Origin of the sequence: Streptomyces sp. IBSNAI002 (genome assembly GCF_052244475.1) — a bacterium.
Classification (GTDB): domain Bacteria; phylum Actinomycetota; class Actinomycetes; order Streptomycetales; family Streptomycetaceae; genus Streptomyces.
The window spans coordinates 2813421-2869622 of record NZ_JBQPXG010000002.1 but is presented as its reverse complement, the minus strand read 5'-3'; the positions used below and the strand labels follow the sequence as shown (position 1 = coordinate 2869622).

The 56202-nt window shown below is 68.4% G+C and carries 54 protein-coding genes and 3 pseudogenes (1 of these 57 cut by a window edge); 18 read left to right on the top strand and 39 right to left on the bottom strand.

Going from position 1 to position 56202, the window contains the following annotated elements; all coding sequences use genetic code 11:
• The 3 genes in view from fadE16 to ACTVZO_RS13890 are tightly spaced (at most 18 nt apart) and all read right to left on the bottom strand, a layout consistent with a single transcriptional unit that may run on beyond the window.
• Nucleotides 1-635, bottom strand: the 5' portion of a protein-coding gene (gene fadE16 / locus ACTVZO_RS13900) for an Rv1679 family acyl-CoA dehydrogenase (RefSeq protein ID WP_443298682.1). 490 nt of this gene lie to the left of the window's left edge; only the first 635 of its 1125 coding nucleotides appear in the window; the start codon lies at nucleotides 633-635; the stop codon falls past the left edge of the window.
• Entirely contained in the window at nucleotides 632-1033 is a 402-nt protein-coding gene (locus ACTVZO_RS13895) for an Rv1678 family membrane protein (RefSeq protein ID WP_443298681.1), read from the bottom strand. Before ACTVZO_RS13895 ends, fadE16 begins: the two co-directional genes overlap by 4 nt.
• A gap of 18 nt (nucleotides 1034-1051) precedes the next feature.
• The gene (locus ACTVZO_RS13890) at nucleotides 1052-1603 is read right to left on the bottom strand and encodes a DoxX family protein (protein WP_443298680.1); all 552 of its coding nucleotides are present in this window, start codon (nucleotides 1601-1603) and stop codon (nucleotides 1052-1054) included.
• A gap of 126 nt (nucleotides 1604-1729) precedes the next feature.
• On the opposite strand from ACTVZO_RS13890, the pseudogene ACTVZO_RS13885 reads away from it, so the two are divergent.
• From ACTVZO_RS13885 to ACTVZO_RS13870, 4 genes and pseudogenes are all read left to right on the top strand, one after another.
• Nucleotides 1730-2785, top strand: a pseudogene (locus tag ACTVZO_RS13885) (NAD-dependent epimerase/dehydratase family protein).
• A gap of 397 nt (nucleotides 2786-3182) precedes the next feature.
• Nucleotides 3183-3893 (top strand): glycosyltransferase family 2 protein, encoded by a 711-nt coding sequence (locus ACTVZO_RS13880; RefSeq protein WP_443298679.1) that lies wholly within the window; start codon nucleotides 3183-3185, stop codon nucleotides 3891-3893.
• A 5-nt stretch (nucleotides 3894-3898) separates the two neighbouring features.
• Nucleotides 3899-4522: a TIGR04282 family arsenosugar biosynthesis glycosyltransferase gene (locus ACTVZO_RS13875; RefSeq protein ID WP_443303165.1), complete on the top strand. Its 624-nt coding sequence runs from the start codon at nucleotides 3899-3901 to the stop codon at nucleotides 4520-4522.
• Nucleotides 4523-5343: 821 nt separating this feature from the next.
• Nucleotides 5344-5676: pseudogene (locus ACTVZO_RS13870) on the top strand (ISAzo13 family transposase); the annotation flags it as partial.
• Nucleotides 5677-6520: 844 nt separating this feature from the next.
• Here the strand turns inward: ACTVZO_RS13870 and ACTVZO_RS13865 are convergent.
• From ACTVZO_RS13865 to ACTVZO_RS13785, 17 genes are all read right to left on the bottom strand, one after another.
• On the bottom strand, nucleotides 6521-7738 hold the full coding sequence (locus ACTVZO_RS13865; RefSeq protein WP_443298678.1) for an ABC transporter permease: 1218 nt from the start codon (nucleotides 7736-7738) through the stop codon (nucleotides 6521-6523).
• On the bottom strand, nucleotides 7735-8439 hold the full coding sequence (locus ACTVZO_RS13860) for an ABC transporter ATP-binding protein (protein ID WP_443303163.1): 705 nt from the start codon (nucleotides 8437-8439) through the stop codon (nucleotides 7735-7737). Before ACTVZO_RS13860 ends, ACTVZO_RS13865 begins: the two co-directional genes overlap by 4 nt.
• A gap of 5 nt (nucleotides 8440-8444) precedes the next feature.
• Entirely contained in the window at nucleotides 8445-9713 is a 1269-nt protein-coding gene (locus tag ACTVZO_RS13855; RefSeq protein WP_443298677.1) for a peptidoglycan-binding protein, read from the bottom strand.
• The gene (locus ACTVZO_RS13850) at nucleotides 9710-10261 is read right to left on the bottom strand and encodes a hypothetical protein (protein ID WP_443298676.1); all 552 of its coding nucleotides are present in this window, start codon (nucleotides 10259-10261) and stop codon (nucleotides 9710-9712) included. Before ACTVZO_RS13850 ends, ACTVZO_RS13855 begins: the two co-directional genes overlap by 4 nt.
• Nucleotides 10262-10530: 269 nt before the next feature.
• The gene (locus tag ACTVZO_RS13845; protein WP_443298675.1) at nucleotides 10531-12045 is read right to left on the bottom strand and encodes a sensor histidine kinase; all 1515 of its coding nucleotides are present in this window, start codon (nucleotides 12043-12045) and stop codon (nucleotides 10531-10533) included.
• A complete protein-coding gene (locus ACTVZO_RS13840) occupies nucleotides 12045-12773 on the bottom strand; it encodes a response regulator transcription factor (protein WP_443298674.1) in 729 nt (242 codons plus the stop codon). Before ACTVZO_RS13840 ends, ACTVZO_RS13845 begins: the two co-directional genes overlap by 1 nt.
• Nucleotides 12774-12899: 126 nt before the next feature.
• Nucleotides 12900-13787, bottom strand: coding sequence for a serine hydrolase (locus ACTVZO_RS13835; protein WP_443298673.1), 888 nt, complete (start codon nucleotides 13785-13787; stop codon nucleotides 12900-12902).
• 208 nt (nucleotides 13788-13995) lie between these two features.
• On the bottom strand, nucleotides 13996-14664 hold the full coding sequence (locus ACTVZO_RS13830; protein WP_443298672.1) for a response regulator: 669 nt from the start codon (nucleotides 14662-14664) through the stop codon (nucleotides 13996-13998).
• On the bottom strand, nucleotides 14661-16034 hold the full coding sequence (locus ACTVZO_RS13825; RefSeq protein ID WP_443298671.1) for a sensor histidine kinase: 1374 nt from the start codon (nucleotides 16032-16034) through the stop codon (nucleotides 14661-14663). The genes ACTVZO_RS13830 and ACTVZO_RS13825 overlap by 4 nt, the downstream gene beginning before the upstream one ends.
• Before the next feature lie 80 nt (nucleotides 16035-16114).
• Nucleotides 16115-16957, bottom strand: coding sequence for an ABC transporter permease (locus ACTVZO_RS13820; protein WP_443298670.1), 843 nt, complete (start codon nucleotides 16955-16957; stop codon nucleotides 16115-16117).
• Nucleotides 16954-17886 (bottom strand): ATP-binding cassette domain-containing protein, encoded by a 933-nt coding sequence (locus ACTVZO_RS13815; protein WP_443298669.1) that lies wholly within the window; start codon nucleotides 17884-17886, stop codon nucleotides 16954-16956. Before ACTVZO_RS13815 ends, ACTVZO_RS13820 begins: the two co-directional genes overlap by 4 nt.
• Nucleotides 17887-18082: 196 nt before the next feature.
• Entirely contained in the window at nucleotides 18083-19114 is a 1032-nt protein-coding gene (locus tag ACTVZO_RS13810) for a hypothetical protein (RefSeq protein WP_443298668.1), read from the bottom strand.
• A complete protein-coding gene (locus ACTVZO_RS13805) occupies nucleotides 19111-20049 on the bottom strand; it encodes an N-acetylneuraminate synthase family protein (protein ID WP_443298667.1) in 939 nt (312 codons plus the stop codon). Before ACTVZO_RS13805 ends, ACTVZO_RS13810 begins: the two co-directional genes overlap by 4 nt.
• A complete protein-coding gene (locus tag ACTVZO_RS13800; protein WP_443298666.1) occupies nucleotides 20046-21284 on the bottom strand; it encodes a cytidylyltransferase domain-containing protein in 1239 nt (412 codons plus the stop codon). The genes ACTVZO_RS13805 and ACTVZO_RS13800 overlap by 4 nt, the downstream gene beginning before the upstream one ends.
• Complete coding sequence (locus tag ACTVZO_RS13795) at nucleotides 21281-22600, bottom strand: DUF6716 putative glycosyltransferase (RefSeq protein ID WP_443298665.1); 1320 nt, start codon at nucleotides 22598-22600, stop codon at nucleotides 21281-21283. The genes ACTVZO_RS13800 and ACTVZO_RS13795 overlap by 4 nt, the downstream gene beginning before the upstream one ends.
• 546 nt (nucleotides 22601-23146) lie before the next feature.
• A complete protein-coding gene (locus tag ACTVZO_RS13790) occupies nucleotides 23147-23485 on the bottom strand; it encodes an antibiotic biosynthesis monooxygenase family protein (RefSeq protein ID WP_443298664.1) in 339 nt (112 codons plus the stop codon).
• Entirely contained in the window at nucleotides 23482-25134 is a 1653-nt protein-coding gene (locus ACTVZO_RS13785) for an FAD-dependent oxidoreductase (protein ID WP_443298663.1), read from the bottom strand. The genes ACTVZO_RS13790 and ACTVZO_RS13785 overlap by 4 nt, the downstream gene beginning before the upstream one ends.
• 435 nt (nucleotides 25135-25569) lie before the next feature.
• On the opposite strand from ACTVZO_RS13785, the gene ACTVZO_RS13780 reads away from it, so the two are divergent.
• From ACTVZO_RS13780 to ACTVZO_RS13770, 3 genes are all read left to right on the top strand, one after another.
• Nucleotides 25570-27786, top strand: a complete 2217-nt coding sequence (locus ACTVZO_RS13780) for an MMPL family transporter (RefSeq protein WP_443298662.1) — start codon at nucleotides 25570-25572, stop codon at nucleotides 27784-27786.
• Nucleotides 27787-27862: 76 nt separating this feature from the next.
• Complete coding sequence (locus ACTVZO_RS13775) at nucleotides 27863-29077, top strand: sensor histidine kinase (RefSeq protein ID WP_443298661.1); 1215 nt, start codon at nucleotides 27863-27865, stop codon at nucleotides 29075-29077.
• A complete protein-coding gene (locus ACTVZO_RS13770; RefSeq protein WP_443298660.1) occupies nucleotides 29074-29745 on the top strand; it encodes a response regulator in 672 nt (223 codons plus the stop codon). The genes ACTVZO_RS13775 and ACTVZO_RS13770 overlap by 4 nt, the downstream gene beginning before the upstream one ends.
• 124 nt (nucleotides 29746-29869) lie before the next feature.
• Here ACTVZO_RS13770 and ACTVZO_RS13765 read toward each other — a convergent pair whose 3' ends face one another.
• Nucleotides 29870-30421 carry a TetR/AcrR family transcriptional regulator C-terminal ligand-binding domain-containing protein gene (locus tag ACTVZO_RS13765; RefSeq protein ID WP_443298659.1) on the bottom strand — a complete coding sequence of 184 codons (552 nt, stop codon included), beginning with the start codon at nucleotides 30419-30421 and terminating at the stop codon, nucleotides 29870-29872.
• A gap of 266 nt (nucleotides 30422-30687) precedes the next feature.
• On the opposite strand from ACTVZO_RS13765, the gene ACTVZO_RS13760 reads away from it, so the two are divergent.
• Nucleotides 30688-32208, top strand: a complete 1521-nt coding sequence (locus tag ACTVZO_RS13760) for an MFS transporter (protein ID WP_443298658.1) — start codon at nucleotides 30688-30690, stop codon at nucleotides 32206-32208.
• A gap of 147 nt (nucleotides 32209-32355) precedes the next feature.
• Here the strand turns inward: ACTVZO_RS13760 and ACTVZO_RS13755 are convergent, their stop codons facing one another.
• The 4 genes from ACTVZO_RS13755 to ACTVZO_RS13740 all read right to left on the bottom strand — a co-directional run bounded on the left by ACTVZO_RS13755 (nucleotide 32356) and on the right by ACTVZO_RS13740 (nucleotide 35066).
• Nucleotides 32356-32553, bottom strand: a complete 198-nt coding sequence (locus ACTVZO_RS13755) for a phage tail tube protein (RefSeq protein WP_443298657.1) — start codon at nucleotides 32551-32553, stop codon at nucleotides 32356-32358.
• Nucleotides 32522-32761: a phage tail tube protein gene (locus ACTVZO_RS13750; protein ID WP_443303162.1), complete on the bottom strand. Its 240-nt coding sequence runs from the start codon at nucleotides 32759-32761 to the stop codon at nucleotides 32522-32524. The genes ACTVZO_RS13755 and ACTVZO_RS13750 overlap by 32 nt, the downstream gene beginning before the upstream one ends.
• Nucleotides 32762-33348: 587 nt before the next feature.
• On the bottom strand, nucleotides 33349-33675 hold the full coding sequence (locus ACTVZO_RS13745) for an STAS domain-containing protein (protein WP_443298656.1): 327 nt from the start codon (nucleotides 33673-33675) through the stop codon (nucleotides 33349-33351).
• 647 nt (nucleotides 33676-34322) lie between these two features.
• The gene (locus ACTVZO_RS13740; RefSeq protein WP_443298655.1) at nucleotides 34323-35066 is read right to left on the bottom strand and encodes a GntR family transcriptional regulator; all 744 of its coding nucleotides are present in this window, start codon (nucleotides 35064-35066) and stop codon (nucleotides 34323-34325) included.
• 210 nt (nucleotides 35067-35276) lie between these two features.
• Between ACTVZO_RS13740 and ACTVZO_RS13735 the strand changes: the two genes are divergently transcribed.
• The 3 genes from ACTVZO_RS13735 to ACTVZO_RS13725 all read left to right on the top strand — a co-directional run bounded on the left by ACTVZO_RS13735 (nucleotide 35277) and on the right by ACTVZO_RS13725 (nucleotide 37794).
• Complete coding sequence (locus ACTVZO_RS13735; protein WP_443298654.1) at nucleotides 35277-35573, top strand: transposase family protein; 297 nt, start codon at nucleotides 35277-35279, stop codon at nucleotides 35571-35573.
• Nucleotides 35574-35596: 23 nt separating this feature from the next.
• Nucleotides 35597-35770 carry a hypothetical protein gene (locus ACTVZO_RS13730; protein WP_443298653.1) on the top strand — a complete coding sequence of 58 codons (174 nt, stop codon included), beginning with the start codon at nucleotides 35597-35599 and terminating at the stop codon, nucleotides 35768-35770.
• Between the two features lie 251 nt (nucleotides 35771-36021).
• Nucleotides 36022-37794, top strand: a complete 1773-nt coding sequence (locus ACTVZO_RS13725; protein WP_443298652.1) for an oleate hydratase — start codon at nucleotides 36022-36024, stop codon at nucleotides 37792-37794.
• Between the two features lie 310 nt (nucleotides 37795-38104).
• Here the strand turns inward: ACTVZO_RS13725 and ACTVZO_RS13720 are convergent.
• The 4 genes and pseudogenes from ACTVZO_RS13720 to ACTVZO_RS13705 all read right to left on the bottom strand — a co-directional run bounded on the left by ACTVZO_RS13720 (nucleotide 38105) and on the right by ACTVZO_RS13705 (nucleotide 41142).
• Nucleotides 38105-39256 (bottom strand): annotated as a pseudogene (locus ACTVZO_RS13720) (dihydrofolate reductase family protein).
• An 11-nt stretch (nucleotides 39257-39267) separates the two neighbouring features.
• Nucleotides 39268-39552 (bottom strand): DUF2218 domain-containing protein, encoded by a 285-nt coding sequence (locus tag ACTVZO_RS13715; RefSeq protein ID WP_443298651.1) that lies wholly within the window; start codon nucleotides 39550-39552, stop codon nucleotides 39268-39270.
• A gap of 73 nt (nucleotides 39553-39625) precedes the next feature.
• Nucleotides 39626-40408, bottom strand: a complete 783-nt coding sequence (locus ACTVZO_RS13710; protein WP_443298650.1) for a DODA-type extradiol aromatic ring-opening family dioxygenase — start codon at nucleotides 40406-40408, stop codon at nucleotides 39626-39628.
• A gap of 62 nt (nucleotides 40409-40470) precedes the next feature.
• Nucleotides 40471-41142: a GTP cyclohydrolase II gene (locus tag ACTVZO_RS13705; RefSeq protein WP_443298649.1), complete on the bottom strand. Its 672-nt coding sequence runs from the start codon at nucleotides 41140-41142 to the stop codon at nucleotides 40471-40473.
• Nucleotides 41143-41249: 107 nt separating this feature from the next.
• Between ACTVZO_RS13705 and ACTVZO_RS13700 the strand changes: the two genes are divergently transcribed.
• The gene (locus tag ACTVZO_RS13700; protein ID WP_443298648.1) at nucleotides 41250-41711 is read left to right on the top strand and encodes a MarR family winged helix-turn-helix transcriptional regulator; all 462 of its coding nucleotides are present in this window, start codon (nucleotides 41250-41252) and stop codon (nucleotides 41709-41711) included.
• A 191-nt stretch (nucleotides 41712-41902) separates the two neighbouring features.
• Here the strand turns inward: ACTVZO_RS13700 and ACTVZO_RS13695 are convergent, their stop codons facing one another.
• Both ACTVZO_RS13695 and wrbA read right to left on the bottom strand, forming a co-directional pair.
• The gene (locus ACTVZO_RS13695; RefSeq protein WP_443298647.1) at nucleotides 41903-42754 is read right to left on the bottom strand and encodes an MBL fold metallo-hydrolase; all 852 of its coding nucleotides are present in this window, start codon (nucleotides 42752-42754) and stop codon (nucleotides 41903-41905) included.
• Nucleotides 42755-42890: 136 nt separating this feature from the next.
• The gene (gene wrbA / locus ACTVZO_RS13690; RefSeq protein ID WP_443303161.1) at nucleotides 42891-43508 is read right to left on the bottom strand and encodes an NAD(P)H:quinone oxidoreductase; all 618 of its coding nucleotides are present in this window, start codon (nucleotides 43506-43508) and stop codon (nucleotides 42891-42893) included.
• A gap of 690 nt (nucleotides 43509-44198) precedes the next feature.
• Between wrbA and ACTVZO_RS13685 the strand changes: the two genes are divergently transcribed.
• The 5 genes from ACTVZO_RS13685 (at nucleotide 44199) to ACTVZO_RS13665 (ending at nucleotide 47915) form a co-directional block, all read left to right on the top strand.
• A complete protein-coding gene (locus tag ACTVZO_RS13685) occupies nucleotides 44199-44807 on the top strand; it encodes an AraC family ligand binding domain-containing protein (RefSeq protein ID WP_443298646.1) in 609 nt (202 codons plus the stop codon).
• Between the two features lie 48 nt (nucleotides 44808-44855).
• Nucleotides 44856-45710 (top strand): IS5 family transposase, encoded by an 855-nt coding sequence (locus tag ACTVZO_RS13680; protein WP_443298645.1) that lies wholly within the window; start codon nucleotides 44856-44858, stop codon nucleotides 45708-45710.
• Nucleotides 45707-46105, top strand: a complete 399-nt coding sequence (locus ACTVZO_RS13675; RefSeq protein ID WP_443298644.1) for a hypothetical protein — start codon at nucleotides 45707-45709, stop codon at nucleotides 46103-46105. Before ACTVZO_RS13680 ends, ACTVZO_RS13675 begins: the two co-directional genes overlap by 4 nt.
• A 109-nt stretch (nucleotides 46106-46214) precedes the next feature.
• Nucleotides 46215-46460 (top strand): helix-turn-helix domain-containing protein, encoded by a 246-nt coding sequence (locus ACTVZO_RS13670; RefSeq protein ID WP_443298643.1) that lies wholly within the window; start codon nucleotides 46215-46217, stop codon nucleotides 46458-46460.
• Between the two features lie 825 nt (nucleotides 46461-47285).
• Complete coding sequence (locus ACTVZO_RS13665) at nucleotides 47286-47915, top strand: VOC family protein (RefSeq protein WP_443298642.1); 630 nt, start codon at nucleotides 47286-47288, stop codon at nucleotides 47913-47915.
• 299 nt (nucleotides 47916-48214) lie between these two features.
• On the opposite strand, the gene ACTVZO_RS13660 is transcribed toward ACTVZO_RS13665, so the two are convergent.
• From ACTVZO_RS13660 to ACTVZO_RS13640, 5 genes are all read right to left on the bottom strand, one after another.
• Complete coding sequence (locus ACTVZO_RS13660; protein WP_443298641.1) at nucleotides 48215-48646, bottom strand: Tn3 family transposase; 432 nt, start codon at nucleotides 48644-48646, stop codon at nucleotides 48215-48217.
• Nucleotides 48643-48963, bottom strand: coding sequence for a hypothetical protein (locus tag ACTVZO_RS13655; RefSeq protein WP_443298640.1), 321 nt, complete (start codon nucleotides 48961-48963; stop codon nucleotides 48643-48645). Before ACTVZO_RS13655 ends, ACTVZO_RS13660 begins: the two co-directional genes overlap by 4 nt.
• 244 nt (nucleotides 48964-49207) lie before the next feature.
• Complete coding sequence (locus tag ACTVZO_RS13650; RefSeq protein ID WP_443298639.1) at nucleotides 49208-50257, bottom strand: major capsid protein; 1050 nt, start codon at nucleotides 50255-50257, stop codon at nucleotides 49208-49210.
• On the bottom strand, nucleotides 50257-50679 hold the full coding sequence (locus ACTVZO_RS13645) for a head decoration protein (protein WP_443298638.1): 423 nt from the start codon (nucleotides 50677-50679) through the stop codon (nucleotides 50257-50259). Before ACTVZO_RS13645 ends, ACTVZO_RS13650 begins: the two co-directional genes overlap by 1 nt.
• A gap of 109 nt (nucleotides 50680-50788) precedes the next feature.
• Nucleotides 50789-51463 (bottom strand): hypothetical protein, encoded by a 675-nt coding sequence (locus tag ACTVZO_RS13640; RefSeq protein ID WP_443298637.1) that lies wholly within the window; start codon nucleotides 51461-51463, stop codon nucleotides 50789-50791.
• Between the two features lie 125 nt (nucleotides 51464-51588).
• Between ACTVZO_RS13640 and ACTVZO_RS13635 the strand changes: the two genes are divergently transcribed.
• Entirely contained in the window at nucleotides 51589-52101 is a 513-nt protein-coding gene (locus ACTVZO_RS13635; RefSeq protein ID WP_443298636.1) for a hypothetical protein, read from the top strand.
• On the opposite strand, the gene ACTVZO_RS13630 is transcribed toward ACTVZO_RS13635, so the two are convergent.
• From ACTVZO_RS13630 to ACTVZO_RS13620, 3 genes are all read right to left on the bottom strand, one after another.
• Nucleotides 52058-53809: a hypothetical protein gene (locus ACTVZO_RS13630; RefSeq protein WP_443298635.1), complete on the bottom strand. Its 1752-nt coding sequence runs from the start codon at nucleotides 53807-53809 to the stop codon at nucleotides 52058-52060. The two genes, ACTVZO_RS13635 and ACTVZO_RS13630, sit on opposite strands and share 44 nt — an antisense overlap.
• 133 nt (nucleotides 53810-53942) lie before the next feature.
• Complete coding sequence (locus ACTVZO_RS13625) at nucleotides 53943-55349, bottom strand: terminase large subunit domain-containing protein (RefSeq protein WP_443298634.1); 1407 nt, start codon at nucleotides 55347-55349, stop codon at nucleotides 53943-53945.
• Between the two features lie 118 nt (nucleotides 55350-55467).
• Nucleotides 55468-56019, bottom strand: a complete 552-nt coding sequence (locus ACTVZO_RS13620) for a hypothetical protein (RefSeq protein WP_443298633.1) — start codon at nucleotides 56017-56019, stop codon at nucleotides 55468-55470.
• Nucleotides 56020-56202 lie beyond the last annotated feature (183 nt).

Sequence of the window (56202 nt, the reverse complement as noted above, 5' to 3'; positions counted from 1 at the left end):
CCGAGGCGGGTGGGGTCGGGGGCGGTCACGTCGAAGCGCATCGGCGCGGAAGCGTTGCCGCGCAGACCCAGTCCGCGGAACGTCCCGGTGACGGACACACCTGGGTCGCCTGCTTCGATGGCGTACAGGTCGACGGTGCCGGCCTCGTCGGCGGAGAGCACGGATGTGATGTACATCTGTGCGTGTCCGGCGGAGGTCACCCAGCTCTTGTCCGCGGTGAACCGCGCATCCGGGCCGCCGTTGCGCTCGGCTTGGGAGACCGGCGCCCAGAAGTGCGAGCGGGACCCGGGTTCGCTGAACGCCAGCGTGGCCAGCGTCTCGCCTCCCGCGAGAGCCGATACCAGTGACGGCATCCCCTTCGGCGGCGCGGCCGCTACGGTCATGGTGCCACTCATGTGCATCAGGTAGACCATCGCCGTCGACCCGCACACGCCAGCCAGCTCGGCCGTAACGTGGGCGAACTCTCGCGCTCCGGCGCCCAGCCCGCCTTCCCCGTCGGGCACGGTCAAACCCAGCAGGCCCGCGGCGCCCAGAGCCGCTACCGCCTCGGTGGGAAATCGGCCCTCGGCATCAACGGCCGACGCGTGTTCGGCGGCGATGGCCAGGACGGGCTTCAACAGACTGTCGACATTCATGCAGGATCATGCCTTCCCGTGGCGGACGTGGCAGTATCACGGTCGTCGGGCGCCGGGGTGAGGCCGAGGGCGAGCAGTCCCACGGCGAAGCCGAGCAGCAGGGCCACCGTCGATCCGTCGCCCCCGAGCAGGTTCGCACCGGTCCAGGCGATCTGCACCAGCTGCACCACGGCCGCGGCCAGGAAACCCGCCCCGGCCAGGACGGTCAACGCCCGCGACTCCACGAGCCCCGCCGTCACGGCCACTGCGGCCAGGACCAGCATCACCAGCGTCCCCGTCCCGCCCAGCGTGACCAGCCGCCACGGCGGGCCGTCGGTGATAGCCAGGACACAGCTGGCCGCAGCGCCGACGCCCAGACCGGCGGCCGTGCGCCCGATGGCGGAGCGCGCAGTACGCATGGGAGCCCCTTCCTGGGTTCACGACGCCGCGATCAGCACCCGCGACAGTCGGCCGCCCCGCTGCCGCCACAGCGGGCGCAGAGCGCCGTCGACGCCGTAGGCGCGTCCCGCAGCGGTGGCCAGCAGCGCCAGATGGACGGCATACATGAGGAAATAGGACCAGAACCACTCGTGCGGGGTGTTCAGCACGGAGAAGGTGATGGCGGTCGTTTGGACCAGACCGACCAGCGCCCAGAACCGGGCGGCAAGACCCACCAGGAGAAACGCTCCCAGGCATGCCTCGATCGCGAACGCGCCCCAGGCGAACACCGCGAAGTGGGGGATGATCACGTGCTCGACCAGCCACGCCCACGGGGCGAAGACCTCGTTGTCCACCCCTTTGAGGGTCCAGGCGTACAGGTCCTCCGGGGGAGCACTGTTGTGCCCGAAGCTCGGCGGATGCTTCCAGGAGAGGTTCTGGATCCACAGCAGGGCGACCGTGACCCGGCACACGGCCAGAAGCACGCGGGAAACACGGGACGAGGCCAGCGGCTCCGGCCCGGGGCGCTCGGTCTGCTCGTTGACGGCCATACTGCACGACCTCTGATCATGCTCCAGGAACGTGAGACGTTCTTGCCGCACCTCCATCGACTCACGCAGCCCCGGGCACGGCAAGCCGGAGCGCCCTGCGCAGCGCGTACGCCTAGCGTTGGTGTCATGCGTGTACTGGTCACCGGCGGAGCGGGCTTCATCGGCTCGCAGATCGTCACCGCGCTCGCCAGCCGCGGGCACTGTCCCGTCGTACTCGATACCCGGCTGCCAGCGGTCCACCGGACCGCCGCACACCCATCCGTCTCAGCCGCGGAATGGGTCCACGCGGATGTAAGGGACCAGGGCGCGCTGATTCGGGCGCTACGCGAGGTGGACGCGGTATGCCATCAGGCGGCCATGGTGGGGCTGGGCAAAGACTTCACCGAGGCGCCCGCCTATGTGAGCTGCAACGATGTGGGCACCGCCGTGCTGCTGGCGTCCATGGCGCAGACCGGCGTCAAGCGGTTGGTCCTCGCGGGATCGATGATCGTCTACGGGGAAGGCCGCTACGACTGCCCTCGACACGGACAGCTACACCCCGGGCCGCGGACGACCGAGGATCTCGATGCCGGGCGCTTCGAGCCTTCCTGCCCCGACTGCGGCGCCGAGCTGGTGCCCGCACTGGTTGACGAGGACGCGCCGCTCGATCCGCGCAACGTGTACGCCGCGACCAAAGTCGCCCAGGAGCATTCGGCCGCCGCATGGGCGCGGGCGACCGGCGGCCGGGCCGTGTCCCTGCGCCACCACAACGTCTAAGGGCCGGGGATGCCGCGAGACACCCCGTACGCGGGCGTCGCCTCCTTCTTCCGCTCCGCGCTCGCCCGCGGGGAGGCTCCCCGGGTATTCGAGGACGGCGGACAGCGCAGGGACTTCGTGCACGTGCGGGACATGGCCTCGGCCAACGTGCTGTCGCTGGAGGCCCTCGCCGGCCGGGAGCCCGGCGGGCTGAGCGCGTTCAACACCGGCAGCGGGCACGTCCACACGGTCGGGGAGATGGCTCAGGCGCTCGTCCGGGCCAACGGCGGCCCGGAACCCGTGGTCACAGGCGAGTACCGGCTCGGCGACGTACGGCACATCACCGCCTCCTCGCAGCGGCTGACCGACGAACTGGGCTGGCGGGCGCAGACCGGCTTCACCGAAGGAATGGCGGAGTTCGCGCACAGCCTGCAGCGTGGAACCTGACCCGGATTACCCCTGCGGCGGTCACTCCCCGCCGTCGCATGGCCTCACCGGAAACGCCGTGTGTCGTCGACCGCGGAACATCGGCGATGGCTATGCTCCCGAACGTGACTGAACTCACCCTGGAGGAAGGTGAACTGCCAACCTCCCGGAACGTGGCCCATGTGGCCATTTCATGGGTATCCGCCGGCGAGTGGTCGAACGGTTGGCGGACGACGAGGCCACCATGATCAAGGAACGGATGTTCCGGAGGCGTCGACGGCGGCGACCTCCCGCTGTGCACTGAGATCGTGTGCCTCTTCGAGCTCGAGCACGTTCTCTTTCAGGACCTTCCCTTCGAGCGTCCGTCAGGGTGCTTGAAGGGCACCCTTGAAGACTTGATGTCACGTGGAGCGAGACCATGGCCCGCCAGAACGCCGTGACGGTGGACGTCGTACTGGCGTGCCTGAACGAAGCTCGCGCCCTGTCCTGGGTGCTGAAACGCATCCCGCCCACCTGGCGGGCGATCGTCGTGGACAACGGATCAAGCGACGGTTCCAGCGCCATCGCCGCCGCTCTCGGCGCGACCGTCGTCTACCAGCCGCAGCGCGGGTTCGGCGCCGCCTGCCATACGGGGCTGCTGGCGGCGGAGGCGGAGTTCGTCTGCTTCTGCGACTGCGACGCCTCCCTGGACCCCGGGCTGCTGCCCGCCTTCGTGCAGCAAGTGGCGAACGGCACGAGGAACCTGGTGCTGGGACGACGTCGCCCGCAGGGACATGCGGCCTGGCCCCTTCACACGCGGGCCGCGAATCTTGCCCTGGCCCAGATGGTGCGCCGGCGCACCGGGCTGCGCCTGCACGATCTGGGGCCCATGCGCGCCGCCCGGCGGAAGCCGTTGATCGGCCTGCGGCTGACCGACCGGCACAGCGGCTACCCGCTTCAGATGGTCCTGCGCGCGGCCGACGCGGGCTGGCGGGTCAGTGAGGTCGATGTCCCCTATGTGCCGCGGGCCGGGAAGTCGAAGGTCACCGGCACGTTGCGGGGTACCTGGCACGCGGTACACGACATGCGCGCGGTGCTGACGGAGCCGCCCAGGCATGCTCCGGCGTCCGGTGGGGCGGGGGCGCGGTGACCACGATGCTCATCCTCGCCAAGGAACCGCTGCCCGGCCGGGTGAAAACCCGCCTCACCCCGCCGTACACGCCCCGACAGGCGGCCTGGCTGGCTGAAGCGATGCTCACCGACTCCCTCCACGCCATGCTCGCGGCCCCCGTCGAACGACGTCTGCTCGTCCTCGAGGGCACGGCCGGCGCCTGGCTTCCGCCCGGCATCGAGGTCGCCCCACAGGCGCAAGGCAGCCTGGACGAACGCCTCGCCGCAGCCTTCGAACTCTGCACCGGACCGGCCGTACTGATCGGCATGGACACCCCACAGGTCACCCCCGCCGTCCTCGCGCCCGCATTCGCCCTGGACGCCTGGCAGGGCTGCGACGCATGGTTCGGCCCGGCAGCCGACGGCGGATTCTGGGCCCTGGGACTGGCCCACCCCGATCCCGCGCTGCTGCGCGGAGTACCGATGGACGCCCCCGACACCGGCGACCAGCAACGCCGAAGGCTGACCGAGGCCGGGCTGAGGGTGCGGGACCTGCCCGTGCTGCGGGACGTCGACACCGCAGCCGACGCACGCGCGGTGGCCGCCGACGCCCCACGGACCCGTTTCGCCGCCGCTCTGGCCCTGCTCGCGCAGTCCGGGCAGCAGTGACCACCGCCCCCCCACGGCACAGTCGCCCGGTCCGCGGATGCGCCCCTGTGGGTTTACGATCGCCTGGCGCGGCTGTCGGCAGGTCGATGAACCGGCCGGATCCAGCAGAAACTACGTCTCCGAACCCGTGAACCGTGCACTAGAGGCGGTCGAGCGCCTAGTCACCGTGCGCGAAGTTCTCGTGACATGCTCGCTCCTCGATCAGGCGGCGAAAGCCCGCCAGCGCGTAGCGTTCACCGGTGGACGAGCCGGGCCCCGGCATCCCGGCGACCCGCGCCATTTAGCTGGCTCTGGTGACACTCCGGGGAGAACTGAGGTTCTTCGACACTTTCCGTGAAGCGAGCTGTCAGTGGGCCAGGAGGATGTGTCTGCGGAGGAGATCGAACCCGGCCCGGCCGTGCTGGCGGGTGAGGAGTTTGATTCTTGTGACGCTGCCTTCGACGGCGCCGGAGCTCAGCGGGAGTGTGAGTCCGTCGGTGAAAGGAAAGGTCCTTGCGGAGCCCTTTGGTGAAGGTGCGGATCTCCTTGACCTGGGACTCGAGCCAGTCTCTCAGCCGGTGTCCTTCATGGCGGCGCAAGATCGCGGTGAAGCCACGGGCCAGACGGCAGGCCTCGGCGATCTCCGGGCAACGTCCGCAGACATCTTGAGGTCCTGGCGGGCCTGGCCGCTCCGGTGGCTTTGTTGGTGAGTTTCAGGTTCTGGCACAAGATCTGTGCCAGAACCGAGTCTTGGTTGCATCCGGTCGCACGCCTGGCCCTCGGCTGAGGGTGATGCAGATCCTTAAGTCGTGGCTTTCCGTTCGGTGGTTCGTTGGTTTGGCATGAGCGGGTTGGATGGGCAACGGGCCGTGATGGCAGCCAAGTTCGAGACGATTCCGCGCCTCGACGAGCGGCAGCATCGCCTGCTGATAGGGGCGGAGGCCCATTCCCTCGGCCACGGCGGGATCAGAGCAGTTGCCCGTGCCGCCAGTGTCCGTGAGGCCACAGTGTCTATCGGAGCGGGGGAACTCAACTCCGGAAAGGCGCCGTTGGGACGCATCCGCCGGCCCGGCGCTGGCTGCGAACGCATCGTCGACCGAAACCCAGCTGTTAGGGAGGCACTCCTCACGCTGGGTGAACCCGATGCCCGCTCGTTCGATGCCGTAGCGTGGACGATGTCCATTAATCAAAGCTGGCTGCTGTGCTTATCGGACCCGAGTGCCCCGCCCTCTTTGGAGGAGCGGGGCATTGCCCTTCCCGAGACCGGGTGGCTCGATACCCATCGCATCCTGGCCGTCAGAACCGTAGGCGTTCGGCGTGCGGTAGGGCTCCCGCAAACTGCTCGCTATGGGAGAGCATACGTACCCATCGCGCTCCGCGAACTCGTTAGGCGCGGAGAAGGCGTTCAGGACCCGACTCGCCGATCGCACCCATCTCCTGAGAGTCGCCTGGCCATGGAAATTGGTACCGCACGTCGTGCGTTGCGCCGCAGCATCTCGTAACCCGGGGCCAACCTCCAACGGGAGCGAGGGATCTGCCGGGTCGGTGCACGACGATCCGCCGAGGCCGCAGCGGCGGCCTTCCGGGCGAGGCCCACTGCACCACTATCCTGGACTCGAGTGACGCTGATGGCGAATCCGTTGCGCGGCAGGCCCTGAATTCTTCTGTCGACCAAGTGCGGTGCGCCGCCCGGGCTGGTTTGCCGATCCTGTCCACGCGGGGCACGCGCTGACCGCTTTCTCTTCTGCCCGTTAGGGACTCAGTTCGAGCATCGGTTATCCCGGCCCTGGGTGGACCACGGCATCCCCGCGCACACGTGAACGTGAAGCAAGCAATGTGTCAACATGCTTGACCTTGTCGTTCGAGTTACCTCCAGCCGGAACGGCGTACGGGTCCGGGTCGCTCGGTTCTGCCCACTCGTCGGCGAGGACGTCTCGGGGGCGCGCCGCGTTGTTCCAGGCCTGTTATGAAGGTGGTGCCCTCTGCCTCGGGGGCTGTGGGTAGAGGGCACCGCTGCTTTCAGGAGGCGGCGAGTGCTTCGGTCGGGGGTAGGCGGGCGGCTCGTACTGCGGGGTAGAAGCCGGCGAGTCCGCCGATGATGAGGGTGGCGCCTACTCCTCCGGCCATGGCCCAGGCGGGTACGACGGTGGGCCAGCCCTGGTAGGTGGCGTAGCCGGCGGTGACGCCGATGCCTAGAAGCACGCCGCCGGCGCCGCCGAGGGCGGACAGCAACAGGGATTCGCACAGGAACTGGGTGCGGATCTGGCCTCGTGTGGCACCCAGGGAGCGGCGCAGGCCGATTTCGGCGCGGCGTTCCAGAACGGAGATGACCATGGTGTTGGCCACACCGACGCCTCCGACGAGCAGTGCGACGGCTCCGAGTCCGAGGAGCAGTCCGCTGAGGGTGTCGTCGGTGGCTTCCTTGGCGGCGAGTGCGTCGGAGGGTCGGGAGACTTCTACTGAGCTGGGGTCTTCGGGGTTGGCGGTGGCTCCGAGTACGGCTTGTACGTCGGTTACGGCGGTGCTTTCCGTGCGGGTGTAGATGTTGGTGGGGTAGCCGTCGAAGTCGAGTTCGTGTTCGGCTGCTTCCCAGCCGACGAAGGCGCCGGCGTCGAGTTCGGGTGCGAGTTCGTTGGGTTCGAGGATTCCGATGACGGTGAACCACTGTCCGCCCAGCCATACCTGGGTGTCGGGGTCTGCCTTGGAGATCGCGAGTTGTTCGGCGGCCTTGGGGCCCAGGACGACGGCCGGGTATTTGCCGTTGGCGTCGTTGAGCCACTGTCCGGTGGCCACTTGGCCGCCGACGGTGGCGGGGAGGTCGGTGCGTGCCGCGTACACGCCGATGCCTCCGGTCTCCTGCTTGGGTATGCGGTCGTTGCGGTAGACCTTGGCGTCGGTTTTACCGGTGGCCGATACGGATTCGACGGAACCGATCCTGGCGACCATGTCGACGGCTTCGGCGGGCAGGTGTGCGTCGCCGCCGCCGAAGGACTGGCCTGGGGAGATTGTGAGGAGGTTGGTGCCCAGCGCGTCCAGTTTGCGGTTGAGTTCTTCGCTGGAGGAGGTGGAGATGCCGACGACGCCGATCATGGCGGCGATGCCGATGGCGATGCCGAGTGCGGAGAGGAATACCCGCATGGGGCGGGAGCGCAGGCCGGAGCCGCCGACGCGCAGTACGTCGGAGGGGCTGAGGCGGGCCGCCTTCGGGCGTGGCCTGGTGGGTGCTGACGTGGTCATGTCCCGGCCCTCTCGTAGGCGTGGTCGGGATGGGCGGAGTCGTGTTCTATGTGGCCGTCCTTGATGCGGACCTCGCGGGGCATGGATGCGGCGATGTCTCGGTCGTGGGTGATGATCACGACGGTGGTTCCGGAGTCGTGCAGTTCGTGCAGCAGCTCCATCACGACCGCTCCGGAGCGGGAGTCGAGTGCGCCGGTCGGCTCGTCGGCGAGCAGCAGGGGCGGGTCGCCGAGGACGGCGCGGGCGATGGCGACGCGTTGTTTCTCGCCGCCGGAGAGCTGGTGGGGTTCGTTGTAGAGGCGGTGGCCCAGACCCACACGGCGCAGGGTCTGTTCGGCGAGCCTGCGGCGTTCGCCGCGGGGTTTGCCGCTGTAGAGCAGTCCGTCGGCGACACTGTCCAGTGCGGGGACGCCGGGGGCGAGGTGGAACTGCTGGAAGACGAAGCCGATGGTGCCGGCGCGCAGTGCGGACAGTTCGCGGTCGCTGAGGTCGGAGATGTCGTGGCCGTCGATGGCCACGGTTCCGGTGGTTGGCCGGCTGAGTGTTCCGATGATGTTGAGCATCGTGGATTTACCTGAGCCGGAGGGGCCGACGACGGCCAGGAGTTCTCCGCGCTGTACGACCAGATCGGCGCCTGCCAGGGCGTCGACCTCCCCGTACGTCTTGGTGACGCCCGTCAGCTCGATGACCGGCGGGGAGATGGGGCTCACTTGGGGACCCCTACGACCAGGCCCGCGGTGATTCCCTGGCCGGAGACCTCGACCAGTCCGCCGGCGAACATGCCGAGCTCGACCGGCAGGTATTCGAGGCCCTTGGTGCCTACGGTCTCCAGTGCGTAGCCTCCCTCGCGCAGTGCGACCAGGGCGTTGATGGGGACGGCGAGGACGTCCTTGCGGGTCTCGGCCTCGAAGGTGACGTCGACCGGCGCGGCCTGGTAGCGGCCGAGCTTCGTCTGGTCCTTGACCTCCAGCTTCACGGGGAGAGTGGCGTCGGCGGAACTGGCGCTGGAGGTGCCGCTGCCGCCGGTGCTGCCGGTGGCCGGAGCTGCGGTGGCCGCCGTGCCGATGTCCTTGACCGTGGCATCGAGTTTGGTGCCGTCGGGGAGTTTGATCGTGGTCTTGGTGCCGTCGTCGACCAGGTCTTCGAACTTCACCTCGAGGTCGACGGTGACGATGCGGTCCGTGCCGGTCCAGGTCAGGATGTCCCCGGTGGGTGAGCCTCCGCTGGTGGCCTTGACGTCGGCCACGCGCCGCTCCCCAGTGGCCACGACCGCGTCGCCGGGTGCGAGGGTGCCGCTCTCTTCACGTCCGAGGTCTTCCTGCCACGCCTTCACGGCGGTGGCGGTGGCGTCGGTGTACTCGTCATCCACGGTGAAGCCCGTGTAGCCGAGGGCTGAGAGGTTTTCCTCCAGCAGCTTCACGTCCTTGCCTTCGCTGCCCGGCTGGATCGTTCGGTAGAGAGGCGTCGAACCGTACAGCAGCGGCACCTTGCGGTCATCGATGCTGTAGACAGTGGCGCCGCGCTTGATCGTGTCGCCCTCCCCCGGCAGCCAGGTGATCACGCCCGAGCCGCTACTGGTTGTGCTCTGTCCGCCCTGCGCTGCACTGGAGGACGAGGAACCAGCGGACGAGGAGTTGCCGGAAGGTGGTGCCTGCACCGCGGTGGCGTCGCCGTATCCGAGGTTTCCGTTCACGGTCTCGGTACGCGTCAGCGAGGTGGTCTCGACCTTCGCGGTCTTGGGCGGGCCCGCCGGTGCCGCGGAGGCTGTCGTGTCGCCGTCTCCGCCCAGGGCTCCGGTCGCGGCGGCCACGCCGGTGGCGGCGACGACGGCTACCGCGACGGCGATCAGGGAGGTGCGCAGCGGGCGCTTCCTGCGGCGGTCGGCCGGCGGGGCCTGGACGCCGGGGCCATCCGAGCCGGCACCGGCACCGGCGTCGGCGGTCAGCAGGTTCTCGGTGCTTTCGTGGAGGGTCACTTCGCGCCTCCCATCATGCCGCCGAGGAACTCGCGGCATTCACCCATGGCGTCCTGGAACTTGGGGTCGCTCATGTTCATCGATTCCCGGTCGAAGCCCTCAGGCCCCGGGTCGTCCATGTCGACGCCGTTCTCACGCATGCAGGCGGCGAACTTCTTCATGTTCTCCAGCTGCGCGGCGTCCGGATTGCCCTGGCCGCCGCGGTCCTTCATCGCCTGCGGGGCCTTGTCACGGCAGGCTTCCATCGCCGTGCGCAGCGCGTCGGAGTTCGCTCCCCCGCCCATGACCGACTTCATGTCCAGCTGCCCGGTTTCCGGGTCCGGGTCCTCCATGTCGACGCCGTTGTCGCGCATGCAGCCCACGAACTCCTGCGACTGCTCGGCATCGCTCTTGTCCGAGGCGCCGCCGCCCGTGGTGCCGCCCTCACCGTTGACGGAGGCCACCTTCGAGGTGTCCCCGTCCGTGCCGCCGCAGCCTGTCAGCAATCCCATCGCCACGATCGCGGCGGCCGGCAGCGTCAGTGCACGCACCTTGAGTGCCCCTCGCATCCTCACCACTCCTCTGTATCCGAATGCCGCCGGTCATTGGAGTGGCCGGCGGGCCCGTACGAGTGGTGATGCTGGCAGTCGAGGTTCAGCGGACCCTGGGCCCAACCTCAAAGCCACCTGGGAATCTGGAGAAGGTTCACGGCAACGGCAGAATCAAGCGGCGTCGCCTCGATCGACAACCTCGGCAAGCGTATGACGGACGAGGCCACCCAGCCTGGTGAGGAACTTACTAGGCGATAACTGACTTTTCGCCTACATTAAACGCCCACTCAGAACAGCGGGAGGGCTACCCGGAACGTCGCCCCGGTCCCCGGGCGCTGGGCGGCCAAGTCCAGGCGGCCGCCGTGCGCCTGGATGATGGCCGCGGCGATCGACAGTCCCAGCCCTGCACCTCCGCCGGTCCGTGCGGGGTCGGCGCGGTAGAGACGCTCGAACACATACGGGGCGTGCGCGGGCGGCACGCCGGGACCCGTGTCGGCGACCTCGATCACTGCGGCCGGCCGGTCCGCGGAGATCAGGCCGCCGGTTGCTGCCAGTGCCGGGCCGAGTGCGTCGGGCCGCCTGGACCCGAGGCGTATCGTGATCTGCGCGCCGGGCGGAGTGTGCCGGTCGGCGTTGGCCAGCAGGTTGCCGAGCACTTGGCGCAGCTGCAGCGGATCACCGATGACAACCATGGGTTCGATCAGTCCGCCTGATTCGTCCAGGTCCAGGATCCGCACTATCCGGTTCGTGGAGCGGGCGTGAAGGGCTCGTGCCACGTCCAGGGTGAGTTCCAGGAGGTCGACGGGCAGCTGCTGCGGTGCGCGCTGCTCGTCGAGCCGGGCCAGCATGAGCAGGTCCTCCACGAGCACTCCCATGCGTGCGGCCTCTGCCTCTATGCGGCGCATCGCGTCCACGGGGTCACCGCCGCGCCGGTAGAGCTCGGCGAACCCGCGGATGGAGGTCAGGGGGGTGCGCAGTTCGTGTGAGGCGTCGGCGAGGAAGCGGCGCAGCTTCTGTTCGGAGGCCGTGCGTGCATCGATCTCCGACTCGACGCGGACAAGCATGGCGTTCATCGCCATGCCCAGGCGGCCCGGCTCCGTGTGGGGATCGGTATCCGGTACGCGCTGTGAAAGGTCTCCCGCCGCGATGAACCCGGCGGTGGCCTCCATCCGCGTCAAAGGGCGCAGGCCCACCCGAACGAGGAACGCCGCCCCCGCCCCCAGCAGGGCGAGCGCGCCAGCCACGACGGCTGCGTCGATCAGCATCAGCCGGTCCGTGGTCTCCTCCACTTGAGCCAGGGAGATGGCCGTGACGATGAACCCGCCTTGCTCCAGGCCGGTCGTCGGCTCGACCACCTTGACGACGGCCCGCCAGTCGGCGCCGCCGTCCTCTCCCGGAACGGTGAACGGAACACCCGCGTGCCCGGCCAGTTCCGCCACCGAAGGCAGGGCGGGGCCCGGTTCGGGGTCGTCCGTCGGGTACACCACACGCTTGCCGCCCTGCTCGAACAGGTAGATCCGAGCGTCGGAACCAAACACCCCCGACAGGAACTGGTCGCCGGGCGCGGGCGCGCGCGGCCCGTCCGGCCCAGGGTCGGCGAGGCTGCGCACCATGCGCTGCTGCTGGCCTCCCCAGCCGGGAACGGCCAGCTGCCGGTCGACTCGGTCGACAAGGTAGGAGCGCAGCAGGATTACCCCGGCCGTGCTGGCGCCGATCAGGGCGACCGCGGTCAGGGCGGCACTCACCACGACCAGCCGGGATCGCAGCGTCCAGTGCCGCCACCGGCGGGGCCCAGACACCATCACCGGACTCCGTGCGGCAGCCGCAGCGTGTACCCCACTCCACGGACGGTGTGGATGAGTCGCGGACCGGTGGAGTCGAGCTTCTTGCGGAGGTAGTAGACGTAGGACTCCACGATCCGGCTGTCGCCGCCGAAGTCGTAGGACCACACCCGGTCCAGGATCTGCGCCTTGCTGATGACCCGGCCCGGGTACTCAAGCAGGAAGCGAAGCAGGTTGAACTCGGTCGGCGACAGCTCGATGCGCCGGCCGCCCCTGCGCACCTCGTGCCGGTCCTCATCCAGCTCCAGGTCCGCGTAGCGCAGTACCGGATCCGGTACGGCCTGGGCGTGCGCCCCTGTGGGGGCGCCGGTCCGGCGCAGAATCGCGCGGATCCGCAGGACCACCTCCTCCAGGCTGAACGGCTTCGTCACGTAGTCGTCGCCACCGGCCGTCAGCCCGCGGATCCGGTCGTCCATCGAGTCTCTGGCCGTGAGGAACAGCACCGGAACATCCTGCCCAGCCGCACGAAGTCGGGCCGCCACCTCGAAACCGTCGAGATCGGGAAGCATCACATCCAGCACGATCAGCCCCGGCCGCGTGGCCTCCGCGGCTGTGAGGGCTTCGAAGCCGCTCGCCGCCGCGACGACGTCGAAGCCGACCAGACGCAAGGTCTGGGACAGCAGGTCGCGGATGTTCGGCTCATCGTCGACGACGAGCACAGTGGTCGGTGAAGGTGCGGAGTCGGTCATGGTTTCATACGTATCGCACCAACCTCAAAGGAAGCTGAGAGCCGGCTTCACGCCGCGCCAGAAGTGACCGGCCCCGGCTGGGATGATCTACGAGATGCGCGTGCCAACTGGCCGGGCCAATGAGGGTCAGGACGCTCTTCCAGTCGTTTGGATGACTGAGGCGGCGGCCTGGGTGGCGGCCTCGACGAGTGCTATGCCGTCCGCCTGGGTGAGATTGCCGTCGGAGAGAACCGCGATGACGCAGTCACGTCCGTCGACCTGTACCCGCCCGATGCTGTTGATATCCCACAGGCCGGTCGCGGTGCGTGGAAGCCAGCCGTTCTTGAGCGCCGCGCTGGAATCGACGGCGGACACCCCCCAGTCCTGACCTGCCGCCACGTTCTCCATTAGCTCCTCGATGAAGTCCCTGTCGGCCTTCGCCAGGAGTGACTCCTGCCCGAGTATCGCGTTGAGCAAAGTCAGTTGATCTTCGGCTGTGGTCTGGGTGAGGCCCCAGTTGCCGTTCTGGCCGGCGGAGGTGGCTGTCAGGCCGAGCCGTTCGTTTGCGGCGTCCAGACCCGGTGCACCGCCGATGGTGTCCCACAGGGCGTTGGTCGCGGTGTTGTCGCTGTTCACGATCATGTTCGTCGCCTGGGTTCGCTCGCGCGAGGTCAGCGCCCGCCCCGCATCCCGGGCTTGCAACAGCAGCGTGGCCAGGATGTCGACCTTCACAATGCTCGCGGTGTCGTAATGACCGCCATCGAACACTGCGCTGTCACCCGATTCCACATCCAGCACCGCCACCGAGATCCGCGCGTCGCCAGTCAATGCCACGTGAGCGAGCTCAGCCGCCAGCAGATCGTCCAGATCGACCACCTCGGCCTGGGGTGCCGCGGCCGCCTCGGCTTCGGCACTCCGGCCGGGCGTCGGCGCCGGCGAGGACAACGCCGCGACGGCAGCCGTGCCCAATGACTCATGTCGCAGGCTCGCCGCACCGGCGACGACGCAACCTAGGAGGGCGGCGGTACCCGTCACAACGACGAGCAGACGACGGCGTGCGGTGCGACGTGGGCGGCGACGAGATCCGGATCCAACCATGCCGCGACGCTACGAATCACACCTGTGCGCACCCTGGGACCATGTTCAAAGCCGTCTGTGAGTTTCCTCGAAACAGCGCCCACGGGGATCAGAGCGCCGTCAAGGCCGACGTACCGGGACCGGCCGTTTCCGGCGCCTCAGGAAGTCAGGAAGTCGTGTGTGCCAGGCCCGTGGCATAGGCGATGATCACCGCCTGTACCCGGTCTCGGGCTTCCAGCTTCGCAAGAACACGGCCCACGTGCTTCTTTACCGTCGACTCGGACAGGCCCAGACGTTCGGCGATCTCTGTGTTCGTCCATCCCTGGCCGATCGCGATGAGGACCTCCCGTTCTCGCTCACTGAGCAGGCGCAACCGGGGGTCGGCGCCTGGGGGCCGGTGCTCCGGCGGACGCAGGTCACCCGCGTGGGCGTCAAGGAGGCGACGGGTCATTTTGGGTGACACGACGGCGTCCCCGGCCGACACCGACCGGATGGCGGCGAGGAGCTCGTCGGGCATGGCGTCCTTGAGGAGGAAGCCGCTGGCGCCGGCGCGCAGGGCAGCGTAGGCGTACTCGTCGAGGTCGAATGTGGTGAGGATGAGTACGCGGGAACGGCCGCCGGCCGCGACGATGCGCCGGGTCGCCTCGATGCCGTCCATGCCGGGCATCCGCACGTCCATGAGGACCACGTCGGGGTGGAGCGAGGCGGTGAGGCGGACAGCCTCAGCGCCGTGGGTGGCTTCACCGACCACTTCGATGTCGGGTTTGGTTTCCATGAGCATGACGAAACCCAGCCGCTGCAGCGGCTGATCGTCTGCGATCAGCACAGTGGTCAAGGCGTTCTCCTGCCGCCGGGCCCTGGACCGGGCTCGGGCTGGGGGGCGGGAGCTTCCCCCTCGTGGGCGCCGTCGGGCTCTACGTCGAAGGCCGCGTCCACCGTCCAGCCGCCTCCTGCCCGGGGGCCGGCGGTGAGGGTGCCCCCGTACATTGCGGCCCGCTCTCGCATACCGATGATCCCACGGCCGGCCTGAGTGTGGCCCGGGTCTGTCCGGGGCGGTTGGGTCGACTCGGGTGGCGCACCCGTATCGGAGATTGCGACGCGGACTCGACCGTCGTGGAACTCGATGGTGATGCTTACGGACGAGTGGTAGCCGGCGTGCTTGAGAGTGTTGGTCAGAGCTTCCTGGACGATGCGGTACGCCGTCAGCTGAACGCCGCTGGTCAGCTCGGAGAGACTGCCGCTGGTCCGGTACGTGATGCGGGTACCCGCCGCCCGAACGCGCTCGATCAGGGCTTCCAGGTCAGCCAGGACTGGTTGAGGGGTGAGCACTGCCTCCTCGGCACGGTCCTTCATGACGCCGAGGACGCGTCGCAGCTCCGTGAGTGCCTGGCGTCCCGTGCCAGAGATGATGCGCAGTGCCTCGGCGCTGCGCTCGGGGCGGCTGGCGGCGAGAGATGCCGCGCCATCGGCGAGGCCGATGATGACCGCGAGGTTGTGGCCGACGATGTCGTGCATCTCGCGGGCCACTCGCGAGCGTTCAGCCGCCGCTGTGAGCCGTGCTCGTTGCTCTTGCTCGATCTGCAGCCGGGTGGCGCGGTCCTCCACCGCAGCGAGGTAGGCACGCCTGATCCGGAAGACGAGCCCCAGAGCCAAGGCGGCCGTCGCCGTCCCGACCAGGAAGAAGACGGCGAGCCAGGGCTGCTGCGTACCGGACCGGAACGCAGCGAGCGCGAGACCCGCTACGGTCACGGCCGCCGCCCAGGGGATCACTTTCAGTGGCCCGTACAGGGCGAGGCTGTACAGGACCAGGAGCAGGCTGATACCGCTCGGCAGCCAGATCGAGATGATCCACTGCGTCACACAGGTGACCGCGACCACGCTGAAGGCGACGGTCGGTGCCCGGCGCCGCCACCACAGCGGCAGAGTGAGACCGACGTGCAGCAACAGGACGACGACGGCCGGCGGTTCACTCACTCGCTGCGCCGACATGGGCGGTCCGGTCTGTCCCCCGACGAGGTACGGCAGGCCCAGCAGGGCCACGAAGATCACCACACCGGTATCGAGCATCCACGGCCGCCGGTGGTCGAGGTGCTGGAGCCGTTGCTGCCATCCGAGCAGCCGGTCCAGGAAGGGGTGCCCGCCCAACCTCTCCGACCGCGCGGAGAGCGCCGTGCGGGCAACCGGGCCCGAGCCCCTGTGAGGCATAGGCGGATACCTGTTCTCATCTTCCATCGTGCGGACCAGAGCCTTCCGATGAGCGGACGTCCCGGAGCGGCTGATGGTGCTCAGACGTCCGTGCGTACCAGGCGCAGGGCCGCTCCGCCGAGCACCAAGGCGACCCAGCCGGTTAGAACAGCCAGGCCCGCCCCCGGGCTGAGGGCGCCCGAGGACTGATGGAGACTCATCATCGCGTCGCCAGCGTTGCTCGGCAGGTAAGGGCCCACGGTGTCGGCCCAGGAATCGGGAAGCAACGACGTCAGTCCGGGAATGATCATCAGACTCGCCACGAGCGCGGCGATGCCGCCGGCCACCGATCGCAGCAGGGCGCCCAAGGCGACGCCCAGGACTCCCGCCAACGCGAGGTACAGGGCAGCGCCTGCCAGGCTGCGCAGTACACCGTCGTCGGAAAGAGACAGTGCCGCGGACGTTCCACTGACTTGGGTGCTGCCCACGAGGAAAGCGGCCAGCACGGCCACGGCGCAGGCGGCCAGGGCGACGGCTGCGAAAGTGAGGGCTTTGGACCAGAGGACCGGCAAGCGCCGCGGTACGGCGGTCAGTGTGGACCGGATCATGCCGGTGCTGTACTCGCCTGCAGCCACCAGGACTCCAAGGACACCGATGGCCAGCTGGGCGAGCGAGGTGCCGGTCAGGGCTAGGCCGACCGCGTCGGAAGCGGGGGCGGGGCCGACGGCGGGTTGCGCCGCGGCGCCAGAGGGGTCGAACGAGGCCGAGGCGATGAAACCGAAGGCCACGAGAATGAGCGCGGCCACACCCAGGGTGATCCAGCTGGAGCGAAGCGACCAGAATTTCGCCCACTCGGAGCGGAACACGCGTGGTGCGGTCACCCGGTACCGGGGGCGGGTGGTGGCGGGGATTTCCCGGGGTTTGGTGGAAACGCTGCTGTTCATGCCGCCCTCTCGGAATCGTCGTGGCCGGTGCTGGTGTACTCGACGGAGTCACGGGTGAGATCCATGAACGCCTCTTCGAGCGAGACTTCGCGCGGTGTGAGTTCGAAGATGGGCACGCCATGCTCGGCGGCGACCATTCCGATCTGGCGGGCCTCCAGCCCGCTCACATGCAACTCCTCAGTCCCCGCCGAACCAGTGATCTCCACGCCCGGACCGGCCAGCAGCTCCCGCAGACGGGCCGGCTGGGCCGTGACCACTTTCACTCCGCTGCCGTCGGCTTCACGGACGAAGTCCGCCACCGTGGTGTCGGCCAGCAGCCGCCCCCGTCCGATGATCACCAGGTTTTCGGCTGTGAGTGCCATCTCGCTCATAAGGTGGGAGGACACCAGGACCGTGCGCCCTTCGGCGGCCAGGTCGATGAGGAGGTTGCGTACCCAAAGGACGCCTTCGGGGTCGAGACCGTTGACGGGCTCGTCCAGCATCACAACGGCGGGGTCGCCCAGGAGCGCGGCCGCGATGCCCAACCGCTGGCCCATGCCCAGCGAGAAGGCTCCGGCGCGTTTGCGGGCCACACTCGCAAGACCGACCAGTTCGATGACCTCGCTCACCCGGCGTCGCGGGATTCCGTGGGTGTAGGCCAGCGTCGTCAGATGGCCTTCGGCGGTCCGGCCCGGGTGGATCGACTTGGCTTCCAGGAGCGAGCCGATCTCCTGGAGCGGCGCGGCGTGCTCCGCGTATCGCCTTCCGTTGACCGTGGCTGTGCCAGCGGTGGGGGCGTCCAGACCGACGATCATCCGCATCGTGGTCGACTTGCCGGCGCCGTTCGGTCCGAGGAAGCCGGTGACAGCTCCCGGTTTGACCGTGAAGTCCAGTCGGTCGACGGCGGTCTTGACCCCGTAGCGTTTCGTCAGCTCGCGTACCTCGATCACCAGTGCACCTTTCCGTCAGCGGTCGGGCCATCCCCGAGTGCGGTACCTCCACGTTAGGAAGCGGAGACGACTCGGGGATGGCACCGTGGGAGACACCTTGGGGGGGCAGTGGTACCTGAGTACACCTCCGAGGCCACGGGTCGGCCAGGCTCGATGAGCCCCCGATTGGGCTGTTGGCGGTCCACACGGGAAACGGTCACGAGTGCATGATCCGCAGTCGGTGCCGGTTGCGGGCTGTAGTGATCACCTCCTCAAGGAAGGCCCGGACGCGGTCGGGGGCGTCCCGTTTCAGCCAGTCAACGGCACCGTCGTGGACCACCACGTCGACGCCTGTGCCTGCCAGGACTGCGGGCAGGGTATGCACGATCGTCGACGCGAAGCTGACCACCGTCCGCCCCACGGGGCCCGTGCGCAGGGCCAGTTCCAGCGGCAGCTCCGGCATGATGATCTCGGCGCCGGTCGCCCGGGATATCCGCTCCAGCTTGCCGGGGTCCTCCCTGCGGTGGGCCAGGTAGCGGCTGCAGCCCAGCTCCTTGGCCAGCGCGACGACCTCGGCCACGTACCGGCCTGGGTCCACCAGTCCCGTCTCCGCCAGCGACGTGCCGACCAGATCGGTGCCGGGCCGTACTTCGGGCGGCCCGAATCGGTCGCGGGTCCAGGAGTACGCGTTCACGGTGACCACCCCTCCGGGCGGCAGGAGCAGATCCTTCGCGAGGGAGGTATATACCTCAAGGCGCCGGCCGTGGCCCGGCGTGAGCAGGCGCGTGGTGCGATACGCGGCGGCCGGTGGCGGCCCGGTGCGGTGCCAGCGCACCAGGGGCCGGCCGGCGAGCAGCTGGGTGGCGAGTTCGAGCGTGGCCGTGCCGTCGTCCACCAGGACGACATCCCGCGCCGTCCTTGCCAGCGGCAGCAGTTGCTGAATCAGGCCGGAGAACGGATCGCCGATCACCAGCCGCTCCGCCCCGGCCAGCTGCGGGGCCAGTACGGCCCCGCTGTAGGCCAGAGCGGCCGGGTTGCGGCGAAGGTCGTGCACGCTCACGCGGATACCCTCGGCGACGGCGAAGGGGGCCATCGCGGCCAGCTGGCGGCGCGTGGTGGCGTCGCGGGGCAGCAGCACTGCGGCCCGTACCTGCCCGGGATCAGCCGTGCCATGCCGCTCGCCCAGCACCCACTCAACGAGGTTCAGAAGCTGGGCGGGGCTCTCGATCAGCGCGAGCGTGCCGCTCACGATGCGGCTGCCAGTGCGCGTTCGGCGGCCTCGCGCTCGGCAATCACGCCGGGGAAGCGGCGGAGCTTCTTCATCGGGCCGAGCTCCCCCTCGTAGATTTGTTTGATTCCGTCGCCGAGCGCCTCCTCGATGATGCGGACGTCGCGCACCAGGCGCTCCAGGCCCTGCGGCTCGACCGAAGCCGCCTGATCGGAGCCCCAGTGAGCGCGGTCGAGGGTGATGTGGCGCTCAACGAAGACCGCGCCGAGGGCGACCGCGGCCAGAGTGGTCTGCAGGCCGATCTCATGTCCGGAGTAGCCGATCGGGACGTTCGGGAACTCCGCCTGAAGGGTGTTGACCATGCGCAGGTTCAGCTCCGCATTCTTCGCGGGGTACGTCGAGGTGGCATGGCAGAGCACGATGTTGCCGCTGCCGAGCACCTCTACTGCATGCCGGATCTGCTTCGGGGTGGACATGCCGGTGGAGAGGATGACCGTCTTGCCCGTGTCGCGCAGGGCGCGCAGCAGCTCGTCATCGGTCAGGGACGCGGAGGCGACCTTGTGGACCGCGATGTTCTCGAACTTCTCCAGGAAGGCGACGGCCTCGGTGTCCCACGGGGAGGCGAACCAGTCGATGCCGCGGTCGGCGCAGTGCTCGTCGATGGCGCGGTACTCGTCCTCGCCGAACTCCACGCGGTGGCGGTAGTCGATGTAGGTCATCCGGCCCCAGGGGGTGTCGCGCTCGATGTCCCACTGGTCGCGGGGGGTGCAGATCTCGGGGGTGCGCTTCTGGAACTTCACGGCGTCGCAGCCGGCTTCGGCGGCCGCGTCGATCAGGGCGAAGACATTCTCCAGATCGCCGTTGTGGTTGATGCCGATCTCTCCGGTGATGTACACCGGGTGACCGGGGCCTACGAGGCGGTCGCCGATCAGGCGGGCGCGTATGGGGAGGGTCATGACTTGTACAGTTCCTTTCCGAGTAGCCAGGCGGCTATCTCCCGGACAGCTCCGTGTCCGCCGTTGCTGGTCGTGGTAGTCCTGGCGGCGGCACGGGCTTCCGGTTGGGCGTCGGCGACGGCGACGGGCCAGCCGACGAGGGTGAAACACGGGAGGTCGTTCACGTCGTTTCCGGCGTAGAGCACCCGCTGGGGGTCGACTCCCTGCTCCTCGCACCACTGCTTGAGTGCGAAGTCTTTGCGGTCGATGCCCTGAATCACCGGCACGTCCAGCTTCCGGGCACGTGCGGCGACGACCGGGTTCTTCTCGGTGGACAGGATCAGCACCTTCAGGCCCGCCCGGCGCAGTGCCGCGATGCCGAGCCCGTCGCCGCGGTGCACCGCGACCGTCTCCCGGCCCGAGGCGTCGATCCACACCCGGTCATCGGTCTGAGTGCCGTCGAAGTCGATGACGACAGCGTCCACGTCGGCGCGTGTGGGTGCCGGCATGGGCACCACCTCTTCGCAGGTTTCGTCGTAGCCGTCGACGAGCGGTGCCAGAGCGTGCGCCCGTTCCAGGTCTGCGGGCTCGTCGATCTCCAGGACGCGCGCGGGATCCGTGGGAACGAGTACCGTTCGCCCGAAGAATCGGTGGCCCTCTTTGCGGAAGCCGGCGGAGCGCATCGCGTACGCGGCCCCTGTCTCCACAAACTCCTGCGGCCTGTCCTGGCGGCGCAGCCGATACGTCTTGTTGTGATTGACGCCCTGCGCGCCGGCCTCACCCGCCTCGGCCGGGCTATCGCCCTCCCGCCATACGAAGCCGTGGAAGGGCGCAACGGTGTGCGCAGTATCAGCACCGTCGTCGAGCACGCGGGCGACCACACCCGAGACCTCCGACGTCGTGAGGAACGGGCTGGTGCACTGAACCATCACCAAGACGTCCACGGTGACACCGCGATCCGCCTCGAACCTGTTCAGCGCGTGCATCAAGGCGGCCTCACTGGCCGACGAGTCGCCCGCGATGATCGCGGGACGCACGATCACATCGGCGCCGGCGACGGCTGCCGCGGCTGCGATGGACGCGTCGTCCGTGGAGACCACCACGTCCGTCACCCGCCCGGAGGCCAGACAGGCACGCACCGCACGCGCGACAAGAGGTACGCCGCCAACCAGTGCCACGTTCTTGCCGGGCACGCCCTTCGAGCCGCCCCGGGCGGGAATGACAACCAGGACACGGGGTACGTGGCCGGTGCTCACAACTGACCTCCTATCCGGCGCAGAGCCGGCGCGACTCGCTGATACCCGAACTGGTACACACGCTTGGCAAGCGGCCTCAGCATCTTCCGCAGCTGTCTCAGAACGAGGCCGCGCGCCCCAGGCCCACCGCTGAGCGGCACAGACAGCGGCCTGCCCCGTTCGTCCAGGCCATGCCTGGCCAACAGCTCAGGCAGATAGAACGAAGCGCGCTCAGGCGTGTAATACGGTGCGATCGCAGGCAGCGGGCCGGCGGCGCGCAGTGCGGCGATCCGGGCCCGGGCTGAGGCGTACGGATCGGATTGGCCGATACCTTGATGCGCTGTCCAGTGTGGGTCTGGCAGCGGAACATTTCCCTCGTCGATGTCTGACCAGGAGGCCAGGCAGCCGGAGTTGGTGAAGTAGTGGTTGCCGTGTGCCTCGCGAACCCCGAAGTCCGTAAGGATCGCCGTCGGTATCCCACGGTGCAAAGACTCCAGGGCGGCCGTCGAGGAGACAGTGACCAGGAGGTCTGTACGGTCGAGGACTTCTCCCATATTCCCGTATACCAGCTGAAGATTCGGCGGCACCGGATTCTCCAACTGCCCGATCAGCGACTGATAGGGATGCGCCTCTATGTGCGTGGTGTGTTCGCCGGGCAGACTCCGCAGCTTCATCAGCACCATCCTCTCCGGATAGCGGCGCGCGTGGGCGGCCGCCCGTTCGAGCAGGCGAAGCCGGGCCCGCCGATTCCTCGGAACGGAGGGCTGCACGGCGAAACACACCGTGAACGGCCTGGTGATACCTGCCATCGTGGGGTCGTACGCCTTCTCGTCCATGAAAGGAAGTGCCGCTTCCACCACGGACGTCTGATCGGCGCCGACACCCTTGAATACGTCACGGAACCGGTCGGCGTCATAGGCGCTGTTGGCCAGCACGAGATCGGCGCCGGCTCGGGTGAGCAGACCGTCGACGAGTTTCTCGTAGACCACTCCCACATAGCCCGTAACCGTGATCGGGCGATGTTCACGAGCCGCCCAGTTCAGGGACAGAGAGTGCAGCAGCGACACGGTGGTGCCGCCAGCGGTGGCGAACACCACCAGATCCGCGCTCGCCAGTTGTCCGTCGTCAATGAGATCGGCGGCATCGATGTCCCTGCGGCTGTCCGGCACCACGCCGATCTCCGCGAGCTGACGCTCAGTGGGCGTCGCCCGGGTCCGCAAGAAGTACGCCTCCAGCACATGGCCCGGGGCGATCCGGCGAGCGACCGATGCACCCCATTTCCAGCGGGTGTCCGAATCGGCTACTACGACGACCCGATGACGTTCTTCTCTGATCACGGATGAAGGCCCTTACATACACGGTCGAGCACGCCCTCGGCGAAAGACAAGGGGCCGACGCGTTCGGTGGGACGAGGTTCAGCCGAAGCTACAGACGCAACGTCAGACACACCTGGGGCCAAGATGGGAGTGGCCTGGAAGCTGAGTCAGACCCTCCTTGTACAAAGCCGAAACTGCAGCGTCTCCGCCGTCTCGCCGACGGTTGAACAGGAACATCGGGCGGGCGAAACGGCCACAGGCGAAGCCAGGATGATCCAGCCGGGCTTCGCTGTGCCGGGCCCCTTGGAGGAAGTCGGCCACAGAGGGTCCGACAGCTTGACCGTGCGCTGGCGTTGCCCGGCCGTCCGGCTGGTGCCGGAGTGCAGGTCCCAGGACTTGAGATCACCCCCCCCCGTATCCGACCGCGTGAAGTCATACCGGTACGCGTCCGGGCCACCTGAACCGGCGTCGACAAGGCCGGCGTCCTTGCCTGCGTGTGACACGGGCGGACCGGTTGATCCGGACTCCTCGTCGAACTCATCACCGCCGTCTGCGCTGACCACACGTTCAGTGATGCAGGGTGCCGTCCCCTTGGGTGGCAGGCTTCAGCTCGAAGGCGAGTTCGTAGGTGTTGGCGTCGGCGGAGTCCGCGATCCCCGCCAGCCGGGCCAGGGCCTGGGGGAAGCTCGGCAGGCTGTGAGCGGTGTCGAAGTCCTCCTTGCTCGCCCATAGCGTCACGTTCGCGACGCGCGACCCGTCCAGGCTCCGATACAGGAACGAGTTGCGGACCCCGGGGTGTCCCTCGGACGCCACGTCGTCGGTGATGGTCTGGCCCATCACGTCGATCAGCGTCTGCTGCTTCTCGATGGCGACGGTGAACAGGTTGATCGCTACGAACGAGGTCACATGGGCTCCTGCGGGGTACGGCCAAGCAGGCCGGTGAGTGCAGTCCGGAAGCCGGTCAGGGGGCTGTCCTGGTCGGAGGGGCTTGTCCAGGCGATGAACCCGTCCGGCCGCAACAGGCTGGCGCCGGTCGGGGTGAGACCGAAGGTGTCCGCCCAGGTGCCGTCTGGATCACCAAGGTCCCCGTCTGGCCCGATCCGGTAAAGGGTCACGGGCACGGCCAGGCCTTCGGCGATCTTCACAGCGTCCTCGGCCCAGTGGGCCTGCGGCGCGGCCAGCAGCGTGAAGCCGTAGCTGGTCAGGTCGATGGTGGACACCCGCTGGCCGGCCTGTTCCAGGCTGACGTGGGGGGCTCGTGTGCCGGGCCGCCCAGTGGGCCACAGCGGATTCTCTACGGGGGCGGGGCCGGGGAGGCTGGGGACAAGTGGTTCCACCATGTCGGGTGGCCTGCCGGACACGGCTGCGGAGCGGTAGCAGTACCCCAGGACGACCTCGGGGAACTCGATCTCGGGGCCGGGGGGCAGCGGGGCGCCGGGCGACATGTCTTGCAGCATGGAGCGGAAGGCGTAGCCGACGACGAGATCGGCCGCCGGGCGCCGTTCGGCGTCGTAGGTGTCCAGGAGGCCGTCCGTGGCCTGGCCGTGGTGGACTGCGGCGAGTTTCCAGGCGAGGTTGTGGACGTCCTGCACGCCGGTATTGGCGCCCAGACCACCCCACGGTCCGTTGACATGGGCCGCGTCGCCGGCCAGGAAGACCCTGCCCGCACGGTAACGGTCGGCTACCCGCGCGGCGATCTCCCAGGGCAGCACCCCGACGATCTCAGCGTCCAGGTCAGCCTGGCCCACGCCGGCGCGAACAATCTCCAGGCAGCGGGCTGGGGTGAAGTCCTCGACCCGCTCGCCGTTCTCCGGATCGAAGGGCGCGCTGAGCTGCCACATGCCCTTGTCCGCGTCCCGGCGGACAAGATGCCCCCCGACGCTGTCGAGGAACGCTGCGAACACCTTGCGACCGGGCGTGAGGGCCCTCAAGTCCGCCCGGAAGTAGAGGGCCAGGCGGTGGGCGAGGTGGCCGGGACCATGGCTGGTAATACCCAGCCTGTCGCGTAGCGGAGAGGAGGCTCCGTCGGCGGCGATCATGTAGGAGGCTCGGATGCCCGACTCCTCGCCGGTCGTTCGGTCGCGAAGGTGCGCCTCGATACCGTCAGGTGTGTCGTCGAAGCCGATCAGCTCTGTATGGAAGCGCAGCTGGGCACCGAGGCGTTCGGCGTGGCGGCGTACGATCGGCTCCACCCGGTCCTGGTCGGCCACGCACATGGACGTCGGGCTCAGGTGCTGCGGCACCGCTCCGCTCGCGGTGTTGATCCAGACGAGATCCGGGTCGGCCAGGGTCCACCCCTTGCCCAGCTGGCCGCTCTCGTCCTCCCGCTCCGCGATGGCCAGCAGGTCGCGTTCCAGGGCCGGTTCCACACTTCGGTACAGCTCCATCGTGCGGACGTTGATACCCCGGAACCGGGGGTAGGTGGATGTGCCCTCGTGACGCTCGACCAGGACGCACGGGACGCCGCGATGGGCGAGGAACAGGGCACTCGACAGTCCGACGATGCCACCGCCGACGATCAGCACGGGCAGGGAACCAGGGTCTCGTGAACGCATGACAGCGAAAACTACCGGCTGCAACGAATCTCGCACAGTAGGTGAACGGCGGTGCGCGAGTCGCCGCCGGTGGCGGGATCGGCGCCAGCACTGCCCCTGTCTCCAGCCCGAAATGATCCAGAGCCATCCGCAGTTCAGACTGGCGAATCCGGGTGGGCATGGCCGCCTCAGGCTGCAGCAGGGATCCGGAGCGGCTCATACCACCGCCGTACGGGCCGGCAGGCGTACTGCATCGGCACTACGGGAAGCTGCCTGCACGCAGACGACGACTCCGTGGCCGCCTCTGGGCAGGCTGGAGGCTGCGGAATCGCGGCCGGACCTTGACTCCGGGCGCTCCGACACCTTGTACGCATCCCCGAGCGGCGCAGCAGCACCGTGCTCGGGGCAGGCCCCCCGCTTCTGTGAGGGCCTCCTAGGACTGGAGCTCTTCTCCTCGTGGCCACACTCCTTTACCGCCTGGGCCGGCTGGCCTTCCAAAGGCGGCGGCTCGTCGCCCTCTTGTGGATAGGTCTGCTGGCCATTGCGGCGGTGGGCGCTGCACTGGCGCCCACGGCCCCCGACGACGGGTTCTCCGTGCCGGGCACGGAGGCGCAGCGTGCCTTCGATCTGATGGACGAACGGTTTCCGGGCGTCAAGGCGGACGGCGCCTCAGCCCGTCTGGTGTTCGCCGCTCCCGACGGCCAGCAGGTAACTGCCACCGCGTACAGGGCCGTGATCGACGAGGCCCTGGGTGACCTGAAGGCCGGAGCTCAGGTGACCTCGGTCACCGACCCCTTCGCGACGGGAGGCGTGAGCAAGGACGGCTCGACCGCGTACGCCACGGTCTCCTACGACGCGAAGGCGCACGATCTGACCCCGTCGACCACCGCGTCCCTGGGGGACGCGGCACAGGACGTCCGGGATGCGGGGCTTACGGCGGAGGTCGGCGGTACCGCTCTGAAGGAGTCACCCGAGACGAATCCGACGACCGAGCTGATCGGTGTCGCCGTGGCGGCCCTCGTTCTGGTGATCACGTTCGGGTCGCTGGTCGCCGCAGGGCTTCCGCTGCTGACCGCCCTGATCGGTGTGGGGCTGGGCGTGGCGTCGATCTCGGCGCTCAGCAGCATGCTGGGTCTGTCGGCGACGACCAACAAACTGGCGATGATGATCGGCCTTGCGGTAGGCATCGACTACGCCCTGTTCATCGTGTCGCGGTACCGCACCGAGCGCGCGGAAGGCCATGAAACACGGGAGGCGGCCGGCCGAGCGGTGGGGACCGCCGGTTCCGCGGTGGTCTTCGCGGGACTGACGGTCGTCATCGCCCTCGCCGGGCTGTCCGTCGTGGGAGTACCCATGCTGGGCAAGATGGGCCTGGCCGCGGCCGGCACCGTCATCGTCGCCGTCCTGATCGCGCTGACCCTCGTACCCGCCCTGCTCGGATTCGCCGGAGCCAAAGTGCTCCCGCGCGGCGCCGGCGGAGAGCGGCGGCCGGGGTCCATCACGCCGGCTGAGGGATACCGGGAGCGCGGCCTCGGCGTGCGCTGGGCCCGTTTCGTGCTGCGCCGGCCTGTCGCGGTACTGCTGTTCGGCGTGGTGGGGCTGGGCGTCGTAGCCGTGCCGGCGATGGACCTGAAGCTGGCGCTGCCGGGCGATGAGGCACAGCCGACCTCGACGACGCAGCGCCGGGCCTACGATCTGCTGTCCGACGGGTTCGGCCCCGGCTTCAACGGAACCCTGACGATCCTCGTCGATGCCAAGGGGGCTGACGACCCGAAGTCCGCCGCGCAGCGGGTGTCGAAGTCCGTCGCCGCGACGGAGGGGATTGTTGCTGTCTCGCCTGCCCAATTCAGCAAGGATGGCAGCACCGCGATGATCACTGCGGTGCCCGGCTCGGGTCCGAGTACGACCGCGACCAAGGACCTGGTGCATACCATCCGTGGTGAGGCCGCCGGACTGAAGGCCGAGACGGGTGCCACCGTCCTGGTGAGCGGCACCACGGCGATGAACATCGACGTCTCGCAGAAGCTCACGGACGCCCTGGTGCCCTACCTCGCGCTCGTGGTCGGTCTGGCCGTCCTGCTGCTGATGGTGGTGTTCCGGTCACTCCTGGTGCCAATCAAGGCGGCGCTCGGCTTCCTCCTCTCGGTGACGGCCGGTCTGGGCGTGATCGTCGCCGTCTTCCAGTGGGGGTGGCTCGCCGACCTCTTCGGGGTCGATCAGACCGGCCCGGTGATGTCGATGATGCCGATCTTCATGATCGGTGTGGTGTTCGGTCTCGCCATGGACTATGAGGTCTTCCTCGTCACCCGGATCCGGGAGGCGTATGTCCACGGGGAGCGCCCCGGCCAGGCGATTGTCAGCGGCTTCCGCCACAGCGCCAGGGTGGTGGCGGCTGCCGCGCTCATCATGGTGGCCGTCTTCGCCGGGTTCATCGGTATGCCCGAGCCCATGCTGAAGATGATGGGTGTCGGGCTGGCATCGGCCGTCGCGTTCGACGCGTTCGTAGTCCGCATGGCAATCGTCCCCGCAGTCCTGGCCCTGGTCGGCGACAAGGCGTGGTGGCTTCCCGCCCGGCTCGAGCGGTTCATTCCCCACGTGGACGTCGAGGGGGAAGGGCTCGGCAGGCAGTTTCCGCCCACCGAGTCCAAGCCGGCGGATCTCAGCCGCGTCTGAGAACCCCGCGGCCAGGCAAGGGAGAATTGCGGACAGACCGCAAAATGGCACAGCGTTTGCTTGAGGACAGAGGTACATGGGAACGACCGGATTCCCGCGACGCGGCAGCCGTACTCGCGAGCTGATGATGGGCGGCCTGGCGTCGGCCGCGCTGTTCGCGCCGTCCCTGCTGGGGTCCCTGCTCGGCGCGGACGGGTTCCGGGGGCCGTTGCGGCTCTCTGCGATCGTGATCGCGGCGGCGTCCTGTGCGGCGGTGCCGGCTCATCGTCGTCTGCCGCGCACGGTCACCGCCGTGACCGTGGTGTGCGGGGCGCTGTTCATCGTTCTCGGTTTCCGCCCGAATCCGTTCCTGCTCAGTCCCGCCATGGTGTCGCTCTGGCTGTACGCCGTGCGCACGGACCGGCGCACCTCCTGGCTGTCCAGCCTGTCCTCGGCCGCCCTCCTCACGGGGGCGGCCTTCGCCTTCAGCCCCGGCTCATGGCTGGAGCCGGGGAAGGTGGCGGTGCTGGCCTGGGCTCTGCTGCCCGGCGCGGTAGGTGACGCGGTCCGCTCCCGGCGAGGCTATCTGGCCGCGGTGGAGGAACGCGCGGAGCGCGCTGAGCGGACCCGCGAGGAGGAGGCCCGACGGCGCGTCGCCGAGGAGCGTGTGCGCATCGCCCGGGACCTGCACGACGTCGTCGCCCACCACATCGCCCTGGCCAACGCCCAGGCCGGCGTCGCGGTTCATCTGATGGCCCGGGACCCCGGGCAGGCCCGCGCCGTCTTGGAGCAGATCACCGAGACGACCGGTTCCGCCCTGCAGGAACTCAAGGCCACCGTCGGACTCCTGCGCCAGCCCGATGACCCGGCCGCCCCCCTGGAACCTGCCCCGGGAATCGCCCAGATTCCCGCTCTGGTCGAATCGTTCCAGCATGCCGGACTGGAGGTGACGGTCCGGCGGGAGGGCGAGGAACGCCCGCTGTCCGCGGGCGTGGACCTGACGGCCTACCGGATCGTGCAGGAGGCCCTGACCAACGTCATCAAGCATGCCGGCACCGGTGCCGCCTCCCTCACGCTCAGATACACCGGGAACCGGCTGGTGATCACCGTGGAAGACAGCGGGGTGGCCCGCGACCGGCAGCCGGACACCCCGTCCGGCTACGGGCTGATCGGCATGCGGGAGCGGGCGGCCGCCGTCGGAGGACGACTGAAAACAGACCGACGGCCTGAAGGCGGCTTCCGGGTGTCCACGGAACTCCCCCTGCACACCCATGCCATTGACCCCACCAGCGAGGGAGAAACCCCGACGTGACCATCCGTGTACTCCTCGCCGACGATCAAGCCCTCTTGCGCGGTACGTTCCGCCTGCTCATCGACTCCGCCGACGACATGGAAGTGGTCGCGGAGGCAGCCGACGGCCGCGAGGCAGTCGAACGGGCGGTGGCCACCCGACCCGACATCGTGGTGATGGACATCCGCATGCCAGGGATGGACGGCCTCGCGGCCACCGCCGCGATCTGCGCGAACGCGAACCTCTCCGATACCCGGGTGTTGATCCTCACCACCTTCGAGATCGACGAGTACGTGGCGCAGGCCTTGAAGGCCGGAGCGAGCGGGTTCGTAGGGAAAGGAATGAGCACCGAGGATCTCCTGACCGCGGTCCGCACCGTGGCGGCGGGCGATTCCCTGCTCTCTCCCCAGGCCACCCGCGCCCTCATCGCGCGGTTCCTCGCCCTTCCAGGGCCACCGCTGGAGCTTTCGGAAGAACCCTTGAAGGTGCTGACCGGCCGAGAACGGGAGGTAGCGGCCCTTGTCGGCGCGGGCCTCTCGAACGACGAGATCGCCCGGAGCATGCACGTCAGTCCCTTCACCGTCCGGACGCACGTACAAAGAGCCATGACCAAACTGCACGCGCGCGACCGGGCCCAGCTCGTCGTCATCGCGTTCCGGACCGGCTTGGTACGTCCCGATGGCAGGTGACCGCGCTGCCAGCACCAACGCCGTCGGCATTCCGGTACTGCAAGAAGTGTCCTGCCATCCGGCCTGGTCAGAGGCGATCGCCTGAGCCGAGCGTCGACTTGGCTCGCGCGCGACCGAGGACTGGTCAGCCGGCCCCGACGCCATCGTCCGGAGGGCGCTCGGTCGTGAGGGCGGGGAGGAGGACGAGGTCGACGTACTGGTGCAGGTAGTCCGCGTCCGGCTCCCGGCCTTCCACGGGGAAGCGGGCCATCATGGCGCCTACCAGGAGGTGCGGCACGAAGCGGGCGGCGGCACATTCGGCGGCGACTTCACCGCGCTGGACAGCCCGCCCGAGGATCTCGTTCAGCAGGGCGATCCGGGGTGCGGACATCGTTTCGCGCAGCGCGGCTGCGAGGTCCGGATCACGACGTGAGGCGTGGGCCATCGCCTGCATCAGCTCAGTGCCGTCTCCGGTGGCGCTGCCCATCTGGTCCGCAACTCCGTGGAGGTCGCCGTAGAGGGATCCGGTGTCCAGGTCGGTGCCTTCCATGGGCCTGGTGTGCCGGATAGCGGTGGCGACGAGGTGGGGTTTGCTGTTCCACCGCCGGTAGAGAGTGGCCTTGCTGGAGCGGACAGCCGCAGCCACGCCCTCCATGCTCAGGGCCTCGTACCCCACCTCAAGCACGAGATCGACCACCGCCCGATACAGCTCCTGTTCCCGTTCAGGAGAGAGACGGGAGCGGCGCGTCTTGCGTGGGGCGGCAGGCAGGGACATGAGGGACCTTCTTTAGCGACACGGGGCCGTTTCGCTAGACGGCCCATTGGAGGTACCATCTTATCGGAACGGCACCGTGTCGCTAAGCTGCTCCCGAAGCCTTCGTGGTCTGCCATGGCGGCCATTCCGCCGGATGCCGACCGGCCGCACAATCCTCTCCCTAGCCAATGCCATGAGGTGTACCCGACATGCCATTTCCCGACACGCATCCCGACGCCGGACGCTGGAAGGCGCTGCTGTTCATCTGTCTGGCCCAGCTGATGGTGGTCCTCGACGGAACGATCGTGAACATCGCCCTGCCGTCCGCCCAGACAGACCTCGGCTTCTCCGATGGCACACGGCAATGGGTCGTCACGGCGTACGCTCTGGCATTCGGCGGCCTGCTGCTCTTCGGCGGACGCATCGCCGACCTGTGGGGTCGCAAGCGGGCCTTCACCGTCGGCGTCATCGGTTTCGCCCTCGCCTCGGCGCTGGGTGGTATCGCCGTCAACACGGGCATGCTGCTCGGAGCGCGAGCCCTCCAGGGCGTCTTCGGCGCACTTCTCGCACCGGCGGCCCTGTCCCTGATCACGGTCATGTTCACCGACACCAAGGAACGTGCCAAGGCCTTCGGGATCTACGGGGCGATCGCCGGCGGCGGCGCAGCGGTCGGTCTCATACTCGGCGGAGTGCTCACCGAATACCTCAACTGGCGCTGGACGCTCCTGGTCAACATCTTCTTCGCTGTCATCGCGGCCATCGGCGCTGTCCTGGTAATCCGTGAACCCGTCGGCGACAACAACCACCGAGCCCGCCGCCTAGACGTCCCGGGCGTCCTCCTCGCCTCCTCCGGCCTCGTCTCCCTCGTATATGGCTTCACGCGCGCGGAGAGCGACGGCTGGGGCGCCCCCTGGACGATCGGCCTGTTCATCGCGTCCGCCATTCTCCTCGTCGCGTTCGTCGTGGTGGAGAACCGCACGAAGGAACCGCTGCTGCCCCTGCGGGTGGTGCTGGACCGCAATCGGGGTGGTGCCTACCTCTCGCTCGGCATCGCTGTCGTCGGCATGTTCGGGCTATTCCTCTTCCTGACCTTCTACCTTCAGGTGGTCCGCGGTTACAGCCCGGTGCTCTCCGGCCTCGCGTTCCTGCCAATGGTCGCCGGCATGATGATCGGATCCACCCAGATCGGCGCCCGTCTCACCACCCGCGTCGCACCGCGCAATCTGATGGCTCCCGGTTTCCTCGTCGCCGCCGTGGGGCTGGCCATCCTGTCCCAGATCAAGGTCGACAGTTCCTACGCGGCGATAGTGCTTCCAGGCATGCTCGTCATGGGCCTGGGGCTGGGCACCGCCTTCATGCCAGCGATGAACCTCGCCACGCTGGGTGTCCGTCCCGAGGACTCAGGCGTCGCCTCCGCCATGGTCAACACCTCGCAGCAGATCGGCGGGGCGATCGGTACCGCCTTGCTCAACACCCTTGCCACCAGTGCAACCGTGACCTACGCGGCAGCTCATGCCGGCACGGCCACAGACCCAGGCTCCGCCGGATTGCTGAAGATGCAGGCGATGGTTCACGGCTACTCCGTTGCGATCTGGTGGGCCGCCGGCATCCTCGTTCTGGCTTCTCTCGTGGCCTTCGTCCTCATCGACCACCGGCCCGGCGCGACTACTCCCACCACCGGGTCCACCGAGGCGCCCACCCAGGCCGGGGCACCGAACAGCATCAGATGACCCGGCCCCATCGCTAAGGTGACCGCAATCCTGCTCGCAGGCGTCTCCGCGGTGCGGGTGGACGACGGGGGGCCCGGCCGGGCCTGCGTCGAGCGCACGCCAACAAGAAATGGGGGCGCAGGGACACGTCAGGCCCGGCTTGGGAGCTCACGGGGCAGCAGGCAGCGCCGTGGGGGCGGCGGGCGGCACCACGACGTCCTGGAGCGGCTTCCCCGTGATCGAGAACGTGAACGTGAACCTGGCGGCCTGGTTGTCGACGGAGTGCTGCGGGGACCGGGAGCCGATCCGCACAGGGAAGACGTCCCTGGACCGACTACTGGGGATGTCGCCCTTGCGGAGGATCACAGCCCCAGCCGGTGGAGTCCTTCGTCAGGTGGCGCTCGATCTCGTCGCCGACTTGTGCTCGTAGAAGCCGAGGGACGTCCGCCTGATCAGTACCGGGGATCTTCGACTCGAACGTCGAGCCCAGGTCCGGGGTCTCGATTGCCTGGTTCGACAGCGACCAACCGTCGATCGCCGCGATGGCGTTCGTCGGGTCGGTGCTGGCGGTCAGTTTTAAGCCACAAGATGCGCGTGATGCCGCGCCGCGAATACTTCTGGATCTGCAAGGTCTGCTGTCCGATCCCGGGCGGCAGTCAAGCGTGACGGAGGCCCCGTCCCCCGACGAGTGCCGGGGAACCGGCCCACCTCGAGAAGGGGGGGCAGGCGTCCGCGCGTGGCCTCCGCGGTGAGGGAGCGAGCTGGGTGGCTCAGCAGAAGGAGGTTAGTCGAGACCACTTCCCGTAGATCAACAGTCGGCAACGAGTGGCTTCATAGGCGAAAGGAGAGATGGTTTCGGGTCGTGTCGACGCGTCCAGATCTGGCTGTGCGGAGGCCAAACAGGACTCGGCTGAGGTGACCGGCGACAGCAGTCCTGTGTGCGTGGGCGGTGGCAGGTCTGACACAGCTCGCTCGCATGTCTTCACCGCGCGCCTTGATGGCGCTCTCCGAAAACTCAACGAGCCCCAACAGCCTGGCCCTCCCGGCGCCAACGTGTGGTCTCCTCTCGGCTCGCCGGACGATTGGTCGGGCTGAGGGGGCCAAGCCCTGGCGGGCCGCCCCGCGCTCTCAGCCCTCGCGGAGAGTGACCATACGGGGCTGTCAGTGATTGGCCTGCTCGTTGGAGAAGGCGCCGTCGGTGGGGAAGAGCCGGGCAAGCCTGGCGACGCAGTCAGGTACCGAGCGGAGCCGGAGCTCGGCGCCCCCGGCCTTCGCAGTGCGGGCTGCGGCCAGCAGTGCGCCTAGCCCCGTGCAGTCACAGAACCGGAGCCCGGCCAGATCGACGGTGACCTGCTGATACGTGGCCATCGCCTGGGCGAGGGCAGCACGCAGCTCCGGGGCTGTGTCGACGTCCAGCTCCCCGGCCACACTCACCTCGCACGCATCCCGCCGCAAGGGGCGGACTGCGGCGCGAAACGTGTCATCCACCGGCGCTCCTCGGAGTACTGCCGCGCCTATGCTCCCAGAGAACGCTTCAGGTGATGCGATGTCCACCTGGGCGGCCGAGTACCTGGGGAAGGCCGGTGCCATTCGAGCGGGCATGCGGGAAGCACGGCACTTGTGGTGAAGGAGGCAAGCTCATGGCTCAGATCGTGATGGAAGCCTCATTCCTGCGACTTCAACCTTGGCGTGTGGAGGCGGCTGTTGGAGCCCTCGCGGTCCCCGGCGCTCTCGTCGTTGAACCAGTAGTCGCCGGCTGCCAGGTAGCAGCTCGACCGTGACAGCTTGCTTCCCGTCCTTGCGCGGCCGCAGGGTGTGCACGCCGGGGTGCCAGTCGTTGAAGTCGCCCACCACGCTGACCGTGCCGGGTGGGGTGTCGGCGGACGGGACGAAGGTGACCTCAGTGCGGTCCTTGCGCAGCGTGCGCTCCAGCATGAGAAGGGCTCCTGACAGCAGGTGGGGCGGTGAGGTCGCACCCATCCTCGGCACTGAGGGGACTGCCCGCCTTCCGACGCCGCCACACCAGGGACGGGCCTCACCCGTGTGCCTCGCTCCGCAGTTGAGATAGGCGGCCTGCGCCTCGCCGGCCGGAGCGACCTCACGGACAGACCCCATGTCTGGCTCCTGGGCTCCGGTCAGCGACGACAGGACGTGACCGCCGAGGTGCCGGCAAACTCGAACTCAAGCTCCTGCCAGCTTGGAGTGAAAGAGAGCACGGTGATGACATGGAGGCGTCCGTGCTGATCGCGTACCTGGCGGCGTACGTGCAGAAGGGCATGTCCCGGCCCGATGGTTGGCACGCCGGCACGTGAGAGCGTAATCGATTCACGCAGGTTGGGTTGCAGCCCGGCCCTGTCCATCCACAGATAGAACAGACGTAGATCGGCATCGTTGGGGCGTAGCCTGGCCCGATAGCGCGAGAGCTCAGGAATCTGCGAGACGGCCACCGGGGTGAAGTAGCTGACGGCGTCCTGGACAAACTCTCCGTCAGGACCGACAGTCCGATGACAGTGAACCAGTGTCGGCTCGCCCGGGCGCAGCCCGAGAGACCGTGACAGCTCGGGTGGAACTGTGACATGGGACAGCCGGGACCGCGTACGGGACCCGAAGACGCCCTCCGCACTCCCAGGGAACTGCAAGGGCAGTGCCTGCTCCGGCCCCGCCGGAGGCATGGCCATCGCGGCGGCGAAAGTCCCCCGCTTCGCGGTCACTACGAGCCCCTCCTCTCTGAGCTTCTGCAGGGCGCTGCGCACGGTCTGGCGGTTCACGGCAAACCGCTGAGCCAGGGACCGCTCGGAAGGAAGGCGAACACCCGGAGCCGGCTGCCCGTCCTGGATCTCCCGCCTGAGCTCTAATGCGATGCAGAGGTAACGGGGCATGACAGAACCTCTCGTCAGGCGCGGACGCAGATACGGGCACCACCGTAGGCTGGTCTATACCTCCGAGGAGCAACCGAATCTGAAATTGGCTGAAAATGATGCCACCCAGACTGTTCGGAAACTTTACAATCCGCACGGCTGGGGTTATGACCTCGGGGGAAATGGTGATCGTCCGGGTCGGGCTGTGGCATGAGAGGACCGCACGGGTGGGTGACCCGCGCACATTTCGGCGAGTTGGCCGCCGAGCTCGCCGGACCGTGGGAAGCAGCCCGGCAGTCCACGCTGCGGGCAGCACGCGGCGGAGAGCGCAAGCGGGTGAAACGGGTCGGCCGCAAGCCGACGCTGGGCTTCTTCGACCGGCTGCTCGTCACCCTGATCCACCTGCGACACCAGCTGCCGCACGAGGTCCTCGCCGAGCTCTTCGAGTTGGATCGCTTCACCGTCTCCGAGGCGATCCGGCAGCTGAAGCTTCCCCTTGATCGTGGACGCCTGGAGACTGGGACGTGAGAGCCCAGAGGAAGCAGTGCCAGGTGGGAAGCGAGTACACGAAGCGATACTCGGACGAGTACAAGTGGGACGCGGTCGAGCTCGTGCGGTCGTCGGGCCACCTGCCCGAAGTACGCGTCCGCGTCGGCAGGCTCCATCGGTTGACCGGCCGGGTCATCGAGTGCCCGATTGAGCGGTCGGCCTTCTCCTTGGCCTGAACACCTACGTCCCAACGGGTCATCCGCGACTTCCCGTGCAGGCCCCGCCGCAGCGGCGACGGGGCCGGCAGCACGGGCCTGCGGCGAACGGGTGACTTGCCCGCCCGACCCGAAGTCCACCCGTTCGGCCTCGACAGTATGCGGGGTGTACGGCGCGGGGGGTGAATGAATGCTCCCGGCGCCCGGTGCGGTCGAGCCCGACCCGCGCCTGGGGGTGGGTAGAGCGAGCACCTGATGAGCGAGGAGTAGGCGTGTACTACAGCAGTGGGAACTACGAGGCGTTCGCACGGCCTCGCAAGCCTGATGGAGCCGACCGTAAGCGGGTCTGGTTCGTCGGGTCCGGGCTGGCCTCGCTGGCCGGTGCGGCCTTCCTCGTACGGGATGGACAGGTCCCTGGAGAGCACATCACGGTCCTGGAACGCCTGGCGCTGGCGGGAGGGGCTCTGGACGGCATCAAGGAACCCGAGAAGGGCTTCGTCATCCGGGGAGGCCGTGAGCTCGAGAACCACATGGAATGCATGTGGGACCTGTTCCGCTCGGTGCCGTCCCTGGAGATCGACGGGGCGTCGGTCCTCGACGAGTTCTACTGGCTCAACAAGGACGACCCGAACCTCTCGCTGCAGCGCGTCACTGAACGCCAGGGCCTGGACGCCGGGACCAAGGGCCTGTTCACCCTGAGCGACCGCGCCCAGAAGGACCTGGTCAAGGTCTTCCTCGCGTCCCGCGAGGAACTGGAGGGCAAGCGCATTAATGAGGTCTTCGGCCGGGAGTTCCTCGACAGCAACTTCTGGCTGTACTGGCGCACCATGTTCGCATTCGAGGAATGGCACAGCGCGTTGGAGATGAAGCTGTACGTGCACCGGTTCGTCCACCACGTCGGCGGTCTGCCGGACCTGTCCGCGCTGAAGTTCACCAAGTACAACCAGTACGAGTCGATGGTCCTGCCATTGACGCGCTGGCTCGTCGACCAGGGCGTGACCTTTCGCTTCGGCATTGAAGTCACGGACATCGACTTCGAGATCACGCCCGGGCGAAAACTGGCGACCCGCATCCACTGGATCACAGATGGGCAGGAAGGCGGCGTCGACCTGGGCGAGGACGACCTGGTCTGCACGACGATCGGCTCGCTCACCGAAAACTCCAACAATGGGGACCATCACACACCCGCGCGACTGAACGAAGGACCCGCTCCGGCCTGGGAACTGTGGCGCCGAATTGCCGCGAAGGACGCGTCCTTCGGACGGCCTGAGGTGTTCTGCGGGAACATCGCGGAGAGCAAATGGGAGTCGGCGACGGTCACGACCCTCGACCCCCGCATCCCCCGCCACATCCAGAGGATCGCCAAGCGGGACCCGTTCGCCGGGAAGGTTGTCACCGGCGGCATCGTCACCGCCAGGGACTCCGGCTGGCTGCTGAGCTGGACCGTCAACCGGCAACCACACTTCAAGCAGCAGCCCCCCGGCCAAATCGTCGTCTGGGTCTACTCCCTCTTCGTCGACCGGCCCGGCGACTATGTACGCAAGCCGATGCAGGAGTGCACTGGCGAGGAGATCACTCAGGAGTGGCTCTACCACCTCGGAGTCCCGGTGGAGGAGATCCCCGAGCTCGCCGCGACGGGTGCCCGGTGCGTCCCGGTGATGATGCCCTACGTCACGTCCTTCTTCATGCCGCGCCGGGCGGGCGACCGGCCGGCCGTGGTGCCGGAAGGGGCCGTCAACTTCGCGTTCATTGGCCAGTTCGCCGAAACGACCCGAGACACGATCTTCACCACCGAGTACTCCGTACGTACCGGTATGGAAGCGGCCTACCAACTCCTCGCTGTCGAACGCGGCGTACCCGAAGTATTCGGCTCCACCTACGACGTACGCGTCCTCCTGGACGCCGCCAGCCACCTGCGCGACAGAGCCGAACTAGCCATTCCAGGACCTGACTTCGTACGCAAGCATCTGCTGCACCGGCTGGAATCAACGGAAATCGGAGCCCTGCTCGAGGCATACGGCCTGCTCAAGGAAGACCAGCCGTAGTACCCCGGCGCCCTTGCACCCCGCGGCGCGTGGCCGTGAGGGCCTCGCGCTTTTCGGACAGGCGTCGGACGTTGACTTCACGCGGCGATTCGCAACTTCTGATGCTCGGCGTGGGCTTCGCGTGGCGGGGGTTTGTCAGGGCGGGTTGGAGGTGGCTGGTTCGCGTGTTCGTCGGGTGGAGGCTGCCGCGGCCCGGGCCGCGGCTCGTCGTGCTGGACGCATGGGTGTGATCGCTGCCGCGGCTGGGGGACGTGTGGGGGAGCCGTGATCCGCGGCGGCGGCAGGGCGTTGATCACCGCGGCGGGTCTTGCTACCCGGAGAGAGGGAGGTGACTGTTGACGGCGCGTGCGGCTTCGGCCAGTTCGGGGATCTCCACCAGAGTGAGGCCGGCGGCGGCCAGAGTTTCGATGCCCTGGCAGTTGTTGACGAACAGTGGGGGTTCGCGCCAGGCGATCACGGTGCGGGTTAGGCCCGACCGGAGGATGTGCTGGGTGCAGGACAGTGGGCGCGATGCGCGCCTGCTGCACGGTTCCAGGGTGGTGTAGATCGTGGCGCCCGGCAGTCGTTCGCTGTCGGTGAGCTGGGTGAGAGCGGCCCTCCTCCGCGTGGACGTGCGGGTCGTCGCCCTGGCGTGAGAATCCGCGGGCGACAGCGTCGCCGTGCTTGTCGACGATGATCGCGCCGACGCTGAAGGCGCCCTGGGCCGGTGGGCAGCGGCGGGAAAGGTCGATGGCCTCGAGCATCCACCGGTAGTCGATGTCTGTCCATGGGCGTGGGGTCATCGGGTGCCTTCCTCCTTCGGCAGGTACCGCAGGAGCGCCATGTCGCCGATGGCCTGGGCTTGCGCCAGGGCCATGAGGCGGGCCGGGCCTGCGGGGTGGGCGGCGGGGCCGAGGAATCGTGGTGCTCGAGGGTCGGCGACGAGCACGGGGGCGATGGCGAGCTGGATCTCGTCGACCAGGCCTTGGCCGAGGAAGGTGGTGTGGAAGCGGCTGCCTCCTTCGACCATGAGTCGGCGGACGCCGCGTTCCCCCAGGTCGTCCAGGAGCGCGCCGAAGTCGACGGTGGGGCCGAGGGAGACGACGTCGGCAAGCCCGTCGAGGCGCTGCTGCAGCTCCTTGGCTCCGGTATCGGTCGTGTAGGCGATCTTCGTCCCGCCGTAGTGCCAGAACCGTGCCTGTGGGTCGAGGTCACCGCTTTCCGAGATGGTGACCTTCAGGGGGTGTTCGTTGCGGCCTCGGGCAAGCCGGTCGCTCCTGCGGTGCTCGCTGTTCACCAGGAGCCGGGGGTTGTCGGCCCGGATGGTGCCGGCGCCGACGAGGATGGCGTCGGATTCGGCCCGGATCTGGTCGATACGGTCGAAGTCCTGTGCGTTGCTCAGCAGGAGACGCTCGGGGGTGGCGTCGTCGATGTACCCGTCGAGCGACATGGCGACGCTCAGCAGGACGTACGGGCGCGGCAGGCCGGGTGTGTTCACTGGCTCTGCCAGGTGACGGTGAGTTCGTTGCGCCGGCCGAAGCGTTCGAGGTGGCGGCCCAGGACGTCCTGTACTCGTTCCAGGGCGTGGGGATCCTCCGCGGTGGCGCTCAGGAGGAGCTGCCCGGGCTGCGGGACGAGGAAGCCGTGGCCGAGGGGGAAGTCCAGTCGGATCGTGCCCGGGAGAGTCTCGACGGGGATCTTGCGGCCGAGGTGGGAGGCCAGCTTCTTGGCGTATCGTGCGGCCTGGTCGGTGGCGACCTGGGCGAGGGATGAGGGCATCGCGAACTCCTGGTGGGGGGAGATCACCGCAAGTGCTGCGGTGTCCCGTGGTGCGGGGCCGGAGCCCTGGGTCTCAGCCGTACTGAACGGATCGCTTGGACAGGCCCATCCAGGTGCCGTCGATGATCTGGCGTCGGGAGCCCAGCTGCTCTTCTGCGGTGCCGAGGGTGACGGCGAGTGGGACGAAATGCTCTTCGCGCGGGTGGGTGAACTTGGCGCCGGGGGCCTTGTTGCGGAAGTCGAGTAGGGCGTCCACGTCGCCGGCGTCGATGGCCCGCCTGCCCCAGTCGTCGAATTCGGCCATCACGGCGTGGGCCTTGTTCTCGGGGTTCAGGGCGCGCAGGTTGTGGGTGAAGGACCCGCTGCTGATGATCAGGTAGCCCTCGTCGCGCAGCGGGGCGAGCCTGCGGCCTATTTCCATCAGCTTGGTGGTGTCCAGGGTCGGCATGGAGATCTGGAGCACCGGCACGTCCGCGTCGGGGTACATCGGCATCAGCGGGATGTACGCGCCGTGGTCCAGGCCGCGCTCGGGCAGGTCCTCGACGGGCATGCCCGGTGCGCGCAGCAGCTTGCGTACGCGTTCGGCCAGCTCGGGGGCGCCGGGTGCGGGGTACTGGAGGCGGTAGTAGGGCTCGGGGAAGCCCCAGAAGTCGTAGATCAGCGGGACGGTGGTGGTGGCGCCGAGCGCGAGCGGGGCCTCTTCCCAGTGCGCGGAGATCATGAGGACGGCCTTGGGGCTCGGCAGCTCGGCGGACCAGGCCGCCAACTGGCCTGGCCAGTGGGCGTCCTCCAGGAGGGTGGGGCCGCCGTGGCTCAGATAGAGGCTCGGCATACGGTCGGGCGCCTGGATGGTCATGGACATCCTCCTTCTTGTGTGTGGGGCGGGTGCGGGCGGAGCGGGCGCAGGTGCCGGCGGGCTCAGGCGCCGCAGGTGGCCGGCGTGGCCTGGGCCGGAATGTGGGGCAAGTCGATGGTGTGGCCGGTGTGCGTGGCTTTCGCGTTCAGGTAGCGCAGGTTGTCCTCGGTGGCGTGGACGCCGGTGCGGACGCGGCTCGCCACGTGGACGCCGAGGGCGGTCAACTGTTCGGCCTTGTCGGGGTTGTTGGAGAGCAAGTCCAGCGACCGTGCGCCGAGGGCGATGAGCATCTGGGCGGCGGCGGTGTAGTCGCGGGCGTCTTCGGGCAGGCCAAGGGCGGTGTTCGCCTCGTAGGTGTCCAGGCCCTGGTCCTGGAGGGCGTAGGCGTCGAGCTTGTTGTACAAGCCGATGCCGCGTCCTTCCTGGCGCAGGTAGAGGAGATATCCGCCGGCCGCGGCGATGCGTTCGACGGACTCGCGCAGCTGGGGGCCGCAGTCGCAGCGGGCGGAGCCGAACACGTCCCCGGTCAGGCACTCGGAATGCAGCCGCACCAGGGGCGTACTGCCCGGTTTGGGGGCCCCGAGGGCGAGAGCGAGGTGTTCCCGGCCGTCGACCAGACCGTGGAATGTCGTCATCTCGGCGGCGACGGCATAGCCGTCGCCGAAGCTCAGGGGCACGGTGACCCGGGTGCGTATCTCGGCGCGGGGCACTTCGATGGCGGGGATCTTGTTCATAGGGGCGGCTCCGCTCGGATTCAGCAGACAGGGGTAGTTCAAATCTGAACGATGTCCCACCGTAGTCGATAGTTCGAATTTGAACAACTGCTTGTATGGTGGACATCATGGTGGACGCAATGTGGTTGAACGAGGACGAGATTCGGGCCTGGAAGGGCTTCCTCGCCGCGGGTGCTCTGGTGAACCGGCGGGTCGATCAGCAGCTCAGGGACGAGGCAGGGCTGTCCCACGCCCAGTTCGAGGTCCTGGTCCGGCTGGCCGAAACAGAGGGCGGCGAGATGCGCATGACAGAGCTCGCTGCCGCCCTGTACACGGTCAAGAGCGGGCTGACCTACCAGATCACCCAGATGGAGAACGCCGGCCTGGTGCACCGGCGCACCTGCGGCAGCGACAACCGTGGCGTCTACGCCGTTCTCACCAGCGCCGGCCGCGCCCGCCTGGCACACGCCGCCCCCGGACACCTCGCCGAGGTCCGGGCCGTACTGATCGACGTCCTGAGCCCGCAGCAGCTCGCCCACTTCGCCGACGGGCTGGGCGAAGTCGCCCGCCGCCTCGCAAACGAAAGATGACAACGGATTGACACCCGATGCACTCGGGTGTCACGGCTGCCCCGCGTCATCGGCTGGAGGCCCGCCTCTCGCATGCATCACCCTGCGCCATCCCCGCGGAGTGTCTGCCCATGCGGGGGCATCGTGGGCAGACACTCGCGCTGGAGCGGATCGGTGGGGCCGGTGCGTCGAGTCCCGGCCGCCTGGGCCGGTCAGGGGTTGATGACGCCGTAGAGCATGAGGGAGGAGAAGTCGACCCACGCGCCGCCGTAGTAGGACGGGTATGCGTCCTTGACGCGGTCGGCGTACTCCTCCGGGGTTTTCGACGACCGGTGCGCCGCGATCGCGCTGCGCAGGTAGGAGATGAGGTCGTCCAGAACATCGAAGTCGGTGGCCGGCCCGTGGCCCACCAGGATGGTGGTGTACCCCTGCTCGCGCAGCGGCTTGAAGTCCTCAAGGTGAGCGATCCAGGCGTCGAAACCGCCCTCCGCGGTGAACATGTGCGTGTTCGGGGCCGCCACCATGTCGAAAGCCATCAACACATGCTGCTCAGGCATCTTGACCACGGTGCCCCAATGCGCCTCGCCCTCGCGTACCTTCTCGAAGACGAAGGTCACGCCGCCGATCTCGGTGGCGCCCTCGGCGAGGTCGTGCGTGGGCAGGGTCGGGGTCTTGGCGAGACGGCCGCCGAAGACCTGGTTGCGTGTGTCCAGCATGGTCTGCCCGTTGGTCTCGATGTACGAGGTCACTTCGCGGAAGGCGTAGATCGGTGCGTCGGGGAAGTGCTCGTGCAGCACGCCCAGGCCGGACCAGTGGTCGGGGTGGATGTGCGACAGCACGATGCGCTCGACCGGCCGGCCCAGGGACCCGGCGTAGTCGGCGAACTCGGCGGAGTACTCGATGAACAGCCCGGAATCGAAGATCACCAGGCCCGCCGGGGTCTCCACGATCTGCGTGGTGACGAGCACGCTGTCCTCGGGTGCGGTGTACGTGTGGATCGTGATGCCGTCGTAGACCTGAGTGGTCATCTTTCCGGCCATCGAGGACTGCATGGACTGGGTCATGGTGTTCTCCCTCTTGGTGGGTTGGTGGGTTGGTGGGGTGCGGGCGACACGGGTAGGTGCCGGGGCGGTCAGGCCGTCCGGTCGTGAGGGCAGGGTGCTTTCCTGCCGCCAGGTGATGGGCAGCGACTCCCGCGTTTCAGGCGGCGAGGCCGGTCTTGAGTGCGGCGGCGATCTTGACGACTCGCTCGGCCTGGACACGGGCGGCGTTGCGGGTGGTGTCACCGATGGGGTTGCTGCCGTTGGCATCGACGTGGCTGGTGCCGTACGGGTTGCCGTCGGCGAACTTCGACGGGTCGGTGAACCCCGGGGCGACGAGGATGCCGCCGAAGTGGTGGACGGAGTGATAGAGGGCCAGCAGGGTGGACTCCTGGCCGCCGTGCGCGGTGGAGCTGGAGACGAAGCCGCTGTAGACCTTGTCGGCGAGCTTGCCGCGTGCCCACAGACCGCCGAGGGTGTCGAGGAACTGCTTGAGCTGCGAGGCGATGTTCCCGAACCGGGTCGGCGAGCCGAAGATCACCGCGTCCGCCCACTCGATGTCCTGCGGGGTGGCCACCGCCTCGTCGGCGGTGGCGGCGTGGTTCGCGGCCCATGCCGGGTTGGAGTCGATCGCCGCCTGCGGCGCCAGCTCCGCCGTCTTGCACAGACGAACCTCCGCACCGGCCTTCTCAGCGGCCTCGGCGATCTCCCGGGCGATCTCGCTGTTCACACCGGTCGAGGAGTAGTAGACGACGGCCAGTTTGACGGGGGTGCGGATGGTCACGGCGATGTCCTTCTGGGGCGCGGCCTCGGCCCGGTGCTCGTCTTGGGAGCCGAACAGCCTCAAGGCCGGGGTTCCTTCACTGGGGCGCCGACCGGAACATGAAGCCCTCCGTCGACACCCCAAACGTACGAACCGGGCAGAGAGGGTGAAAGGTGGCCGTGAGTCGTCTGCTGGTGAATCTGGGACACGTCCTGCGCGGTAGCCGGGTGGGCATGCCGAGCGGGCCCCTACCGGGACCCGGGAAGTCGAGGAGAGCGAATACGCTCCTGACGCCGCAGGGGCGGTCGGCCCTGGGAGGCCGGAGCCGTTACAACGCACCGCGAAAGGGTCCGGCCCGGCCGTAGGCCCAAGGGCCGCGGACCGTGCCCGGCCTCCGCAGCACGCAGGACCGTGCGTCGTTGGACGTCCCCCGCCGGGTCGATGGTCCCTTGTCATTCGGGGCCTACGACCCTGGCCGCGCACCACCCTCCACCGGTCACCATGAGTAGTGCGAGCACCAGGGACACCGTCGAGTTCCTTCGCCCTCACGCGGCGCGGCTACAGCACACGCCCAGCCCCGAAGCACCACCTCACCGGCCGAGCACCGAAATCCTTACCGGCAGCACCGGCTCCGTCCGGCTTTCCCCGCGGGGTGGCCACACCGAAGCGGCTCGCGGCGCCGGACCCGGGCCATGGAAGAAGTTGTTGGCGGAAGATGAGCAGTCTGTGACCACGAGGCAAGACGGCATCGAAATCGCCGCCATCGACCGGTTGGCGGGCGCCCCCTCCGGTGTCCAGGTACGTCCAGTCGCCGAGTTCGCCGCCCTCATCGAACCGGGCGGCCTGATGCAGCGCCCCCACCGCACCGACTTCCACGCCTTCGCCCTCATCCACAGCGGAAGCGTCACGCACAAGGTCGACTTCACCGACTACGAGCTGAAGGCAGGCGACCTGCTATGGACCCGGCCCGGCCAGATCCACCACTTCTCCGATCCCGCGCACTATGACGCCACCGCCGTCACCCTTAGGAGGGGCTTCGTATCACGCGCCACCGCGACCGCCGCCGGCCGCCACATCCAACACCAGCCCCCCGTACTGCGGCCAGACCATGAAGAGCTGACCCAGCTCGAGGGATCCCTGGCTCGGCTACGGCACGAGTACCTCGACACCACGACCCTTCCGGCCGGCGTCCGCAACGACGTACTACGCCACTGCGTATCCATGTTCCTTCTGCGCGCTGCGGAAGTCGCGCGCCGTTCAGAGGGCGTTAAGTCCGATCTTCCTCGGTTCGTGATCGCTCGATCGTGGTACTGATCGCCACGCCGGCCACCTGCTGGTCATGTTCATGCTGAGATGCGAGCCATGGAGAGAAAGCCGTACCCCAGCGACTTATCGGACGAGCAGTGGGCGTTGATCCAGCCGATGATCACGGCGTGGAAGCAGGACCGGGTGGCACGGTCGGCGACCGGTGATCCCGGGGCCTGCGACCTGCGGGAAGTCGTGAACGCGATCTTCTACCAGAACCGAACGGGCTGCCAGTGGCGCTACCTGCCCCACGACCTGCCGGCCTGGTCAGCGGTGTTCTACTACTTCACGCTGTGGCGCCAGGACGGCCTCGACCAGCGCATCCAGGAACTCCTTCGCTGCCAGGTGCGGGAGAGAGCCCGGCGATTAGAGGACCCGTCCCTCGTGATCATCGACACCCAGTCCGTCCGCGCGGCCGCCGGTGTCCCGAAGACCACGACGGGACTGGACGCCAACAAGAAGGTGTCGGGCCGCAAGCGGGGACTGGCCGTCGACGTCCTGGGGCTGATCATCGGCGTCGTCGTGCTGGCCGCCTCCGCCCATGACAACGCCGCCGGCACCGCCCTGCTCGACCAGGCCGCCGAGCGGTGCGGCAACCGCCTGGAGAAGGCCCTGGTGGACCAGGGCTTCAAGGACGAGGTCCTCATCCACGGCGCCCTACTGGACATCGACATCGAGATCGTCCGCCGCAACCCCGCCGACCAGGGCAAAGGCTTCATTCCGCAGCCCAAGCGGTGGATCGTGGAGCAGGTCAACGGCACATTGATGCTGCACCGCCGCCTCGCCCGTGAGTACGACCACCGGCCCGACACCTCCGCCTCACGCGTCTACTGGGCCTCGATCGCGAACATGGGCCGCCGCCTCACCACACCGAGTCCGGCCTGGCGCGACACCCTCGAGCTGGCCGCGTGAACGTCACCGAGCTCATGGCCGGCCTCCAGGCCCAGCACGACGAGACCACAGCCCGGGCCTCTGAACTACGCGACCAGATCGTGCACTTGACCGCCGCCCTCGCCGAGACCGAAGCGCGACTCGGGGACCTGGCCACCACCCGGAAGGTCATCACCGAACTCGCACCAGCTGGAGGCGACCCCGATCCGCCCGAGACGAACACCGCCTACCAGGCCATCGTGAATACCTTCAACCAGCACCCCGACCAGGTCTTCCGAGCCCGTGACCTGCACGAACTCCTCGGCATGCCCACCGACGAGGCATCCGTCAACATCACCCGCAGCCGCCTCGGACGCCTCACCCGTCAAGGCTTCCTCACCCAGCCCGGACGAGGCCGCTACCAGAAACGGACTTAACGCCCTCTCAGACAGGACGCCCCCCACCGAAAGCACCGTCTTCCCTCGATTCCGAGACCAAGTCGAGCGCAGTCACTCACACACACGCAACGTCAGCGACTACGCCAGCATGCTGGGCTATTCACGCCGCACCCTGCTCCGCGCCGTGCGAGCCGCCACTGGCCAGACACCCAAGGCCTTCATCGACCACCGCGTCGTCCTCGAAGCCAAGCGGCTGCTCGTGCACACCGACACGCCCATCTGCCAGATCGGAACCACACTCGGGTTCACGGACGCGGCGAACTTCACCAAATACTTCCAAGAACACAGCGGCACCACCCCCACAGGCTTCCGGGAGTCCGAACGACGTACGTAAACCGCGGACGGCACGAGTAGATGTGCGACGAAGGTCAGCCGACACGACGCCTGGCCGGGGCTGTGTGACTCGTCCATCACGAAAACCCCCCGCTCGTCGGTGCGAGGTCACCTCGCAACGCGATATGTCCCCGGGCCGCAGGACCCTGCCGTCGACTCCGGTTACGCGAGCGGGCCTCAACGCGGCCGGCCTTGGCAGGGGCCACGAAGCGGACCCGGCGCCGCGGCGCCCGCCGAAGGTCAGTCTCGCCACACGCCGTGCCCGGAGGGTCGCTCAGCTGTCGATGCCGTAGCGGTTGAGGACCATCGTGTCGGCTTGGATGAGCGCCATGAACGCGGCGGTGGCCGGGGCGGTGGCGAAATCGGCCATGGAGACGTCGGCGGAAGCGGTGTCGGTCTACCAAGCCAGCAGGAGCCGGATGGCGTCCGGGCCTGCCGAGATCTGGCGGGAGACGCAGCCGGGCAGCTTGGACACGTTCGGCGGTCTGCACGCGATGGCGGCCGTTGCCCTGGCCCGCACCCCGACATCGCCCGCCGACCTGGTGATCGGCCGGGTCGGGCCTTCACCCGCGGGGCCGTCGGCCTGCGCGGCCGGAGGGACTGACCACAGTGAACAAGGGGGTCAGCCGAGATACGGCCGAAAGGGACAGCAGGGCCCCGGCGGTGTGATTGCCGGTGTCCTCGTGCTGCCGAAGTGCTCGCGTACGCGGGCCTGGATGGCGCGTAGTTCGTGGCCGGGGATGAAGTCGTGGGTGCCGGTCCGGCCCCACTATCGCGCGCGCAGTCTCGGGTGCGGTAAGGGATTTCCTCGGGCAGGTCGCCGTACTTGACGCTGTTGTGGGAGTCGTTGGCGTGGGTCGGGTTGGTTGATGTACGTGTCGTGCATCGGGTGTCCGGGGTCAAGGATGTCGGCTTCCAGGGCCTTCTTGCGTCCGCGGTTGGTGTCCTGCTCGGTGACGGGCTGACCGGCCAGAAACGCTGGCCGTGTGGGTGGGCTGCTGTGGGCAACCAAAGTGAATCGGACATTTGGGTGTATTATCCTCCGGTGGCGCGGAATCAAGCATCCAGCAACCTGAAGGGACAGTCGGCCATGCCGAGCTTCAAGAACGTCAATGCGGTCCTGCCGGTCTCTGATCATGCGACTGCAATCGCGTGGTATAGGAAGTGGATCGGGCGCGGCCCTGACGTCGAGCCCATGGAGGGCGTCGCGGAGTGGCAGCTCGTCGACAACGGATGGATCCAGGTCGCCTATGCCCCGGAGACTGCCGGTAAGACGAGCATCGCCATCGGCGTCGAAGACATCGATGCCCATCTCGCCGGCCTCGCGGGTGCGGGCGTGACCTCCGGGGAGATCCAGGACTACGACTTCATCAAGATGTCGGAACTCGTGGACCCGGAAGGCAACAAAATCAACTTTGTCTGGGAGAACCCGAACTACGAGCCGCCGGCGGAGTAGGGGTCTCAGTATCACTCGCCGAGAAGACAACGGAGTAGCCCCTGACCTGGCCCGTTGTCGTGGTGTCGGTCGGCGCGCTGTCAGCCTGAGCAGCAGAACGAGCAGGCGTGGTGCCCGATTGTCGTGACCAACGGCATGGTCTGCTGGCACACGGTGTACGGCGAGACTACGCGTCTTGATCTGCCAGACCTGCTGTGGGACGTGGGGCCGTTCGGCAAGGCCCACGTACGGTTTGGCAAGGGCTCGCGCAGGCGCGACCCCAAGCAGCGCATGGCTCCGCTGATCAACGGCTCCCGGGATCAGCTGGTGTGGTACGTCGAGGGCGTTCGTGGCCAGTTCGATGATGCCTGGGACCGGCCAGGATCCCCGCTGTTCGTGTCGGAGCGGCACAGCAGGGGCGGCACGTGGAGGCGTTCTTCAGCAGCCCGTCGATGATGTAGACGGCCTTCCGCACGCCGCAGGGCACATGTGATTCCACCGGATCCTCCATACCGGATCGAGGACTCGGCGAGGAGGTTGTCGATGGAGGTGTCCATCTGTGTGCCCTCGGCCGCTACAGAAGTCCCGTCGCCCCACGCCTTGACCAGGTCCAGGCGCATGAACGCGTTGACCACGTAGGTGATCTCCTCGTTGATCTTGTCCACGCTCAGGTGCCGGTTGGTGATCGCGCTCAGCTCGTGCGCGGACACCCCGGCGATGTGCCGCGCGGCCTCGGCGAGAGGATCGTTCACCGTCGTTGGCGGGGCACCAGCGGTATTCCGGTGACGACTTCGAGCACACCATCAGCCATGTCGTCAGGTGCGGCCTGTCCGGCGAGCTGGGCGAGGCGCCGCTCGAGGGCAGCCACGTTGCTGGACTGGTCGATCGTGGCGATGCCGTTGACAGTGACGCGAAGTGGTTCGGCCAGCAGGGTGCTGAGCCGCTGGGTCAGGACCTCTTGCGCGACGGCACGAGCTGAGTGCAGGTGTTCGTATCGCTGCGCTAGGTCGCTCGGGTCGGTGTCGGGACCGAGCTGGGCGAGGAGCCAGCGCAGTACCTCGGTGTCCATGCGGTCCTTCCAGGCACGGCCTGGGGAGGAGCAGATTGCTCCTCCCCGGCCGGGTTCTAGGTCGTCCTTCGGGTGGTCTTCGGCGGCGCCGGTTCGGACTCCCAGCAGGCAGGGTGCGTGATCTGCGCGGCGACGGCAGGGTCCGTGACCTCCGTGCCCGGCGTTAGGACGATCGGGACGCGCTCGACCGGATCGAGGACGTGAACCGTGGCGGCGAGAAGGCCTATTGCCTTCACGGCGGCGCTCACAGGACCGTCGCCGTGATGTGGCAGTCCGGAGCCGCGAGGACGGGCATGGCGACGGCGGCGCCCTTGGTCCAGATTTGCACCGGGTCATCGTGGGCGTCCCGCGTGATTACGATGCCCGGCGCTTCCTGCCGTTCGATCTGCGGGTCCGTGCCCCGGGACAGGGCCAGGGACTCGGCGGTGGTGCCGTACTGGGTCTGGCCCCACCGCTGGCGGTCCGGCGGGAGGAGGATCCACTTGTCCTCGGGCAGGACTCGCTTGGACACGTCGTCCTGCCAGACCTGGGCCTTGTACTGCGTGATCGGCGGCAGTCCGTACGTTCCGCGTACGGAGTTGACCTGTTCCGGGGTGAGCGCGGACGTGGGGGTCTGGCTGCCGGCCGGGGTGCCGTAGTACGCGGCCCGGTAGGCCTGGTTGCCCGCGAGGTGGGAGGCCGCCTTGCGGGAGGTGAGGACCATCTCGGGGGCCGGGGCGCCGATGGAGTCGAGGTAGTCGATCCACCGAAGCTCGTCCGCGAGAGGGTCCGCAGCCGGATCGGACCACGGCTTGGGGGCGGTCGGCATGTTCGCCGCGGGGACGCCGTAGTCCACTTCGACGGTCAGCCCGTTCTCTCCGGCCAAACTGAATCGGCCGTCGACGAGGACGTCACCGGCGGCGAGCTCCAGGCGGGAGCGGATGGCCTCTACGTGCCGCTCGACGTCGTCGTAGAGCAGCTCGGTCAGGCGGTCCTCGTCGGCGCCGCGTGTCGCGTCGAGGAGTAGCTGTTCCATTTCGCCCACGAGGAGCTTCTGGCCCAGGGCGGGCAGGGTGCCCTCCGTGGTCGTCTGCTCCGCCTGCCGGCGGGCGATCGGCACGGACGCGTCGTACGCGCGGTAGGAGGCCGTGTTCACGCGCCGCTTGGTGTTGCGGATGCGCCACTTCACGTCCTGCACCTGCGTCTCCGCGAAGACGGTCTGCGTGAGGAGGAAGTCCTGCGGGTTCGGGATGGAGCGGGCGTAGACGGTGAGGTCCGCGACGGACACGTTCTTGAGCAGGTCGGCGATGCTCATCAGCTCACCGCCAGGAAGCGGATCTGAGCGGCCGCCGGGTTCGCGGCGATCTTCGTGACGTCGATGCCGCCCGGGATCTTCGATGCCTTCGCGGTGCCGTGCCAGAGCAGGGCTGCCGGGATCTTGGTCTGGCCAGAGGTGAACGCGGCCTCAGCGAACACCAGGCCGGCGAGGACCTGGCGGCCGTCGGTCGCGGCCGGGTCGTACGCCCCGTACAGGCCGGAAGCGGTGATGCGGCCTACGGGCACACCGGAACGCACGAAGCCGTGCGGGCCAGCGGCCGTGGGTTCGACGTAGTGGGTGCTCTTGGTGTACTTGGTCAGATCGAGGGTGATCGTCTCGGTGGAATCGGTGCCGTGCCGGGAGGCGAGCCAGTCCCGGTCAGCGGTGAGGGTGACGGTGGTGGTGGTCGGCTGGATCAAGCCGCTTCTCCTATGTGTAGGAGCGGCCTGCTCTCACCTGATGGTGGAGCGGTCCACGAGGAGTGCGGGGCGTGGTCCCCGAAGGCGCGCGATCGGACTTGCGCGCGGGTCAGGAGCTCGGCGGCAGAAGTCCGCGGCGCCGAGCCATCGCAAGACCGCCCTCACCCGGCTTGGGAGCCGAACCCCCGGGGCGGGGCGGAGGCGCGGACGCCGGGGCGCCACCAGGAGCAGGCGGAACGTGACCGGCGCCCGGAGTAGCTACCCGGAACAGCTCCGGCCGGCGGCTCTGAAGGTCGGTGACAGCCTCTTCGAGAGCCGTGGCGTCGGCGTCGTCCGGAAGGCGGAGCAGCGCCACCGCATCCTCCAGGTTGTCGCCGACCGCACCTCGCCCAGCGAGCGCGGACCGGCGGACGACGCTGCGCTCCCTCGCGACAGCAGCGGCCTCACGCTGCGCTGCGGCCGTCTCCCGTGCCGAGAGGTCCTGCTCACGGCGCTGCGCGTCGGTGAGCTGCTCCTGCTCTGCGTCACGCTGCTGCGTGACCCACTGCTCCAGCTCGGCCGCGGACGTGAACCCCAGCTTCTCGACCAGGTCGCGGCGGCCGGCTCGGGAACCCTGATCCTTCTCGCGGGCCATCATCTGCTGAAGCTGCTGCTGCCCCAGGGTGACCTGCGGCTCACCCCCGTTGGAAGGGTCTTCCGAGGAGGCGCCCAGGACGGGGTGGATCGGGCGGCCGTCGCGCCGGTAGCCAAGAACGGTACGCGGAGGCGGGAAAAGGCGGGACATCAGGACGTGACTCTCCTCGACGTCCCCGCGCCAAGATCGAGTGTACGGAGCCCAGCGGGACGCCTCCGGCTGACCACAACCACCCACCTGGCATGATCATCGGCAAACGACCAGGTGGGGGCACCGTGGAAGACAATCATGTCTCGCTGGACAAGACGCCACAACGGCGGCCGAAGGGTCGACGGAACGCCATCGTGGCCGGGGCCGCCACCGTCGCAGTCGGCATCGGGATTGCGCTGTGGCAACCGTGGCTCGACCGGGCCCCGTTCACCGTCTACAAGGTGGCCGTACAGGACGGCGAGTACACGAGGCCCGGTTCCAGTCCGGGTACCTGCGTACGGACGAGCGCCTCGGAAGAGGAGCGGGTGATCCTGGACGAGGACGGAACGCGCCTCGCCTCCGCCCGGGATCCACGCGAAGGTGAGCTGCTGGGGGCGGAGTTCGGCGAGTTCGCAGGCGCCTGCCTCTTCGTGGCACGCATTGATGGAGTGCCGGGAGGCCGGGGCACGTACTTGATGCAGTGGGGCGGAGGCACGAAGCATGAGATGTCCGAGGAGGACCTGCGGGAATCGCTGGAGTCCCAGCGCGAGCAGGTCAAGACGTGGAAGCGGGAGAACTTCCAGCCTGCGGAGGACTGACCGGCTCCTTCGCGGTGTCCGCAGTCTTGCTGGCGGCGATCCGCTCGATCTCCGCGGGGGCATCGCTGATCGGATACCCGGCCTCTTGCAGCATCCGCACGCCCGTCTCCAGCGACAACACGCCCGCACCCACAGCGCGTACGACCTCGTCCAGAACCGCACTGCGATCGGTGGGGGTATGCGGGCCGAACACCAGCCGCACGGGTGTGGTCTCCCCGGCAGGCCAGCCGTCGGCTTGTCCGGCCTGGTGGAGCCGCTGCACGAACCTGAGCAGCAGCGCGTACTTGTGCGCGCGGGCCAGCCGCATCGACTCGACCAGGGAGTCCAGCGGTCCCAGGGAGAGCTGAAGCGCATAGCCGCTGGGAACCTTGGACGGGTCGGCGGTGCCGAGGCTCACCGCTGGGAGACGCGCGTTCACCGCAGCCCGCTCGCGTACCTCCTCGACCCGCGCCCGCAGTTCCGCGAGCTGCCCGGAGGTGTCGAGGACGTCCATGCGCCCTCCGTCGCCCAGCTGGAACACCGTGCCGGGCTCGACGGCGAGAGGCCGTGGCCGGCCGGTCACGCGGTCCACCTCAGTGCGTACCCCGGCCAGGCCGATGATCGGGGCCCCGGTCGTGGCCGATGCGCGGGCCGAGTCCGTGTCGGACTCCGCGAGCTCGTCCAGGGCCTGCATGACGGGCGCCAGCGCGGACTGGCCGAAGTGCTCGCCGTCCGACACGGAGTTCGTGAGGTGCACGATCGGGAGGAAGTCGATGCGCAGATCAAGCCGGTCCAGGACTTCCGCGTCAGCCCTGGTCTTGAACCGGGCCTTCTCCAACGGCAGGTCATCGAGCAGCTGCCCAAGGCGGAGGTCATCGAGGTCCCACTCGGCGTCCGTGAGATAGCACGTGACGCCGGTGGGCCGGTCTGTCCAGGGGTAGGTGCGCTCGATCCGGCCCGTCTCCGGGTGGATCGCGTCGCCCTGCTCGAGGAGCCACCCGCCGGATCCGTCGGCCACCAGGTCCCTGCGGCCGGCGCCCGTGCTGCGGGTGGCGGCGAAGATCGGCCCGAGCTCGTACGTGATCCGCCGGACCCGCGCCTTCGTACCGCGGGCAGGGTCTTCGGGTATGTCCCATGCCAAGTGGACCTTGGACGGGTAGTCGCCAGGGTCGGCATCCTCATCGAGCACGGGGAAGTAGAACCCGGGGTCGATCGTGCGGAGTCGAACGCGGGCCTTGTCGGGATCCCAGGCGAGCAGGTACACGGCATCGCCGAGCAGCACGGCCTTCCGCTCGGCGGCCTGCATCCGCAGCGGCAGCAGCTCCTTCTCCGCCCAGTCCCGAAGACGCTGCTGGACCTGGGCGGCGCCGACCGCATCGGTAGATGGCTCCTCACCGCCTGCATGCTCGGCCCCCGGCGCCACGATCTGCTGTGTCTTGCCCAGCAGGTGCGCGAGGGTGGTGTTCACGAAGGCGGCGGCGTCACCGAACTCCCGCCTCTCGCCGCCCGCTTCGTTGCCGGTGAGGACGGCCAGTTCACCGGCCTGGTTGGAGTCGTAGGCCGCGAGGATCTTGTAGGCCGCCAGTCGTCGGGTGTCCTCGGGCGGCAGCCAGCCCGGTCGGGCTGCCGGAGCCAGCGCCCGGTGGGGGAGGCCGGTGCTGGCGGTGGTCATCATCGGCTTGTAGTTCAGCCACGACCAGGCGTCGGAAACGAACTCGCGCAGGCCCAAGGAACGAACTCCTCAACGACCCCCGCGCCGGTTTCAGCGTAAGCGAGCGAGCCTCACGACTGTCCGTCGCTGGGCTGTGCAGGGCCGTCCCGGTGCATCCCTCGTCGCCAGGACGGCCCCTTCGGCGAAGCTCCTACCGGCGGCCGTCCAGGCGCCCGTCCCGGTAGCCACCGGATCCCGCTCCGCCATGCTGGGGACTGGCCAGCTCGGTGAGCGCGTGAACGGCGGCGTCCATGCGGTCCGGGCTGTCCATGCCGGCGACCCAAGTCACCATCTGCTGCTCCAGGGTCGGCCACTGCCCGACATGGTGAACACGTCCCTGCTCGTAGAGCTGGGCGATCGGCTCGGCGCGCAACCTCTTGCCCTTCTTCGCGGTGACCGGGATGACCGCAGGCATCAGCATCTGCTCGGTCTTGTTCTCACGGTGCAGGTCCTCCCACGCCTGCGCGATCACCTGACGGCTCATGTCCCCGCCGTAGTTCGACTCGACCACGATCGCGTCAGCCCGAAGCTCGATCGCCAGAAGGCACGTTTCTCTGCCCCAGGAGTCCGCGCCCCGGTTTCCACTGCGGTCATCGAGGAGATACAGACGCCCGTCGGTGTCGCGGGCCGCGGCGATGATGCCGGTCTCGTCCCCGACAGCGGACTCGCCACCGGCCGGGTCGACTGCGACGACGATCCTGCTGAGGTCGATGCCACGGAGCTGCGCGGCAGAGATCCGGTTGTCGGTGATCCACGCCCAGTCCCAAACGCCGCCGTCCTGCGGGCGGGGCTGCTGCATGTACAGCGACCACCACACCCGCTCACCGACGGACGCGCGGATCTCCGCGAGGGCCGCCTCGTCGTACCGGTCAGGCCAGAGCGCACCGCCGACGGCTCGGCCGAGGGCGTCATCCTCGGCGAGTGCCAGCGCGGGAAGGTCGATGACGGTCCACCGGTGCCGTTCCTCGGCCAGCACGCGGCCGGCGAGGTCGTCCTCATCCCAGCGGGTCTGAATCAGGATGACTGACCCGCCGGGCTCGATGCGGGTCAGGAGGACGGCCTGCCACCACTCCCAGAGGCGGCGCCGCATGGTGGGCGAGCTGGCTTCCGCGGCGTCCTTGATCGGGTCATCCACCACCGCCAGGTGGGCCCCCTTACCGGTGAGGCCGCCGCCGACGCCGGCCATGACCGCGCCGCCCTCGGTCCCGAGCAGGTCGAACCTGTTGGCCGCCGAGGAACCCGGGCGCAGGTCGATGCCGATTTGCGGTCCGTAGGCGAGGATCGCGTCTCGGATCCATCGGCCGTGATCATCTGCCAGGTCCGAGGAGTACGAGGCGATCATCACCCGGTGCTCCGGGCGCCGCCGCAGGTACCACAGCGGCGCCCAGCGGGCGGCACGTCGGGACTTGCCGTGCCGGGGCGGCATCGTGAGCAGCAGCCTGGTCGGCACACCGGCGGCGACCCGCTCGAAGGCAGCGTCGATCAGTCCCAGGTGCGGGGCCTGCATCTCCTTCCCGTCGGTGAGGACCGCCGCCATTGCCCCTGGGGAGCGGTCCATCGCCAGCCCCCGCTCGATCTGAGCGAGTCGGACTCGGAGCTGTGGTGTGGAGGCTGCGGCAATCTCACGGCGGCGCGACGCGGGCAGCGTGCGGTACAGCTGGAGAACCGCAGCCTCGTCAGCCCTCCCCACCCTCGGTTCCGGAGTCGCCCGCCAGCGCGATCAGCCGCTCCAGCTCATCGAGACCTGTGGTCTCCACCTGCACGGCGCCACCGTCGACGCCGGTGATCTCCGTGCGGACAGGCCGGTTCAGACCGAGGAGGTGACTGCTGCGCTCGATGATGCGCACAGCGCGGTCCACGGCGGCGAGATCGCCGGTCCGGATCGCGGAGCGGTAGACACCGAAGAACAGCCGCTCCAGCCGTTCTGCCATGAGCTTGCGCAGCTCGTCGGTGCTCTCGTCCAGCACGGTGCTGCGCTCCGCGAGCGCCTTCGACACGTCCTTGCAGGCGAGTTCGATCAGACGGCTGTCGCTCGGCGGCTCAGCGCCTCGCCGGTATGCCTCGATGCCGTAGCCCTGCGGGTACGCGATCCGGTCGGAGTTGATGGACGGGTCCGCGGCCAGCTTGCGGCCGATGGTCAGCCAGTCGACCCCGGCCAGCTTGAGGTCGATGGCGTCAGTACGCCGCTGGGTGATGGCGGCCCGTGCGGCCCGGTTGGGGCGGCCCATGTGCGCAGCTCCTCGAAACCCCCGCGCCGCCCTTCCATGATCCTGTAGGGAGGGTCGCGGCCGGGCTGCGAGCTAGGGGGCGAGCTTCCACTTTGTGAGTCGGTCCACGACAGCTCGAGTAAAAAAGGGGGGTAGGGCCTCGCTGTGGCGGACTGGCCTCCGCAGATCACGGAACGGGGTGTC

Bases quoted from the DNA above. Each gene is read 5' to 3' on its own strand.
- ACTVZO_RS13670 (WP_443298643.1), top strand. From the start codon at position 46,215: ATGCTGGGCTATTCACGCCGCACCCTGCTCCGCGCCGTGCGAGCCGCC.
- ACTVZO_RS13715 (WP_443298651.1), bottom strand. From the start codon at position 39,552: ATGCCCTCATCCCTCGCCCAGGTCGCCACCGACCAGGCCGCACGATAC.
- ACTVZO_RS13625 (WP_443298634.1), bottom strand. From the start codon at position 55,349: ATGGACCGCTCCCCAGGGGCAATGGCGGCGGTCCTCACCGACGGGAAG.
- ACTVZO_RS13865 (WP_443298678.1), bottom strand. From the start codon at position 7,738: ATGACCACGTCAGCACCCACCAGGCCACGCCCGAAGGCGGCCCGCCTC.
- ACTVZO_RS13700 (WP_443298648.1), top strand. From the start codon at position 41,250: ATGGTGGACGCAATGTGGTTGAACGAGGACGAGATTCGGGCCTGGAAG.
- ACTVZO_RS13705 (WP_443298649.1), bottom strand. From the start codon at position 41,142: ATGAACAAGATCCCCGCCATCGAAGTGCCCCGCGCCGAGATACGCACC.
- ACTVZO_RS13850 (WP_443298676.1), bottom strand. From the start codon at position 10,261: ATGCGAGGGGCACTCAAGGTGCGTGCACTGACGCTGCCGGCCGCCGCG.
- ACTVZO_RS13890 (WP_443298680.1), bottom strand. From the start codon at position 1,603: ATGGCCGTCAACGAGCAGACCGAGCGCCCCGGGCCGGAGCCGCTGGCC.
- ACTVZO_RS13655 (WP_443298640.1), bottom strand. From the start codon at position 48,963: ATGGACACCGAGGTACTGCGCTGGCTCCTCGCCCAGCTCGGTCCCGAC.
- ACTVZO_RS13875 (WP_443303165.1), top strand. From the start codon at position 3,899: ATGCTCATCCTCGCCAAGGAACCGCTGCCCGGCCGGGTGAAAACCCGC.
- ACTVZO_RS13650 (WP_443298639.1), bottom strand. From the start codon at position 50,257: ATGAGCATCGCCGACCTGCTCAAGAACGTGTCCGTCGCGGACCTCACC.
- ACTVZO_RS13760 (WP_443298658.1), top strand. From the start codon at position 30,688: ATGCCATTTCCCGACACGCATCCCGACGCCGGACGCTGGAAGGCGCTG.
- ACTVZO_RS13805 (WP_443298667.1), bottom strand. From the start codon at position 20,049: ATGACCCTCCCCATACGCGCCCGCCTGATCGGCGACCGCCTCGTAGGC.
- ACTVZO_RS13710 (WP_443298650.1), bottom strand. From the start codon at position 40,408: ATGACCATCCAGGCGCCCGACCGTATGCCGAGCCTCTATCTGAGCCAC.
- ACTVZO_RS13695 (WP_443298647.1), bottom strand. From the start codon at position 42,754: ATGACCCAGTCCATGCAGTCCTCGATGGCCGGAAAGATGACCACTCAG.
- ACTVZO_RS13840 (WP_443298674.1), bottom strand. From the start codon at position 12,773: ATGACCGACTCCGCACCTTCACCGACCACTGTGCTCGTCGTCGACGAT.
- ACTVZO_RS13775 (WP_443298661.1), top strand. From the start codon at position 27,863: ATGGGAACGACCGGATTCCCGCGACGCGGCAGCCGTACTCGCGAGCTG.
- ACTVZO_RS13640 (WP_443298637.1), bottom strand. From the start codon at position 51,463: ATGTCCCGCCTTTTCCCGCCTCCGCGTACCGTTCTTGGCTACCGGCGC.
- ACTVZO_RS13785 (WP_443298663.1), bottom strand. From the start codon at position 25,134: ATGCGTTCACGAGACCCTGGTTCCCTGCCCGTGCTGATCGTCGGCGGT.
- ACTVZO_RS13880 (WP_443298679.1), top strand. From the start codon at position 3,183: ATGGCCCGCCAGAACGCCGTGACGGTGGACGTCGTACTGGCGTGCCTG.
- ACTVZO_RS13620 (WP_443298633.1), bottom strand. From the start codon at position 56,019: ATGGGCCGCCCCAACCGGGCCGCACGGGCCGCCATCACCCAGCGGCGT.
- ACTVZO_RS13825 (WP_443298671.1), bottom strand. From the start codon at position 16,034: ATGCCTCACAGGGGCTCGGGCCCGGTTGCCCGCACGGCGCTCTCCGCG.
- ACTVZO_RS13820 (WP_443298670.1), bottom strand. From the start codon at position 16,957: ATGAACAGCAGCGTTTCCACCAAACCCCGGGAAATCCCCGCCACCACC.
- ACTVZO_RS13845 (WP_443298675.1), bottom strand. From the start codon at position 12,045: ATGGTGTCTGGGCCCCGCCGGTGGCGGCACTGGACGCTGCGATCCCGG.
- ACTVZO_RS13740 (WP_443298655.1), bottom strand. From the start codon at position 35,066: ATGCCCCGTTACCTCTGCATCGCATTAGAGCTCAGGCGGGAGATCCAG.
- ACTVZO_RS13680 (WP_443298645.1), top strand. From the start codon at position 44,856: ATGGAGAGAAAGCCGTACCCCAGCGACTTATCGGACGAGCAGTGGGCG.
- ACTVZO_RS13895 (WP_443298681.1), bottom strand. From the start codon at position 1,033: ATGCGTACTGCGCGCTCCGCCATCGGGCGCACGGCCGCCGGTCTGGGC.